The 57,671-nt window shown below is 53.2% G+C and carries 51 protein-coding genes (1 of these 51 cut by a window edge); 45 read left to right on the top strand and 6 right to left on the bottom strand.

Annotated features, from left to right (window positions below):
• A protein-coding gene (locus tag A6U95_RS11810) for a dTDP-glucose pyrophosphorylase (protein WP_065684809.1) crosses the window boundary here: on the bottom strand, window positions 1-246 show its 5' portion. It extends 159 nt beyond the left edge of the window; the window shows 246 of its 405 coding nt (coding positions 1-246); it begins with the start codon at window positions 244-246; its stop codon lies off the left edge, out of view.
• A 911-nt stretch (window positions 247-1,157) separates the two neighbouring features.
• Between A6U95_RS11810 and macA the strand changes: the two genes are divergently transcribed.
• The 4 genes from macA to A6U95_RS11790 all read left to right on the top strand — a co-directional run bounded on the left by macA (window position 1,158) and on the right by A6U95_RS11790 (window position 16,723).
• Complete coding sequence (macA, locus tag A6U95_RS11805) at window positions 1,158-2,267, top strand: macrolide transporter subunit MacA (protein ID WP_065684631.1); 1,110 nt, start codon at window positions 1,158-1,160, stop codon at window positions 2,265-2,267.
• The gene (macB, locus tag A6U95_RS11800; RefSeq protein ID WP_065684630.1) at window positions 2,267-4,213 is read left to right on the top strand and encodes a macrolide ABC transporter ATP-binding protein/permease MacB; all 1,947 of its coding nucleotides are present in this window, start codon (window positions 2,267-2,269) and stop codon (window positions 4,211-4,213) included. Before macA ends, macB begins: the two co-directional genes overlap by 1 nt.
• 169 nt (window positions 4,214-4,382) lie before the next feature.
• Window positions 4,383-15,995, top strand: a complete 11,613-nt coding sequence (locus A6U95_RS11795; RefSeq protein ID WP_065684629.1) for a non-ribosomal peptide synthetase — start codon at window positions 4,383-4,385, stop codon at window positions 15,993-15,995.
• A gap of 68 nt (window positions 15,996-16,063) precedes the next feature.
• Window positions 16,064-16,723 (top strand): 4'-phosphopantetheinyl transferase superfamily protein, encoded by a 660-nt coding sequence (locus A6U95_RS11790; RefSeq protein ID WP_065684628.1) that lies wholly within the window; start codon window positions 16,064-16,066, stop codon window positions 16,721-16,723.
• Window positions 16,724-16,773: 50 nt separating this feature from the next.
• On the opposite strand, the gene A6U95_RS11785 is transcribed toward A6U95_RS11790, so the two are convergent.
• Window positions 16,774-18,165 (bottom strand): M24 family metallopeptidase, encoded by a 1,392-nt coding sequence (locus A6U95_RS11785; RefSeq protein WP_065684627.1) that lies wholly within the window; start codon window positions 18,163-18,165, stop codon window positions 16,774-16,776.
• 522 nt (window positions 18,166-18,687) lie between these two features.
• Here A6U95_RS11785 and A6U95_RS11780 point away from each other — a divergent pair.
• The 24 genes from A6U95_RS11780 (at window position 18,688) to A6U95_RS11665 (ending at window position 41,438) form a co-directional block, all read left to right on the top strand.
• On the top strand, window positions 18,688-19,458 hold the full coding sequence (locus A6U95_RS11780) for a histidine phosphatase family protein (protein ID WP_065684626.1): 771 nt from the start codon (window positions 18,688-18,690) through the stop codon (window positions 19,456-19,458).
• 558 nt (window positions 19,459-20,016) lie between these two features.
• Window positions 20,017-20,751: a nucleoside recognition domain-containing protein gene (locus A6U95_RS11775; protein WP_024529096.1), complete on the top strand. Its 735-nt coding sequence runs from the start codon at window positions 20,017-20,019 to the stop codon at window positions 20,749-20,751.
• A gap of 16 nt (window positions 20,752-20,767) precedes the next feature.
• Window positions 20,768-21,229, top strand: a complete 462-nt coding sequence (locus tag A6U95_RS11770; protein WP_037434993.1) for a YjiG family protein — start codon at window positions 20,768-20,770, stop codon at window positions 21,227-21,229.
• 96 nt (window positions 21,230-21,325) lie between these two features.
• Window positions 21,326-22,438 carry a M20 family metallopeptidase gene (locus A6U95_RS11765; protein WP_065684625.1) on the top strand — a complete coding sequence of 371 codons (1,113 nt, stop codon included), beginning with the start codon at window positions 21,326-21,328 and terminating at the stop codon, window positions 22,436-22,438.
• Window positions 22,439-22,604: 166 nt separating this feature from the next.
• Window positions 22,605-23,471, top strand: a complete 867-nt coding sequence (locus A6U95_RS11760; RefSeq protein ID WP_065684624.1) for a ParA family protein — start codon at window positions 22,605-22,607, stop codon at window positions 23,469-23,471.
• Window positions 23,468-23,866, top strand: a complete 399-nt coding sequence (locus A6U95_RS11755) for a hypothetical protein (RefSeq protein ID WP_065684623.1) — start codon at window positions 23,468-23,470, stop codon at window positions 23,864-23,866. Before A6U95_RS11760 ends, A6U95_RS11755 begins: the two co-directional genes overlap by 4 nt.
• The gene (dnaB-PI, locus tag A6U95_RS11750) at window positions 23,859-25,211 is read left to right on the top strand and encodes an SPI-7-type island replicative DNA helicase (protein WP_065684622.1); all 1,353 of its coding nucleotides are present in this window, start codon (window positions 23,859-23,861) and stop codon (window positions 25,209-25,211) included. The genes A6U95_RS11755 and dnaB-PI overlap by 8 nt, the downstream gene beginning before the upstream one ends.
• The gene (locus tag A6U95_RS11745; protein ID WP_065684621.1) at window positions 25,201-26,910 is read left to right on the top strand and encodes a ParB family protein; all 1,710 of its coding nucleotides are present in this window, start codon (window positions 25,201-25,203) and stop codon (window positions 26,908-26,910) included. The genes dnaB-PI and A6U95_RS11745 overlap by 11 nt, the downstream gene beginning before the upstream one ends.
• 2 nt (window positions 26,911-26,912) lie before the next feature.
• Window positions 26,913-27,644, top strand: coding sequence for a DUF2786 domain-containing protein (locus tag A6U95_RS11740; protein ID WP_065684620.1), 732 nt, complete (start codon window positions 26,913-26,915; stop codon window positions 27,642-27,644).
• A 93-nt stretch (window positions 27,645-27,737) separates the two neighbouring features.
• Window positions 27,738-28,313, top strand: a complete 576-nt coding sequence (locus A6U95_RS11735; protein ID WP_065684619.1) for a DUF2857 domain-containing protein — start codon at window positions 27,738-27,740, stop codon at window positions 28,311-28,313.
• Window positions 28,313-29,584 (top strand): STY4528 family pathogenicity island replication protein, encoded by a 1,272-nt coding sequence (locus tag A6U95_RS11730; RefSeq protein WP_065684618.1) that lies wholly within the window; start codon window positions 28,313-28,315, stop codon window positions 29,582-29,584. The genes A6U95_RS11735 and A6U95_RS11730 overlap by 1 nt, the downstream gene beginning before the upstream one ends.
• 201 nt (window positions 29,585-29,785) lie before the next feature.
• The gene (locus tag A6U95_RS11725) at window positions 29,786-30,580 is read left to right on the top strand and encodes a PFL_4669 family integrating conjugative element protein (RefSeq protein WP_065684617.1); all 795 of its coding nucleotides are present in this window, start codon (window positions 29,786-29,788) and stop codon (window positions 30,578-30,580) included.
• Window positions 30,558-31,139: a hypothetical protein gene (locus A6U95_RS11720; protein WP_065684616.1), complete on the top strand. Its 582-nt coding sequence runs from the start codon at window positions 30,558-30,560 to the stop codon at window positions 31,137-31,139. Before A6U95_RS11725 ends, A6U95_RS11720 begins: the two co-directional genes overlap by 23 nt.
• Window positions 31,140-31,278: 139 nt before the next feature.
• Window positions 31,279-33,279: a DNA topoisomerase III gene (locus tag A6U95_RS11715; RefSeq protein ID WP_065684615.1), complete on the top strand. Its 2,001-nt coding sequence runs from the start codon at window positions 31,279-31,281 to the stop codon at window positions 33,277-33,279.
• A gap of 621 nt (window positions 33,280-33,900) precedes the next feature.
• A complete protein-coding gene (locus tag A6U95_RS11710; RefSeq protein ID WP_065684614.1) occupies window positions 33,901-34,377 on the top strand; it encodes an STY4534 family ICE replication protein in 477 nt (158 codons plus the stop codon).
• Between the two features lie 134 nt (window positions 34,378-34,511).
• Window positions 34,512-35,156, top strand: a complete 645-nt coding sequence (locus A6U95_RS11705; RefSeq protein WP_139102364.1) for a PilL N-terminal domain-containing protein — start codon at window positions 34,512-34,514, stop codon at window positions 35,154-35,156.
• The gene (locus tag A6U95_RS11700; protein ID WP_065684612.1) at window positions 35,153-35,902 is read left to right on the top strand and encodes a hypothetical protein; all 750 of its coding nucleotides are present in this window, start codon (window positions 35,153-35,155) and stop codon (window positions 35,900-35,902) included. Before A6U95_RS11705 ends, A6U95_RS11700 begins: the two co-directional genes overlap by 4 nt.
• 12 nt (window positions 35,903-35,914) lie before the next feature.
• A complete protein-coding gene (locus A6U95_RS11695; RefSeq protein ID WP_065684611.1) occupies window positions 35,915-36,640 on the top strand; it encodes a TIGR03759 family integrating conjugative element protein in 726 nt (241 codons plus the stop codon).
• Window positions 36,619-37,215, top strand: a complete 597-nt coding sequence (locus tag A6U95_RS11690) for a transglycosylase SLT domain-containing protein (protein ID WP_065684610.1) — start codon at window positions 36,619-36,621, stop codon at window positions 37,213-37,215. Before A6U95_RS11695 ends, A6U95_RS11690 begins: the two co-directional genes overlap by 22 nt.
• Window positions 37,212-37,733, top strand: a complete 522-nt coding sequence (locus tag A6U95_RS11685; protein ID WP_065684609.1) for an integrating conjugative element protein — start codon at window positions 37,212-37,214, stop codon at window positions 37,731-37,733. Before A6U95_RS11690 ends, A6U95_RS11685 begins: the two co-directional genes overlap by 4 nt.
• Window positions 37,730-38,287 (top strand): restriction endonuclease, encoded by a 558-nt coding sequence (locus A6U95_RS11680; protein ID WP_241810646.1) that lies wholly within the window; start codon window positions 37,730-37,732, stop codon window positions 38,285-38,287. Before A6U95_RS11685 ends, A6U95_RS11680 begins: the two co-directional genes overlap by 4 nt.
• A gap of 3 nt (window positions 38,288-38,290) precedes the next feature.
• The gene (traD, locus tag A6U95_RS11675) at window positions 38,291-40,387 is read left to right on the top strand and encodes a type IV conjugative transfer system coupling protein TraD (protein ID WP_065684608.1); all 2,097 of its coding nucleotides are present in this window, start codon (window positions 38,291-38,293) and stop codon (window positions 40,385-40,387) included.
• 16 nt (window positions 40,388-40,403) lie between these two features.
• Window positions 40,404-40,670, top strand: coding sequence for a hypothetical protein (locus A6U95_RS11670; RefSeq protein ID WP_065684607.1), 267 nt, complete (start codon window positions 40,404-40,406; stop codon window positions 40,668-40,670).
• Window positions 40,671-40,679: 9 nt separating this feature from the next.
• Window positions 40,680-41,438 (top strand): TIGR03747 family integrating conjugative element membrane protein, encoded by a 759-nt coding sequence (locus A6U95_RS11665; protein WP_065684606.1) that lies wholly within the window; start codon window positions 40,680-40,682, stop codon window positions 41,436-41,438.
• A 56-nt stretch (window positions 41,439-41,494) separates the two neighbouring features.
• Here the strand turns inward: A6U95_RS11665 and A6U95_RS11660 are convergent, their stop codons facing one another.
• The 3 genes from A6U95_RS11660 to A6U95_RS11650 form a co-directional block, all read right to left on the bottom strand.
• Window positions 41,495-41,770 carry a type II toxin-antitoxin system mRNA interferase toxin, RelE/StbE family gene (locus tag A6U95_RS11660; protein WP_065684605.1) on the bottom strand — a complete coding sequence of 92 codons (276 nt, stop codon included), beginning with the start codon at window positions 41,768-41,770 and terminating at the stop codon, window positions 41,495-41,497.
• Window positions 41,770-41,964, bottom strand: a complete 195-nt coding sequence (locus tag A6U95_RS11655) for a stability determinant (RefSeq protein WP_065684604.1) — start codon at window positions 41,962-41,964, stop codon at window positions 41,770-41,772. The genes A6U95_RS11660 and A6U95_RS11655 overlap by 1 nt, the downstream gene beginning before the upstream one ends.
• 101 nt (window positions 41,965-42,065) lie before the next feature.
• On the bottom strand, window positions 42,066-42,674 hold the full coding sequence (locus tag A6U95_RS11650; RefSeq protein ID WP_065684603.1) for a DJ-1/PfpI family protein: 609 nt from the start codon (window positions 42,672-42,674) through the stop codon (window positions 42,066-42,068).
• Between the two features lie 225 nt (window positions 42,675-42,899).
• Here A6U95_RS11650 and A6U95_RS11645 point away from each other — a divergent pair, with 225 nt between their 5' ends.
• The 15 genes from A6U95_RS11645 to A6U95_RS11575 all read left to right on the top strand — a co-directional run bounded on the left by A6U95_RS11645 (window position 42,900) and on the right by A6U95_RS11575 (window position 55,788).
• On the top strand, window positions 42,900-43,208 hold the full coding sequence (locus A6U95_RS11645) for an RAQPRD family integrative conjugative element protein (RefSeq protein ID WP_065684602.1): 309 nt from the start codon (window positions 42,900-42,902) through the stop codon (window positions 43,206-43,208).
• The gene (locus tag A6U95_RS11640; RefSeq protein WP_050135254.1) at window positions 43,208-43,444 is read left to right on the top strand and encodes a TIGR03758 family integrating conjugative element protein; all 237 of its coding nucleotides are present in this window, start codon (window positions 43,208-43,210) and stop codon (window positions 43,442-43,444) included. Before A6U95_RS11645 ends, A6U95_RS11640 begins: the two co-directional genes overlap by 1 nt.
• A 35-nt stretch (window positions 43,445-43,479) precedes the next feature.
• On the top strand, window positions 43,480-43,857 hold the full coding sequence (locus A6U95_RS11635) for a TIGR03745 family integrating conjugative element membrane protein (protein WP_065684601.1): 378 nt from the start codon (window positions 43,480-43,482) through the stop codon (window positions 43,855-43,857).
• A gap of 12 nt (window positions 43,858-43,869) precedes the next feature.
• Window positions 43,870-44,253 (top strand): TIGR03750 family conjugal transfer protein, encoded by a 384-nt coding sequence (locus tag A6U95_RS11630; protein WP_065684600.1) that lies wholly within the window; start codon window positions 43,870-43,872, stop codon window positions 44,251-44,253.
• Window positions 44,246-44,899 carry a PFL_4703 family integrating conjugative element protein gene (locus A6U95_RS11625; protein WP_065684599.1) on the top strand — a complete coding sequence of 218 codons (654 nt, stop codon included), beginning with the start codon at window positions 44,246-44,248 and terminating at the stop codon, window positions 44,897-44,899. The genes A6U95_RS11630 and A6U95_RS11625 overlap by 8 nt, the downstream gene beginning before the upstream one ends.
• A gap of 2 nt (window positions 44,900-44,901) precedes the next feature.
• On the top strand, window positions 44,902-45,813 hold the full coding sequence (locus A6U95_RS11620; protein ID WP_065684807.1) for a TIGR03749 family integrating conjugative element protein: 912 nt from the start codon (window positions 44,902-44,904) through the stop codon (window positions 45,811-45,813).
• The gene (locus A6U95_RS11615; protein ID WP_065684598.1) at window positions 45,803-47,305 is read left to right on the top strand and encodes a TIGR03752 family integrating conjugative element protein; all 1,503 of its coding nucleotides are present in this window, start codon (window positions 45,803-45,805) and stop codon (window positions 47,303-47,305) included. The genes A6U95_RS11620 and A6U95_RS11615 overlap by 11 nt, the downstream gene beginning before the upstream one ends.
• A gap of 10 nt (window positions 47,306-47,315) precedes the next feature.
• On the top strand, window positions 47,316-47,720 hold the full coding sequence (locus A6U95_RS11610) for a TIGR03751 family conjugal transfer lipoprotein (protein WP_065684597.1): 405 nt from the start codon (window positions 47,316-47,318) through the stop codon (window positions 47,718-47,720).
• The gene (locus A6U95_RS11605) at window positions 47,720-50,515 is read left to right on the top strand and encodes a conjugative transfer ATPase (RefSeq protein WP_065684596.1); all 2,796 of its coding nucleotides are present in this window, start codon (window positions 47,720-47,722) and stop codon (window positions 50,513-50,515) included. Before A6U95_RS11610 ends, A6U95_RS11605 begins: the two co-directional genes overlap by 1 nt.
• A complete protein-coding gene (locus A6U95_RS11600) occupies window positions 50,512-50,907 on the top strand; it encodes a hypothetical protein (protein WP_065684595.1) in 396 nt (131 codons plus the stop codon). Before A6U95_RS11605 ends, A6U95_RS11600 begins: the two co-directional genes overlap by 4 nt.
• A 191-nt stretch (window positions 50,908-51,098) precedes the next feature.
• A complete protein-coding gene (locus A6U95_RS11595; RefSeq protein ID WP_065684594.1) occupies window positions 51,099-51,506 on the top strand; it encodes a TIGR03757 family integrating conjugative element protein in 408 nt (135 codons plus the stop codon).
• Window positions 51,503-52,450: a TIGR03756 family integrating conjugative element protein gene (locus A6U95_RS11590; RefSeq protein WP_065684593.1), complete on the top strand. Its 948-nt coding sequence runs from the start codon at window positions 51,503-51,505 to the stop codon at window positions 52,448-52,450. Before A6U95_RS11595 ends, A6U95_RS11590 begins: the two co-directional genes overlap by 4 nt.
• An 18-nt stretch (window positions 52,451-52,468) precedes the next feature.
• Entirely contained in the window at window positions 52,469-53,890 is a 1,422-nt protein-coding gene (locus A6U95_RS11585) for an integrating conjugative element protein (RefSeq protein WP_065684592.1), read from the top strand.
• Window positions 53,891-53,896: 6 nt separating this feature from the next.
• Window positions 53,897-54,271 (top strand): hypothetical protein, encoded by a 375-nt coding sequence (locus tag A6U95_RS11580; protein ID WP_139102363.1) that lies wholly within the window; start codon window positions 53,897-53,899, stop codon window positions 54,269-54,271.
• On the top strand, window positions 54,271-55,788 hold the full coding sequence (locus A6U95_RS11575) for a conjugal transfer protein TraG N-terminal domain-containing protein (RefSeq protein ID WP_065684590.1): 1,518 nt from the start codon (window positions 54,271-54,273) through the stop codon (window positions 55,786-55,788). Before A6U95_RS11580 ends, A6U95_RS11575 begins: the two co-directional genes overlap by 1 nt.
• A 38-nt stretch (window positions 55,789-55,826) precedes the next feature.
• Here A6U95_RS11575 and A6U95_RS11570 read toward each other — a convergent pair whose 3' ends face one another.
• Complete coding sequence (locus A6U95_RS11570) at window positions 55,827-56,036, bottom strand: hypothetical protein (RefSeq protein ID WP_065684589.1); 210 nt, start codon at window positions 56,034-56,036, stop codon at window positions 55,827-55,829.
• A gap of 277 nt (window positions 56,037-56,313) precedes the next feature.
• Between A6U95_RS11570 and parM the strand changes: the two genes are divergently transcribed.
• Both parM and A6U95_RS11560 read left to right on the top strand, forming a co-directional pair.
• Window positions 56,314-57,273 (top strand): plasmid segregation protein ParM domain-containing protein, encoded by a 960-nt coding sequence (gene parM, locus A6U95_RS11565; RefSeq protein ID WP_065684588.1) that lies wholly within the window; start codon window positions 56,314-56,316, stop codon window positions 57,271-57,273.
• Between the two features lie 2 nt (window positions 57,274-57,275).
• Window positions 57,276-57,650, top strand: a complete 375-nt coding sequence (locus A6U95_RS11560) for a plasmid partitioning/stability family protein (RefSeq protein ID WP_065684587.1) — start codon at window positions 57,276-57,278, stop codon at window positions 57,648-57,650.
• Window positions 57,651-57,671 lie beyond the last annotated feature (21 nt).

Raw genomic sequence — 57,671 nt, 5'->3', positions numbered from 1 at the left:
GCAAATGGGGTAAATGACCCGCCCTTTGATAGCGACCGGGATCTTCCGCAGGTCAATTCGTTGCAAAACGCCAATCGAGGCATACAGCACCGCCACCGGCGTTATGGATACCAGTGGCCGAGGCGTCACGCTGATAAAATCCAGTAATAGCTCCGGTTTGAGGTAATGCAGGCCGTCATGAGGTACGGTGACCCCGGTGATCTCTGGCATCGCGAGAGTATTAGGCGAAGAGGATAAGTCTGTCATTGGATCAGCCTTTGTCTGGAGTTGCCGCAGGAGCGTTAGTTTGATCCCACTGAACATCCTCTCTACCAAACCTCCTTTTTTGTCTCTCAAGCAAGAGCCGGTGCCAGATAATTTGAAAAACGGGATTCAGCTCACTCTTGTTGGCCCTCTCAAGGGGCTTTTGCCTAAACTAAATGCTTGGTTGAGGTCTGCATCGTGTTGGCATCAAGGGTGCCAACACGATGGCGCCAAGAATAATCTGTCTGAATAACTCAATTTTGCGGCTACGCGACATTTGGTCATGTTGTCTTAAATTTAATTAAGATATTTCCCGTTTTATATTAAGTAATAACTTGATCATTAAGAATGAACGGCAATAAATAATCTGCGTGAATAACTCAATTCTCCAGTCATGCGACAGGTAGTCATGCCATCTTAAATTTGGTTAAGATACTTCTCATTTTTTGTTAGGTAATAACTTAATTGTTAAGAATATTCGCTAATAAATGCAGGGCTGATTGGGTGTCTAGAGGGAAAATTCCATTTGAACTATCAGAAAAATTAATCAATAATAGTTGTCATTCAAAATTTCAATCAGTTCTATTATAACTCATGTCAATTTAAACGTATTGGCTCACTACAGGTTTGGTCCACTACAGGTTTGGCACACGATTAGGGGAACAGTGGCTTTGCTATCCGGCCTGCGCCATTGTGCCTTGATAAAAGCCATTTCCGAAGTGTGGGTAAATGGTTTTATTTATATCTTATACATTATGAAGTAGAAGGAATCTATAAGTAATATCAATAATAGGTTCGCGGCACATATTAGCCTTGGTGGGGATTTATGGATTCACATGATGGTTTAATTCGATGGCGGCTTTGCGGCTAGAAATTGGCAGGAATAGACGAAATAGCTAGGGAAAAATATTCATATGTTAAAAGGACGAACAAAACGTAGGCTGCTAGGGGGAGGCGCTTTAGTAGCAATTGCTATGCTGGTCTATTGGCATTTCAGCCAACCTCTACCTGCGGAGTTTAAAACGGTTAAGGTTACCCAGCGTGATTTTCAACAGAACGTTTTGGCGACCGGCCAACTGGATGCGGTACGTAAGGTTGATGTGGGGGCTCAGGTCAGCGGACAGCTAGAGAGCCTGAAGGTCGAGATTGGCGATAAGGTGCAAAAAGGCCAACTGCTCGGCATTATCGATCCCCAACAGGCACAAAACAGCATTCGCGAAGGCGAGGCCACGCTACAGCAACTGCAAGCCCAGCTGCAACAGGCGCAGGCGGAGCTGCAACTGGCAGAGGTCACCTTGCAGCGTAACCGCGAACTGGCCAAGGTACAGGCGGTATCGCGCCAGGATCTGGATAAATTGACCACCGAGCTGGCGGTGAAAAAGGCGCAGGTGGCAAACACCCGGGCGCAGATCGCCAAAAATCAGGCCAGCCTGGATACCGCCAAGATCAATCTGGCCTATACCCGCATTGAAGCGCCGATGGACGGTGATGTGGTGCAGATCACCACCTTTCAGGGCCAAACGGTGATCGCCGCACAGCAGGCCCCCAACATTCTGACGTTGGCAGACATGAGTACCATGCTGGTGAAGGCCCAGGTTTCCGAGGCGGACGTGATCCACCTCAAGCCGGGGTTGAAAGCCTGGTTTACCGTGCTGGGCGATCCGAACAAACGCTTTGAGGGCGTGCTGAAAGACATCCAACCCACCCCAGAGAAGGTCAATAACGCCATCTTTTATTACGCGCGTTTCGAAGTGCCCAATCCGCAGGGATTGCTACGTCTGCAAATGACCGCGCAGGTGCACATTCAGCTGGCTGGTGCCAGCGATGCGTTGGTGATTCCGCTGGTAGCGTTAGGGGAGCAGATCGCCGATAACCGTTACCACGTTGCGGTGCTGCAACAGGGCCAGAAACAGCTGCGGGAGGTGACGATCGGCATGCGTAACAACCTGGATGTGCAAATTGTCAGTGGATTGACTGCCGGTGAAGAGGTGATTGTCAGCCGCGGCGGCGTGGAGGACAGCTGATGGCCGCACTGTTGGAACTGAGTGATATCCGGCGTAGTTATCAATCCGGCGATCAAACCCTGGAGGTATTGAAAAACGTCAGCCTGCGGATAGATGCCGGTGAGATGGTGGCGATCATCGGGGCTTCCGGCTCCGGTAAATCGACGCTGATGAACATTCTCGGCTGTCTGGACAAACCCAACAGCGGCATTTACCGCGTGGCCGGGCAGGACGTGGCCACACTCAATAGCGATGCATTGGCTCAGCTGCGGCGCGAGCATTTCGGCTTTATCTTCCAGCGTTATCATTTGCTGCCACATCTGAGCGCGGCGCATAACGTGGAGGTGCCTGCCGTTTACGCTGGGATGAATAACTCGGCACGGCATGCCAGGGCGGCGGCCTTGCTGCAACGCCTGGGGTTGGGGGAACGTATCGCCTATCGGCCAAGCCAGCTGTCCGGTGGGCAGCAGCAGCGTGTCAGTATTGCGCGGGCATTGATGAACGGTGGCCAGGTGATCCTGGCGGATGAGCCAACCGGTGCGCTCGATAGCCACTCAGGTAAAGAGGTGATGACGATCCTCAAGCAGCTGTGCGAGCAGGGGCACACCGTGATCATCGTTACCCACGATCCGGCGGTAGCGCAGCAAGCCGAACGGATTATCGAAATCCATGATGGCGAAATCATTGGCGACTCTCGGCCACAGGCGCAGGGCAAACCACAGGCCAAATTGTTGGAGCTGGCCACGCCAGCCCCTTCCTGGCAGCAGATGGCCGACCGTTTCCGGGAGGCGTTGTCGATGGCCTGGTGGGCGATGGCGGCCAACAAGATGCGCACCCTATTGACCATGCTGGGGATCGTTATCGGCATTGCCTCGGTGATCTCGATCCTGGTGATAGGTGATGCAGTCCAACAGCAGGTATTGGCCGAGATCAAATCCATCGGCACCAACACCGTGGACGTCTATCCCGGCAAAGACTTTGGTGACGATGACCCAACCCTCCGCCAGGCGTTGAAATATGACGATCTGAGCGCATTGCATGCACAACCTTATATCAGCGCGCTTTCTCCCATGACTCGCAGCAGCATGCGTCTGCGCTTTGGCAATATTGATGTGGCGGCTAATGTGGCGGGCGTCAGCGAGCAGTTTTTCCGGGTGTACGGCATGGAGTTTTCTCAGGGGGCGGCTATTGATGTCAGGCAGGTAGAGTCCCAGACGCAGACGGTGGTGATCGATACCAACACCCAGCGCCGTCTGTTCCCGCAACAAAAAAACGTGCTGGGTGAGGTGATCCTGATTGGCAATATGCCTGCGACCGTGGTGGGGGTGGCCAAGGAAAAGCAAACCATGTTTGGCAGCAGTAAGATGCTCAGCGTCTGGGTGCCTTATACCACGATGGCCAATCGCCTGATGGGCAACGACTATTTCGATTCGATCACCGTGCGTATCCGCGATGGCTATAACAGCCAGGAGGCCGAACAGCAACTGACGCGGCTATTGACGCTGCGCCACGGCAAGAAAGACTTCTTTACCTACAACATGGATAGCCTGGTGCAAACGGCGGAAAAAACCACCCGTACGCTGCAACTGTTCCTGATCCTGGTGGCGGTGATTTCGTTGGTGGTGGGGGGGATCGGCGTGATGAATATCATGCTGGTCTCGGTAACAGAAAGAACGCGAGAAATCGGCATCCGCATGGCCGTAGGCGCTCGTTCCGGCGACGTTCTGCAACAGTTCCTGATTGAGGCGGTGCTGGTCTGCCTGGTGGGGGGGATTTTAGGGATTGCGCTGTCGTTCACCATCGGCTTGCTGGTGCAGTTGGCGATGCCGGGCTGGCAGATCAACTTCCCGCCGGTGGCTCTGCTGAGTGCGTTCCTGTGTTCCACCGGTATTGGGGTCGTGTTCGGTTATCTCCCTGCGCGCAGCGCTGCGCGGTTGGATCCCATTGACGCATTGGCACGGGAATAATCAGCCAAACCATAATTTCACCCTGATCCGCGAGTACTGCTGAACCCTCGGCACAATAACGTTCAGGTGATACCTATTGCTGTGAGTCGATGCTCACGGTGTTGGCCGTGCTATGGCTCAAGCCAGCCAAAATATTTATAAATAAAATATCTCAAGGAGTAAAATAATCATGGCGAATAATATGGAAAAAATAACGCTCACCCCCTATCAGACAATTTTTTATTATGAGTGGCTACAAGATCCCGATCGCAGTGATTACAATATGGTGATCGACAATACTATTGTCGGCGAAATAGACAAAAAAAAGTATAACGATAGTTTTGAACAGCTGCTTAACGAGCATTTTATTACCCGTCATAACATTGATGACGGACCTGATGGGGCCTTTTGGGTACCGAGAGAGCCCGTTTTCAATTTAGTCACCTATCACGACACCCCGTTAACCGATGAAGAAATTTATGCGCTAGTTTCTGCCCCCTTTGACTTAAGAAATGGCCCACTGGTACGGATACATTTGATTTCTCTTGGGGCAGAACGATACCGTACATTGTTTATTTTTCATCATATTGTTGTCGATGGCATCAGTACCGAAGAGATCTGGGAAAAATGGCGTAAACGCTATAATGGCATCGACTATCAGGTGCCATCGCTGCAGGAACAGGGGGTTATGCACCAGCAGCTTTGCCATAATTTCGCCACGCTTCTGCAAGAAAAAGGCGAACAAATGCGTGGGTTTTGGCGCGAGCGTCTGGGCGATCTTGAAGGCGTTGATTTACGCTTTTTACAAACGGGCCGCCAGCTTACAACCGCTGCAACCCGGCGTCAGATCAGCGAGTTACTGTTTGGTTTTGATGAAGATATCAGCCGTCGCGTAAAGCTGTTACTGCGCAAGTATAAGTTGACCACTTACCTGTTCGGGCAAATGGTCATGGCGCTGCTGTTACACAAAATGTCAGGGCAAAAAGCCGTGGCGCTCGCTTACCCGGTGGCGATCTCTGAAGGTAAGGAGCTGTTGTATGGCGCGCATATCAATACCTTGGCTATCGATTATCGCTTTGCGGATGATGCGACTATCCGTAGCGTTATTGCCAGTGTTCATCGTTATTACAAAGCATTAAAACAGACAAAAGCCAGATATTTACCTGTCCATGAGATCCTGGCTTGTGGTGAGGCTACCGGTGTACTGGATGTCGCTTTTGCCCAAACTTTCCTGCGCGATCATCAGACCCATTTTAGTGGCGTCGTGGATGAGTCGGTCAATCACGACTTCCATATTGACCTGGTGAATGAACTGTTGTTTGAACAGGAGGTGTTAGCGAGTGGTATCAACTATCGCGTCAGGTTTGATAGCAACGTCCTTGATGCCTCATTGGTTGAGAAATTTATCGATCTGTATAAAGATCTGTTTATTAATACGCTTGATAAGCTGCTTGCGGGTGAAGTAGACACGCCAATAAATGCCATCACGCTGATTGCGCAGCCGCCACACCACACCCAGCATGTATGCGCTGACGCTAAAGTCCCTCAACATTCGATTGTCGAACAATTTGAGCGTATGGCCGCGACTTACCCAGCCCGCAGCGCCGTTGTTTGTGGCAACCAAACACTTTCCTATCAACAGCTTAATCAACAGGCCAACCGCCTGGCTGATTACCTAAAGTGTGAATTGCGGATCAAGAGCGGCGATTTCGTCGCCCTGTGCCTTGAAAAGTCGGCAGCAATGCCCGTATGTATTCTTGCCATACTCAAAACGGGTGCAGCCTATGTTCCGCTTAACCCTGGCGAGGCCGGGAACAGGTTAAGTTTTATTCTGCAGGACACGCAAGCGAAAGCCATCTTGGGCGATAGCGCCAGCGTGAGCTATTTGAATCAGATTGCAGAGCTGCCGCAGGTGCCGATTATTGCCGTTGATAACCCGCAGTTTCAGCGCGACCTGGTTGCTCAGCAGCAGTCAGAGAACCTTGATATCGCCATAAATTTGCACCAGTTAGCCTATATTATTTATACCAGCGGCACGACAGGTAAGCCAAAAGGCGTGATGATTGAACACGCGGGGTTAATCAATCTGGCGCTGGTTCAGGGCGAAGCGTTTGGCTTGGCACCTGGCGAGGAGTCGATAAAGCAATGTCTTTGGTATGCCGCCTATGTTTTTGATGCCCATGTCTCTGAGCTCTTTACGGCGATTGCCAATGGCCATGTGATACATATTTTACCGGAAAATAAGCGCAAGGATTTTGACGCGTTAGCGGAATATATTGCCGATGCTCGCATTGATATTGCCACTATTCCCCCGGCATTATTGGATAAAAACTCCCTTTTGGCGCTCTCTACTCTGGTTGTTGCTGGTGAACCTTGTAATCGTGAAATTATGCAACGTTATCGTGCGCAGGGAACAACGGTCATCAACGCCTATGGCCCGACGGAAAGCAGTGTCTGTGCGACGTTGCACTATTACGAAAATGGCGATGGCAACCTCAATATCGGCCTGCCGCTACTGAATCTTGATGTACATGTTTTAGATGAGCACCTGGCACCTGTCCCCGTCGGTGTGATCGGCGAGCTTTATATCAGTGGTGTTGGCCTGGCCCGGGGATATCTGAATGATACGCAGCAGACCGAGCGTGCCTTTATCGCCAATCCCTTCCAGAGCGACGAGCAAAAGCAGCGCAATGAAGCGGCACGGCTGTATAAAACCGGCGATCTTGCCCGCCGCTTGGCCGACGGTCACATTGAGTATGTTGGCAGGCGAGACTCCCAACTGAAGATCCGCGGTTTCAGAATTGAATTAAGCGAAATTGAAATGCAACTGGTGCAAATTCCGCAGATTATCCAATCGGCGGTCATTGCACATAAGCTCCCGACGGGAGCCCTGTCGTTAGTTGCCTACTATGTTGCGGATGTTGCCTTGGACAAAGAGCAGATCATTGGGCACCTGGCGGATGCTTTGCCTGACTATATGATCCCGATGGCTTATGTTCATTTAACGGCGTTCCCGATGACGGTTAACGGTAAATTAAACCGTAAGGCGTTACCGCTGCCAGATCTGAGCGGGCAGGATGACTATGTCGCTCCTGCCGATGAGATGGAAATGGCGCTATGCCAGATCTATGGTGAGATATTAGGCCAGGCGCCGGGTCATGTCGGCGTTAATGACGATTTCTTTAAGCTGGGCGGCGACAGTATCAGCGCCATTCAGATGGTGAGAATGATCCGTCAAAGGCTAAAAGGGGCGGCCAGCGTCAAAGAGATTTTTGACTGTAAAACCGTTCGTTTACTTGCCCGGAATATCGTGCTGGACGGCGATGAACATCACATCAAACATCTCTCCGAGTCGGGGATGTTGAGCGGCCCTGCGCAGTTGCTGCCGATCCAGCAGTGGTTCTTCGATCGTGTCGATCAGGGGACTTTTGCCGCTTACCAGCACTGGAACCAATCCTTTGTGCTGGATGTTCCCCAGTTGGATATTGGCATACTCAACAAGAGCCTGGCGTTGTTATTTGCCTATCATGATGCCCTGAGACTGGTCTTTGCGCATGACAGTGATGGTGGTTACAGCCAGCACTACCAATCAGAAATCGGCGAAATACCGCTGTCGGTTATTGATGAACCCGTGGGTGCCGAGCAACAAATCGCGCTCTTTGATCGGTGGCAAAGTGAGTTTGATATCTTTGGCGGCAAGCTGTGCCATATTGGCTATATAACAAGCGAAAATGCGCCGCGGGCCAAGCTACATTTTGCTTTTCATCACCTGATTATGGATGCGGTAAGTTGGCATATCATCAAACAGGATCTGGAAAGGATTTATCGCGCGCTGGAAGGAAACGCGGCGGGTATTAGCGATCCCGTTGAGATTTTAGGTGATAAACCCACCAGTTATCGTCAATGGGCTGCCCAGATACAGGATTATGCCAACCATCAGGGAGCCAATGAGGAAACTCTTTATTGGCGTACTGTGATTGGCGGTCTTGGTGACTATCGCCAACGGATAGCGCCGCTTTTCACCTCGCCATCGTTGAGCCAACGCGAGCTATCGTTAAACAAAACCTTAACGCAGCATCTGTTGGGCGGGGTGCATCATGTGTTCAATACCCAGGTCAACGATCTTCTGTTAGCGAGCTTTGTTGAGATCCTCAAAGAGTTTACCGGGCTGCATACCCAGTACCTGACGTTGGAAGGCCATGGCCGGGAAGCGCTCGACACCAGCGTCGATATCAACCGTACGGTAGGTTGGTTGACCACTATGTACCCGGTCTGCTTGAGCAGCGAGGGGGACTGGCGTCAACGGATCGTGACCGTCAAAGAGACCGTTGGCGGGATCCCGCGCCGGGGCGTTGGATTTGCGCCGTTGATGGGGTATGACGCCGACCTGCTGCCACCGGTTAGCTTTAACTATTTAGGGCGCTTTGATGAGGTGCAGCAGGAGGGATGGTGCTTCAGCCCTACAAACAGCGGACAAACCGTTGCGCATGAGAATGGTGAAGCGCATCTGCTCAGCGTCAACTGTGGTGTAGTTGGGGGGGAACTGAGAATACGCCTCTCCGGTTACCTGGCAGACGAAGTATTGCAACACCTGGCGAGCCGTTACCAGGGGGCGATTGCAGGCGTTATTGAGCGCCTGATGGCGGAAAGCCGCACTTATCTGACCGCGCGAGATATTGACGGGGTAATACCTCAAGCAACACTTGACGCTCTGCAGCGTGATACCGAGCTGGAGTCGGTGTATCTGGCCAATAGTTTGCAGGAAGGCTTTATTTACCACGCGCTATCGCAGGGTGAAGTCGACGATGCCTACCATACCCAGATGTTCTGGGACTATGACAATGCGCTCGATATCACCTGTCTGAAGCAGGCATGGTTACATGCTCAGCAGCATTATCCAACGCTCCGCCTGCGGTTTAATTGGGATGAAGAGTTGGTGCAGATTGTTGATGCCCATGCCGCACTGAACTGGCATTTCTTTGATCTCAGTGGAAAAAACGAGCACCAACAGCAAGCCTTCTTCTCTGATTTATCTGCCCAGGATCGAGCACAGCCTTACGATTTGTCGATCAGCGGGATCTTCCGTGTCTATGTGGTCAAAAATGCGGATGAACGTTACCGCTGCATTTTCAGCTGCCACCACGCCATCATGGATGGCTGGAGTAACCCGCTACTGATTGAAGCGGTGCATAAATTCTATCTGGCGTTGTTGCGTGGTGAAACGTTGAAGCAGGAAGGTGACCACGGTTTCCACCAGGTTCAGCGCTATATACAGTCGCACAAAAGCGAGCATTTACCGTACTGGAGGGACTATCTGGCTGCACAGGATGAACCCGAAGATTTAAATATCTTGCTGTGCGGGCAGGCGAAGCACGTTCAGTTAAATGAATATAAGCACATTAAAACGTCGAAAACACAGCAGTTGAAGTTTGATGAACCTTGTTACCAACAGCTGAAATCGTTCACCGCCGAGAACGCGATAACCCTGAATGCGCTATTGCAATATTGCTGGCACAAAGTGCTCAGTATTTATTCTGGCAATGCTGCCAGCATCGTTGGCACGGTGGTTTCAGGCCGTAACCTGCCCGTGGATGGCGTGGATCAAACGGTAGGATTATTGATCAACACACTGCCGCTGATCGTCGATCATCAGGCTTCTGTGTCGATCCTCACGGCTATTCAAAACCTGCAGGACGCGATCAACGAAGCGAATACCCGCAGCCATGTCAATCTGGCTGAGCTACAACCGGCAGGAAAACGCCTGTTCAACTCTTTGTTTGTCTTTGAAAACTACCCGATGCCTACTGGAGACATCGATAGCGATTTACGGCTACGTTTCGGCAGTGCTAACGAGAAGCAAGATTATCCGTTGGTGGTGACCGTGTTGGAACAGCAACATCTGGCGTTGAGCCTGCATTATGCCGGTGAACTGTTTGACGACGGGCTGATCGAACAACTGCTGAACACGATGAGGACGCTGGTAGAAAATATTGTTCAGGGTGCCTCTCAGTCTCAAACCGAGTTGCCTTATCTACAGGCGGCGCAGTATCAAACGATGATCCACCAGTGGAATGATACCCGCAGGCCCTACGAGCATGATAAAACCCTCGCCGCACTGTTTGAAGCTCGCGTGGCCGCCTCACCAGACAGCGTCGCCGTAGAATTTAACGACGTGGTGTTAACGTACGCACAGTTAAATCAACAGGCGAACCGGCTTGCGCACTATTTACAGCAATGTTGCCAGCTGCGCGCCAACGATCTCGTGGGTCTCTATCTTGAGCGCAGTGAGCAGTTGGTCATTGGCATTCTGGCCATACTGAAAGCGGGTGCGGCCTATGTGCCGATGGATCCGGATTCCCCCGATGAGCGCAATGGCTATATTATTGCGGATGCCAAGGTAAAAGCGGTGCTTTGCCAACGGCAGGCTTTGCAAAGGCTAGACCAGATGGCACCCGGCGCCATGCTTATCCCTCTTGACGCACCGGAAACCACCGCGCGTTTGGCGCGCTGTGTAACAGATAACCCATGCAGCAATACCGGCCCCCACGATCTGGCGTATGTCATTTATACCAGTGGCACGACGGGATATCCTAAAGGGACGTTGATAGAGCAACGCTGTGTGAACCGGCTGGTGATTAATCCCAATTATGTTGAGATCGGTGAACAGGATCGCATTCTTGGTATTTCAGGCTATCAGTTTGATGCCTCCATTTATGACATCTTTGGGGCGTTGTTAAATGGCGCCGCGTTGGTGATTGCCGATAAGCCAAATATCCTGGACTTAGACCGTCTCTCTCAGCTTATTGTCGATCGTCAGATCAGCAATTTCTTTGCCACGACCGCCTTCTTTAATACGTTGGTGGATGCTGAACTGCCTGGTTTGCAGCAGTTGAACTACCTGCTGTTCGGCGGTGAGCAGGTGTCCGTTAACCATGTTAATCGTTTTAGAGCGCTTTATCCGCAGGTCAAGTTGGTGCATGTTTACGGGCCGACGGAAACGACAACCTACGCCACGGCCTATTTGACCAATACGGCGTCGCAGGCGTTTGATTACACCGTACCCATCGGTCAGCCAATCAGTAATACCCAGCTGTATATACTCGACGAACAGCTGCGCCCCGTCCCACAAGGTGCGATTGGTGAGCTGTATATCGGTGGCGCTGGCGTTGGACGCGGCTATCTGAACAATCCGCAGTCGACAGCGGACGCGTTTATTGCCAATCCGTTCCGCAGTGACGCCGAGCGCAGCCGTGGTGAAAGCGCCCGCCTTTATAAAACCGGGGATCAAGGCCGTTACCTGCCGGACGGTAACATCGAATATCTGGGCCGCAATGACTTCCAGGTCAAGATCCGTGGCTTCCGTATTGAGCCGGGGGAGATCGAAGCCCGGCTGATCGACCATCCTGCCATCCAGCAGGCACTGGTCCTGGCGAGCACTAACCCGGCGGGGCATACCCATCTGACGGCATACTACGTCGCACAGGATCCCTTGGAGCAAGATGTGTTGCGCGCCCATCTGCAACAGGTTCTGCCGGACTACATGGTGCCGTCGGCCCTGGTTCACCTGCTGTCGCTACCGATGACCGTCAACGGCAAGGTTGATCGTGCCGCCTTGCCGGTCCCGACGTTTGAGGCGCAGGCAGATCGGGTAGCACCAGCGACGGCGACCGAGCAGCAACTGGCCGAGGTCTTCGCCGAGCTGCTCGCCCTCCCGCAGGACAGCCTCAGCGTGCTGGACGACTTCTATCGCCTGGGGGGCAACAGCATTCTGGCGATCAAGCTGGTGGGCCGTTTGACCCGCGCGTTAGAAAAAAGTGTGCATGTCTCTGACCTGTTCCGCTTGAGATCCATCCGTGCGCTGGCGGCATTTATTGATAATACCGCACAGGGTAGCCAGATCATCCAGGCACCGTCGATCGCCCGGCCTGAGGAGCAGAGGCTGTCGTTTGCCCAGGAGCGCCTGTGGTTTATCGACCGTTATGAAGAAGGCAGCAACGCCTACAACGTCCCGCTTACGCTCAAACTGCAGGCCGGTACCGATCCGCAGAAAGTGGCACAGGCCCTGATGAAGGTGGTTGACCGGCACGAAGTGCTGCGCACCCTGATCCTGTGTGATGACGACGGGCAGGGGTATCAACATATTCTGCCAGCCGAGACATTCTCACTGAGCATATCGCACGAAACATGTGACAGCGTGCAAGCGCTGCATGCGCGGCTGCATGAGCATCAGCACCGGGTGTTTGATCTGGCGCAGGAGTGCCCAATTGCAGCCAGCAGTTATACGCTGGCGGGGAGCCACTACTTCAGCATCGTCATTCACCACATCGCGTTTGACGGCTGGTCGGTAGACCTGCTGCTAAAAGAGTTGCTGCACTATTACCGCGTGTTCACCGGAGAGGCCAGCCATGAACTCCCGGCCCCGCCGGTGCAGTACCGGGAATTTGCGCTGTGGCAGCGCCAGCACCTGCAAGGTGCCACGCTGGACAAGCAACTGGCCTACTGGCATGGGCAACTGGCGGACCATGAGCCGCTCAACCTGCCGACGGACCATGTGCGCCCACTGCAATTGGATTACCGTGGCGACGATATCACCTTCCAGCTGGATGCGGCGACCAGTGCCGAGCTGCGGGCGTTGGCCGCCTCGTTGAACGTCAGCCTGTATACAGTACTGCTGAGCGGCTATTACCTGCTGCTGGGGGTTTACAGTAACCAGCAGGATATCGTGTTGGGGACACCGATAGCGGGCAGGCATTACCCGGGGGTGGAAGACACCCTGGGCCTGTTCGTCAATACGCTGGTCCTGAGAAGGCAGATAGACGTCAGCCAAACGGTCAGAGAATTTATTGGCGAAACGGGCCAACAGGTCAGTGAAGCGCATACCCATCAGGATCTGCCTTTCGAAAAGCTGGTTGAAGTGCTGAAAACGGAAAAAGACAGTTCAAGGCACCCGATATTCCAGGTGATGTTCAGTCTCCAATCGTTTGGCGCAGCGGGACGTACGGAAGGAGAAAGCCTGTTCGAGCAGTATGACGCGCAAGAAGGGGCGTATCGGGCGGCGAAGTTCGATTTGACCGTGATGATGGACGACAGTGAAGAGGCGATCGGTGGCGTCTTCAACTATGCGACGGCCCTGTTCAACGGGCAAACGATGCAGAACTACATTGCGACCTATCAGCATATCCTGGGCCAACTGGGTTCGCTGTGCAGGCAGGGGCGTTCCCTCGCGGAGCTTCAGTACCTGGATACGGCACAATACGAGCAAATCATCCGCCAGGGGAACCGCACCGAATGCGATTACCCACGGGATATGACGATCCACGAAATGTTCGAGGCGCAGGTAGCAAGAACCCCAGAGAATATCGCACTGGTGTTTGAGGGCGTGAGCCTGACCTATCGGCAGTTGAATGAACGCGCCAACCGGTTGGCGGCTTACTTGAGAGAACGCTTTGCTGTCCGCACTGGCGATCTGGTGGCGCTGTGTTTAAACCGCTCTGAGCATATGCAGGTCGCGATACTGGCCATTCTCAAGGCGGGGGGCGCTTACGTTCCACTGGATCCGCTGGCGCCGGATGACCGGGTCAGTTACATGTTAGATAACGCCGGTATCGATATCATCTTGACGGCACACCCCGGCGATGAGAAAGCCGCAGCGCTAGCAGCAACCGGCAGAACCGTCATTGATATCGCCGATCGGGAAACCTCAGCTGACGTTGCCCGCTACCCAGGCGAAAACCAGCCTTCATCGGTGCGGTCTACCGATTTGGCTTACATCATCTATACCAGCGGGACCACGGGCAATCCTAAAGGCGTCATGCTAGAGCATCACAGCGTGATCAACCGTATTGTCTGGATGCATAAGCAATATCCGATCACGGCGCAGGATCGTATCTTGCAAAAGACCAACTACACCTTCGATGTTTCAGTGTGGGAGCTGTTCTGGGCTAACTGGTTCGGGGCCTGTACCGTTTTTGCCTCGCAGGAGGCCTATAAAGATAATGCTTATCTGGCAGAACTGATTGAACAGCAACAGGTCACGACGCTCCATTTCGTTCCTTCAATGCTGTCGGCATTCCTTGAAACCCTGGAAGGGCAGAGTGCGTTGCAGGCAAAACTGGGCAGCCTTAACTACCTGTTTTGCAGCGGAGAGGCGTTAAACGTGGGGGAAGTCAGAAAATGCCAGCGCTTACTGCCGCATTGCCAGATCCACAATCTCTATGGCCCAACGGAAGCGACGGTGGATGTGCTGTTCTACGACTGTAACGCACGCTCCATCAAGGATGTGTTAATCGGTAAGCCGATCGACAATACTTCCGCCTACGTGCTGAATGCACAAATGCAACCCATTCCACCGGGGGCTATTGGCGAGTTATTCATTGGTGGCGTCGGTGTTGCTAGAGGTTACGTGAATAATAAGCCATTGACGGATAAGGTTTTCCTGAGTAACCCATTCCAGAGCAGTGAGGAAAAGCGACGGGGTTACAATGGCCGGATGTATAAAACCGGCGACGTGGTACGCTATTTAGCCGATGGCAATATCCAATATCTGGGCCGCAATGATTTCCAGGTTAAAGTGCGCGGTTACCGTATTGAGTTGGGAGAAATCGAAACGCGCCTGGCCAGTTATCCGGACGTGAATCATGCGGTGGTGATCGCCAGTGAGCGTGGCAGCAGCGATAAATATCTGGTCGCTTATTATGTTGCCGCGCAGGAAATTTCCACCGAAAAGCTATGCGCTCATCTGCGGGAAACACTGCCAGATTATATGGTGCCTGGCGTATTTGTTCATTTGACGGCTCTGCCGGTGACCTCCAACGGTAAGCTGAACAGAAGGTTGTTACCTGAGCCGCAAATAACCCATTCCGTGACCTACGTGGCGCCGGAAAACAAGGTTGAAAAAACGCTGTGTGAGTTACTCGCCGATACGCTGCAAGTGTCATTTGAGGCAATCAGCATGGAGGATAACTTCTTTGCGTTGGGCGGCAACAGCATCCTGGCGATGAGGCTGAACAACCGGATTAACCAGGTGCTGAGGGTTAAAATACGCCTGCTTGATATTATCAATGCGCGCACCCTAAGCGAGTTATCGCAAGCCATTGCACAGGCTCAGGGGAAGTCCTTTGAGGTGATAGTGCCATTTAGTACGGTAACGCAAAAACCACAGATGTTTATGGTTCACCCTGGGATGGGGAACTGTTCGGTCTACCAATCCTTGGCCAATAGGTTGAGTGAGCGTTACTGCTGTTATGGGGTTGACTCATATAACTTCTATCACGAGCAGAAGGTCGAGCGGCTTGATGAATTGGCACGTTTCTATCTGGAGCATATCGATCGCGTGCTTGATATCACCCAACCGGTCACTTTATTAGGCTGGTCGTTGGGCGGGAAGATTGCACTGGAGATCGCGGCCAATTTAGAAGCGCGTGGGGTTAAGGCTATCACTGTCTATCTGCTGGATACCTGGTTGTTAAGCGAAGATCATTATCTGCGGAATGAGTCATCCTTTAACCTGGACTCTATGATGGAACGGTTACAAATCCCACATTATTTAAGACATAATGTCGAATCGGTTGCCATAAGCGATAAAGTGTTGAATGCACAGCCACTTTCTGCCGTGTTGAAACATACGCAGATCGTGCTGTTTAAGGCGACAGAGGAGATAGATAATGAGGAATACCAGCAATATCGGTTTAACAACATTGATACTGGTGTTGAAAATATCGCCCAACTACAGCTGTTTGAAATAGCAGCCAGTCACTTTACCTTGCTAGAAAGGGAGGATGAGTTGATTAGCCATATCCGCTAATTCTTTCTTGGCGCTGGGCAGGGATTCTATTACCTGCCCAGCATGCTGTCGGTGAAGGGTTAAAGAACATGACCAATTATATCTACTGCTCTCGTATTGACGAGCTAAGCAGCGAACTGCTTTATTCGCAGCGGGATTATCTTGATAGAGACCAACGGATCTTATTCGATCGGTTTAGATTTGATGACGATAAACGCCGGTCATTATTGGGGAGAATGTTGCTACGTTATGCATTAAAAAAACATGTTGGTTATCAGGGAAGTCATTTTCCCAGGCTGCACTATAACCGCTATGGCAAGCCTGCTGTGATGGGAATGAAAGGGGGGTTTAATCTTTCCCATGCGGGGGACTGGGCCGTATGTGCCTATACTACGCAGGGGGATATCGGCGTTGATGTGGAAAAAAGAGTCCCCATTGACATACGTGACTACCAGGATGTGCTTACCCCTGAGGAGTTTACACAACTCGTTCAGGGGGAAAACGTTGATTTCTTTCGTCTGTGGTCGTTGAAAGAAGCCATCATAAAAGCGGATGGTCGGGGTTTTGCTTTATCTCCGACCACGTTTACCTTACCTCACCCTTTTGCCAATGGCTTAACCGTTGATGTTGCTGAAAAACGGTGGTATTTGTCCTCACAGGACATCGGGGGGGAATATGTATTATCCTGCGCCTCAACATCCTATGACACCGCACTGTTTTCGTTAGCCTTTGACGCTTTGTTGGCCTGACTTAATCGTCGCCGTTTTCTGCCAAAGCCATATGCGATATGGCGGGGCGCTCAGCTCTGGCAGACAAACGCGCTGTCCTTGTCCAGCAAATAAGGGCGCAAATAGGCAACGGTGCTGCACATCGGCAAGATATCTGCTGACAGCGTTATCCCCAATGTTTCGATCAGGTATTTTCTACGCTGCTGCATCCGCTGCCACAGCTGTGGATACTGTTGTTGGATCTCCAACTTCAGCTGTTCATCCGCCAGTAGCACAGTGCTTTCGGCAGAAACGCCACCAAAGTTGGGCACTGAAGGGATAATATCAATCTGCAGGATCATGCCGCTCAACAACTTTTGCTGAGAGCCTTGATAAATGGGCGAAGACATCCACTCTTCTTCAGCGGTCAAATGCCCTGGACACAGCGACCAACCGTACTTTGAGCGCGGTAGGACCGCTTCCACGTGATCAAACAGATCGCCGCCACGCATGCCAACGCTAATCACTTCAAGCCAGTGGGCATAGGCCGAGAAGTAGGGCTTGGCGACTGCATCCAGATAGTTTTTCGCCTCTGTTGATAACTCACCATTAGCATTGACCGCATAGCCTGCCCGGCTGGAGGCCCCGCCGCGATAGCCTACGGTTAAAGAGATCGTATCACCGTACTTCACGGTGTTGTCGGTTGGGAACAGGTTGCCTTTAATAAAGCGTGGGCCGCTGGAAGCAATGGTAACGATACTCGGGTGCTGGCCAAAGCGCACCAGGCAATCCCCTAACGCTTGTTCTGTGACGCCCGGGGCCAGCTTATTCATGGCATCCAGAATGCAATCGGAGGCTAATGCGGCACCATATTCATAGTGAGCCACCTCGTTGGCATTATTGACCGTTCTTACCCCGTGCTCGCCGATAAACAAATCTGTCTCATTGGATAAACAGGCTTCATTACCGACGATGCTACGGAGGGTATCGACAATAAAGGACGGGAGGTCATAGAGTGTTTTGTCGATCTCTGGCCCGTTGGTAAACATCTTCCAGCCTACCAGGCCGGTGCGGGCATTTTCCCGAATGCCAGCTTCAACCAGCAGCTCTTTAATCGATTTATCGCTTCTACCAGGTTGATTAGGCAGTGAAAATTGAGATAAGTGTACCGCCTTGGCCTGAATTCGCGCCTTGGTGACCTTATTGAGGTTCTCGTTCCCCAGCACCAGCGTCATTTCGCCATCGGCGTTGATAATCAATAAGGCTTCTTCAAAGCGGGTGAAAAAGCCAACCAGATATTCAAAATTGCTACCGTGCTCCACATCACAGTAAATCACCAGCTGATCAAGCCCACGCAGCTTCATCCTGCTGAGGATGTTGCTTTTTCTTTGTTGGATGGTTTCATCCGTTAGCGCAACGGGCACGCCAGTGCAGTCCTTTTGCGGCTCTGGGATGGTTTTTAAGCTTACTTGCTGGTTTTTCATGTGACCCTCTTTTGCCAAGTGGGAGTTCGTACAGCCTGTTGATCAGGCCATAACATCGAAAATATAGTTGAGACTTATCTCGCAGTGTTAAACAGCTAAAAATCAGCTTAACGTTAATTTGATCACAGTTTCTACTTTTATAGGTTTGAGTTCTTGCATTCATTTATCAAACTGTTAGCGTATTGGACTGTAAATTAGGATTGTTACTGTTTAACAGGCAAAACCTAAACCTCGGGTGGTGTTGGCTATTAGTTAGCACGCCACCCGAGGTTTAGGTTTTTTTTTGCCTCAAGATCGGCTTATACAACAGGCTGGCACCCCGGCAACGCGACAGAGAGTGATGAGGTATGAACGACCAGCAAAAGAAATTATTGATGGAGTGAGTGACCAATAAAACGTGGCTAGCCTGATGTACGGCATAACCCGCTTGCGTTTAAAACTATTCGTCTGATGTAGGGGGATATATTATCCATCTACGGAAGACCAACAATAATACAAACTATAACCATTGAGGAAATAACCATGAAACGGTTTTCACTATTACTTGCTCTATTATCTTCACTTATTTTTAGCCCGCTCTTGGCTTACGCTGAAACAGTAGATGATAATACAGTCACCATTTATGTTACCCGCCATGGGAAAACCATGTTTAATACCGTACATCGGGTTCAGGGTTGGGCAGATACCCCGTTGACGGCCGCAGGCGTTACGGTTGCTGAACAACTTGGCAAGGGGCTGAAGGATGTTGAATTCAAAAAGGTGTATGCCAGCGATCTGGGGCGGGCGCGTCAAACTGCACGTATTATATTAGCCGCAAAAGGGCAGCAGTTGGACATCGTTGAAAGCGAGAAATTGCGTGAGTTCTGCTTCGGTATTTACGAAGGCGATCTCGATGCCAATATGTGGGGAGCAATCGCCACCAAGCTTGGCTATGAGTCGGAAAAAGCGCTATTCGGTGATTTTGCCAAAGGGAAATTGCCATTTGCCAAGATGTTCGGCGGTGTTGCTCTGGTCGATACCAGCGGTGAAGCCGAAACGTTTGCCACCGTCAAAGCACGTATGCAATCAGAGCTAAAAACTATTGCTGAGGAAACGGCAGCTCAAGGGGGCGGTAACGTACTCCTGGTTTCACATGGAGCAGCTATTCTGGCCATGGTAGCGGATATGAGCTCTACACCCATTATCGCGCCACTGTCTAATGCTAGCGTTACGCAGATTACTTATAAAAACCGTGAATTTACCGTAGGTAAACTGGGCGATATGAGCTATGTAGAAAAAGGTGCAAAGCTCTGATTGGGCGGTGAGCTAAAGGTAATTAAATAGAATACTATGTATCCATAACCCTCAATATCTAACCAGCATCAGCGGCAATCTTGTCACATCATCATATAGATAAGATCATTTAGTCCCTGATGCTGGTTTTCGGCTTTTTTCTGCGCAGGAACTTATGCCGACGCACATCAATGCATAAGCCAAGGCGAAAATGCAAACTCTAATTATGAGTCTGCTAATTTAATTAAACATTAAAAATTAATAAAAAAATCACAACACTGTTGGTCAAGTAATGCACCCGTTGGCAATGCTATGAGCAGACTAAATCAGACCATGTTGTGAACATATTCGGTAATAACTACACATATTTTGTCATGATTTCATTAATAAATCGTTATTTTGGACAGAATAAAATGCCAACAACGTCATGTTTTATAAGTTAAATTTTCCTTTGTGCAGGATTTATTGATCGCCATCAGGATGCTCATGAACAAAAAATACACACAGTAGACTATTCATAAGCCGATGCTGTTACGACTGGCACTGGGTTATTTTGTGACACTCTGATAAGGAAATAACATGAGCGGACAGCAACAAAATATTACCTCCTCTGCAACAGAAATGGCTCCCGTTCGCTGGGGAGCCTACGTGGCGCTACTTTTTGCCATGGTATTCTTTTCCGGGCTTCTCGGCGGTAAAGAATGGTATGGCGTGTTTGATTTCACGACATTGAACGGGTCTTTCGGACGAGTCGTCAGTGGTGTGACTCAAAGCAACGAGGCATTAAACGTTTCCAACAGTACCTTTCGTGGTACCGGCGGTAATGGTGCCATGGATGGTTTTCTCTTCGCCTTCGGCCTGATACCTGCTGTCATGTTTGCCCTTGGCATGATCAATGTACTGGAGCACTACGGTGCGCTGAATGCAGCACGTAAACTGTTAACCCCACTGTTGCGCCCGTTGCTGGGACTGCGTGGTAATACCGGTTTGGCACTGATCGGCAGCTTGCAGAGCACGGATGTTGGTGCCTCACTGACACGCAAGCTGGCTGATGAGGCGCAGATTACTGAGAATGAAAAAGACGTTTTCACCATGTTTCAGTTTTCTGCAGGCGCAATGATCACCAACTTTTTCTCCTCCGGCGCCATTCTGTTCACTTTGGTCGCCGCTGACGGCACCCTGGCTGTTCCCGCCTCGATCGGCCTGTGCATCCTCGTCATGTTTTTTATGAAAATCGTTGGCGCGAATATTTTTCGTTTGTTGCTGAAAATGCGTCGTCAAGATAACGCATCTTCTGAAATCCATAAGGCATAGGGAGAGCACCATGAGCATGACGACTGAATCCAAACCCATGATCACCGATGTTTTTGTTGCTGGCGCGCGCAAAGGCTGGACCATTGCCACAACCAGTACCTTGCCCAATGTTCTGATGGCCTTTGTGGTGATCAAGGCGCTGACCATTACTGGCGCACTGGACGGGCTGGCTTTCATTTTTGCTCCCCTGATGCAGCTGTTCGGCTTGCCGGGCGAGGCGGCAGCGGTCCTGATCGGAGGCTGGATGTCAATGGGCGGTGGGATCGGCGTAGCCGTTAGCCTGTTCGATAGCGGGATCCTGACTGGAGAACATCTGGCTATCCTGGCACCGGCCATCTATCTGATGGGGTCCCAGATCCAGTATGCCGGACGCATCCTTGGGGTCATTGGCACCAACGCCAAACTGATCCCGTTGATGATAGCCATCTCGGTACTGAATGCCTTCGGTGCCATGTTGCTGATGCACATTTTTATCTAGAGGCACGGCGACCTGCGGGGCGAGTGCGAGATCGTACTCTCCCTCGATTTAATTTCAGTGCACGCGCAGCTTGCACAAAAGAACAGGGGAAACACCATGCAATTAGACGACTATCTGGCAGAGTTGGCCTCCTTGGTTAATGTGGACTGTGGTACCAATACGCTGGACGGAGTTGCCACCGTTGCTGGCAATATGCATGAGAAATATCAGCAGCTCGGCTGGCACTGCGAAATTGTCGATCTTGGCGATAAAGTGGGGCCCGGCGTTTTTGCTGCCAACAAACCCAATAGTCCACACTTTGATGTGCTACTGGTAGGTCACCTAGATACGGTTTTCCCGGTAGGTACCGTAGCGACGCGCCCCATGAGCATCAAGGAGGATCGCGCCTATGGCCCCGGCGTGGCGGATATGAAGAGCGGACTCCTTAATATTCTTTGGGCAATGCGGGAACTGTCTGCAGAGGCGAAAGAGCGTCTCTCTATCGCAATTGCCATGAACCCTGATGAGGAGACGGGGTCGGTTTACTCACATGAATGGATTGGCGCCCTGGCGAAACGCAGCCGCTGCGTGTTGGTGTGCGAGGCCGCCCGTGCGGATGGCTCACTGGTCAAGGCTCGCAAGGGAATGGCCCGCTACGAGCTGGAATTTCACGGCGTCGCCGCCCACGCCGGTAACGATCCTGATAATGGGCGTTCCGCAATCAATGAAATGGCCCACTGGATACTTCATCTTAATCAGTTTGCCAATGCGCAACTGGGGACGACCCTGAACGTTGGAGTGGTGAGTGGAGGTTCTGCGGCCAATGTAGTTGCGGACCACGCGCAAGCGATAGTGGATGTCCGCTTCTGGCAGAACGACGAATTTGAGCGTGTCGATCGGCTAATGCGAACCCCTACGCCTCACTGCTTTACTGCCGATGTTCGCCTCAATGTGACATTACAGGCTCATGTGCCCGCCATGTCACCCTCAGAAAAAACCGAACAACTGATGGCGAAGGTGGAGTCTGCGGGTAGGTTGGAGAATATTGACGTTCGCTGGCAGGCCGTCGGTGGTGGTTCTGATGCCAACCATACCGCCGCGCTTGATATTCCCTCACTGGATGGTTTTGGCCCAATTGGGGCTGGCTTCCATAGCCCGGCAGAATATCTGGAGTTGTCCAGCATCGAACCCCGAGTGCGTCTTTTACGCCGGGTGATAGAAACGCTTTGATCGCTGTCAGAAAGCAAAAAACCCGCCATAGGCGGGTTTTTCTAAATGATGGTGCCCGGACTCGGAATCGAACCAAGGACACGGGGATTTTCAATCCCCGTGTTGAAAAAGGTTAAAATTTCGACTGTGTTTATTACAACTCGAATGACAAATTCGGGTAATGTATATGCACGTAATTTCTATCATTTCTACCAAAGGCGGCGAAGGTAAATCGACCCACGCAGCTAATCTCAGCGGCTTCTGTGCAGATGCCGGTCTCAAGACTCTGTTGATCGACGGTGACTACGCTCAACCGACAGCCTCCAGTTATTATCACCTGCAGTATGAAGCCCCCTACGGTCTGTATGAGTTGTTAATGCATTCGGCTGATCTCAATCAACCCCAACAGCTTATTTCCCGCACCAGTATTACCAACCTTGACCTGATTGTTTCTAACGATCCCCATGAGCAACTCAAAACGGCTATGATGCACGCGCCCGATGGCCGTTTTCGTCTGCGCAATCTACTGCAGCACCCTCTGTTTACCGACTATGACGTGATTATTATTGATTCACAGGGTGCCCGATCCATCATGCTTGAGCTGGTCATGTTGGCAACGAACCATACGGCGCTCGCCATGATTAAGCCGGTGGTACCTGATGTGCGTGAGTTTTTACGCGGCACTATCCCGCTGATGGAAGGGTTGTTGCCTTATAAAGACTTTGGTATCGCATTGCCCCCGGTGAAAATTCTGGTGAACTGCATGGACTACACCGTTCTGGCAAGAAAAGCGCTGGCAGCGATAACACAGATCATTAACGAAAGCTCATACAGTGCAGCAGATATCCCAGTCAGCATGTTGGCAACGCAGATCTACGATTTAGAGGTTTATAAACTGGGGCACAGCCTGTCTCAGCCTGCTCATCGGTTGGAATATCAAACTGATCGTAAAGCCCCGCCTGCAGCGCAGTCTATGTGTGATCTGGCTTGTGAGCTCTTCCCTGAGTGGAAACCCTTGTTCGATGGCGTTCTTGCTCGGGAGGTCCGCGTATGAATCGCAATCAAATTTGGCGGGCTATTGCTTATTCTACCAATACTTATAAAGGACATGATGAGCTTCATGTGTTCGTCGATGCGCCTGATTACGAAACAGCTAAAAGCCTCATTTTTGAACGCTTGTCTGAGGAGTGGGAAATTGGGCAGCCCAGCATGTGGGAAGATCAGCCAGCACGTATCGAATTCCATAATGTCTGGGGGGAGCAGGAACTGCGTGATATGGCTTTGGGCACTCAAATACCTCCTGGTATGCCTTTGCTGGAGAGTGGCTGGGATGGTAGAAAGCCAATCTATGATACAAAACCCTTGATCCTGATTGCTTCCTCCCGACTCCGTGAGGTTCTGGAATGCGCGTTGCGCAAGGTTCAGAGTGAGGAGGCTCGCCATGCGTAGCACTGAACAACAGCGGGTTCTACCGCATTCATTAGAGGCTGAACAATCAGTGCTTGGCGGGTTAATGCTGGAGAATGACCGTTGGGATGAAATTGCGCCGATCCTGACGGCAGACAGCTTTTTCTCGCGACCTCACCAGCGAATTTTTACTGCCATGCAGGTATTGCTTAGCCGCAATATGCCTATCGATCTCATCACCTTATCAGAAGAGCTTGAGCGTGGTGGGCAGCTTGATATCGTAGGCGGTTTTGCCTACCTGGCCGAGCTATCCAAAAATACTCCCAGTGCGGCCAATATTGTGGCCTATGCGCAGTATGTCTCTACCGGCAAGCAGAAGCGTCAGTTATTGGCACTAGGGCATGATCTTGCCGGGCAAGCTGAAGATGCCCGTACGGATGTTGCTTCCCTGTTGGAACAGGCAGAGCAACGTCTCTTCGATATCGCGGGTCTACAGGCGTCCGGCAAGCCGTTTGATCTCATTTCCTCGTTGGAGACCTATCTTGACCGTCTGGAGTTGCGTTGCCGCAGTGAAGACCTGATCACCGGCACCCCTACACCCTTTGAGCAACTCAATGGGATGACCAGTGGATTGCAAGACAGTGATCTGATCCTGTTAGCGGCACGTCCTTCAATGGGCAAAACCGCGCTGGCTCTGAGTTTGTGTGAAGGTGCGCTGGAGACCCGGAAAGACAAGCCAGTGCAGATCTACAGCCTGGAAATGCCCATCGACCAGCTTTTATCACGGTTTATTGCCATGCTGGGACGTGTCCCTTTGCAGAATCTCCGCAATGGCAATATGGGCGATGAAGAGTGGGCCAGGGTGGGTGAGGCGAATAAAATTCTGATGGAGTGGAAAGATCGTCTGGTTATCGATGACGACAGTTTTATGACACCGTCAATGCTGCGCTCTCGGGTACGTAAAAATGTGCGTAAATACGGAAAACCATCTTTGATCCTTTTGGATTACCTACAGTTGATGCGTTGCCCTGGTCAGGAAAACCGGACACAGGAAATTGCCGAGATTTCGCGCTCATTGAAGGCGCTGGCGAAGGAGATCGGCTGTCCTGTGGTGGCTCTTTCGCAGCTTAATCGATCTCTTGAGAGCCGGGCGGATAAAAGGCCCAATAATGGTGACTTGCGGGATTCTGGGGCATTAGAGCAGGATGCTGACGTGATCATGTTTATTTACCGCGATGAAGTTTACGACGATCACAGTCCGGATAAAGGCGTCGCCGAGCTGATTATCGGCAAGCAGCGCAATGGGCCGACAGGCACGGTAAAAGTGAAATTCCAGCCTGAAATCACCCGATTTGAAGATTTTACGGGAGGCCGCTATGACTTCTAAAAAGGTGCAGACGTTGGGGGAACAGTTGTTGCAGCGGGGACGTTCGCCTGCGTCCGGCGCAATGGCCATCTTGCCGGTCAGTGAAATACCGATGGTATTAACGCTGGAGCAACTGCGGCCCAACCCGGATAACCCGCGTACCAACCGTAACCCCAAGTATGCCGATATCAAGGCGTCGATCCGGGCGCGTGGACTGGACTCGGTGCCAAAAGTCACGAAGGACCCTGACAGCGCCGAAGATGTGTACATCTTCAGTGATGGTGGAAATACACGCTATACGATCCTGGTGGAGCTATGGGAAGAGACCCAGGATGAACGTTTTCGTCGTATTCAGTGCATTTTCAAGCCGTGGCCGGGGCGGTTGAAGTGTGTCATCGGACATTTGGCTGAAAATGATGTTCGGGGGGACTTACTGTTTATAGAAAAAGCCTTGGGTATCGCCAAGGCAAAATCTATTTATGAAGAGCAAATAGGAAAGGCCATTTCTCAGCGAGAGCTGGAGTTATTTTTGCGTACTGAAGGTTACCCTGTCAGCCAATCAAGTATTAGCAGGATGGAGTATGCCCTCGATAATTTATATCCCTATATGCCTAGCTTGTTTAACTCAGGAATAGGTCGCCCTCAGGTTGCTCAACTTATTACTTTGCGCAGTGCTGCACAAAAGGCGTGGGATGCTTTTTCTACAGAGTTTTCAGTATCAAGCAGTTTTGATGAGGTGTTTGGTGAAGTTTGTCGTTCTTTAGATGATCCAGACCATTACACCCCAGATACGTTCAAAGACGAGTTGATCGCGGCATTACTCCAGGCAATGCCCAACCCGGAAATCACGTATGACCGCTGGTTAATCGAACTCGACCCGAAAGAGCAAAATCGGCGGAAGCTTTTCGGCGAACCCGCACCGTTGCCACAACATATTATCAATGCAGATAAAGGTTCCGAGACAAAAGAAGAGGAGGCCGTACCTGTTGTTACGCCGGGGTCTTCGCCCGATCTTCCTCCCAATGACGATAGCCAGATTAAAGAAGAATTCCCGGCGGTACAGCGCCAGCCCGATGCCGTTATTTCTTTGCAGGCGGTGAAGCCGTCAGTACCGGTTGATGCCGATCCTGACGAGCAGCACCAGGAAGAAGAACAGCTTGATTTGTATGGTCTGCCAAACGCATCTCGCGAGTCAACGTTACCGGTGACTTTTCCACTTTCAACCCCAGCTAGTGCTGTACGGCAAGATCAGCAAAATAATGACCTGCCTCCTGTGCTGGAAAGCGCAACCTCGGATTCTTCGGTTTCATTCGCCAATACCGGGTTAGAGCCGGTGACGGATATTTGGCACATTTCTGCCCTGCAGGACGATATTGAACATTTGCAGGATGCCGCTTTTCGCCTGGCGTTTGAACTAGCAGAAGTGCTTGAGGCTGAACAGGAACTGTGTGAAGACAATTCGCCTGGTTCGGTTGGGTATCGCTTGCAAGTAGGTATTAATCAGGCCACGCCAATAACGCGCCAGTTGGCAGGATTGGCTGGTGATGTGGCTGTTTCTGTCGCTGAACTGATGAATATTGTGTGCGGAACTGAGCAACCGGCTGATTGGCCACTGCTGGATGATGTTCACGTAGTGAAGTTTTTGCGGTTAATTCGTGTGATACGGCGCTTGCGTGAGATCCAACGCCAGTCACAACAGTGTCAGGATGGGGAGGAATAGGGATGAGTCGTTCACGTTCACAGCGTCAGGTTCGCCTGGTGAAGTTAATTCGTAAACTGCTGGAATTGGCTAAAAATAACAGCAATGCGCATGAGGCCGGGTTGGCTTTATCCCGTGCCCAGAAGTTGATGCAAAAATACGGTATCAGCGAACTGGATGCCGAGTCTTCTTTGGTGCAGGAATCCCGGACACAGCGAGCCCCGTCCGATGCAGTGAAAATTCCGCAATGGATGGATAGGTTGGTCTGGGTCGTTAACCGTGCATTTGGTTGTCGAGCCTACTATAGCTGGCAGCAGGGAAGCGCTAGCAACAGTCACCGTGTCGTGATGTTTTGCGGTTTTGGCGAACGTCCTGCCGTGGCTGCGTATTCCTTTGATGTTCTCTCTCGCCAACTGAAAAAGGCAACAACCGCCTACCTTAAGACGCAAAACAAGCGCCTCAAACTGTCAACTCGTCGTGCCCGTGCTGACCAATTTCGTGAAGGATGGGTTGAGGGGGTTCGTAGTGTCGTCATTGATTTTGGCCCCTCTCAGCGGGAGAGCCAGAGTATGGCTCATTACCTTGAAAAATTGGAGTTATCTCAGACCAAACTTCGGGATGCCAGGGAATGTCGCGGGGCTGATATTGCTCATGGAACCGGCTTTGTCGCGGGGAAGAATGCTCGGTTGTATCACGGTGTTGACGGTGCAGAGCACGGCAAGCTGACGGGTAACTTGGGGGTGTCCTATGAGTAAACGTCGTCAGGATCGGTCAGGTCACATGTTAGTTGTGCTTTGTGTCGTCACGTGGGCGATTGATTTAGGGATGCTGTTGGGAGGGAACTACATATGAATCAACAAACGGGGATCACAACCAATGCGTTGCTGACGCAAGTGTTGATGGAACTGAAATCCGGCAACATTCGGCGTTGTGAAGCGATGGGGCTGACGCTGGAGGAGATCCAGGAGCTGAATCAACTGACTGTGGAGGATTTGCACTACCTGGTGAATTCCTCTGTCTCGATACTGACGTTCCATATCAATCACACCAATCTCAATATGATGCTCGCACAGGCCCGGCAGGAGCAGGTACGCCTGCAGCGTATTGACCGAGCCCTGACGTTGGGCGGGTCAATAGAAATGATGCAGTGCTACTTTGGGCTGACGGCGGCAGAAGTGAGTACCCGCCGTCGCCTTGCCGGAATTCCTACCCGGCAAGGGCGTAATCAATCGCCCGGTGAAGCAGAAGAAATTTCGATTTGGGAGCAGTGGCGGGCTGCCAAGATAGACAATCTGGACTCGCTCGAAGCGCTGGAGGTCATGATGTTGATTGCTGAACAACAGGATATTGCCTTGACGTCGGTGTGGACGCTGGTAAAAGGCTGGGTCGATCAGCAGCAACAGCAATTGCGGAGAGTGGGTTGATGGCATTGGTGGTAGACAGTGTCATACAACATACGTTAAGCAGGATGACGGCCCGGATTGTGCAAAAGACACAGACCGGGGCTGTGACCAATGAGCAGAGTGGTCTGCTCTATCTGGGGAATGTGCATGATGCCATTCCCCGGCAGCTTTATATGGATAACCGGTTGTCGCCACTGGATAAAACTGCCTGGGTGATGATCCGTCTCTATGCCCAGCAGAATGATGGTGCGGTGTTCCCTACCTATGAAGAGCTTCAGCTTCAGCTCGCTTCCCCTCATGCTGGCAAAGCCTCACGAGAAACGGTTAGTCGCGCCTTGCTGATGTTACGGCTCACAGGCTGGTTGAGTTTATGCAAGCGAGTCAGGGACGAGGGTGGCCGGGTGCGTGGCAATATCTATGCACAGCATGATGAGCCGTTGGGATTATGTGATGCCGAGCATTTTGACCCCGGCTGGCTGGATGCGGTGGCGCAAGCATGCCAGCACGGCAACAAAACTATCCGGTTAACGGCGCTGTCTGTACTGAGCGAGATCAAGCAGGATACGTCCATGCGTCACCGTCATTCGCGTGTTGCGCTGATCGAAGCTCGGTTGTCCTCCCCGCAGTCTCCACAAGAATTGGCACAGCAGGCTTCTTTGCGGAGTTCGGAAACCGAACTCGGTCAAAAAATGGGAAAAATGGCTCCTGTTACCCAACGATCACCGAGTTCTGATTCCGAACTCAGTATAAATAAAGGGGCCGTTTTACCGAGTTCGGAATCCGAACTCAGTCTAGAAACAATGGGTTATGACAGAGTTCGGAATCCGAACTGTTACGTACGTAGTTATACACAGGGTGTAAAAGATACGTACGTAGGGGGAGGGGCATCCGGGAAAAACGACAATCGGCTTCGCTGGCCTTCAGTGCTGATTGAAAATCTGACCACGGCTGACCGGGATAACACAGAACCGCAACTGCAGGCATTGCCAGCGCCATTGGGGCAGCAGGTTCTTGATGAAGTGGCAGAGCGTATCGGCACCGGTGAGATAAAAAATGTGATTGCCTACCTGCTTGCCACGCTGAAGCGGGCGAGAAATGGACAATTCAATTCGACAGTGGGCGCGGTCAAACGAGTGCAGCAGCCAAAATTACAGCCACTGCAGCCTGTTGGGGCTAGAGAGCCTGTTTCCGTCCAAACGCAGGAGCAGGGGAAATCCCAGAGAGCATCGGCGGAGAATATTGCGCGGGTGATGGCTGAAATGGCTGAAACTCGAGCGGCATATAAGCGTTAATTATTCTGACAATCAATAGTTGGGAATTGATAGGTACAGACTGATTACAGTGTAATCAGTTTTAAACAATCAATAACGAGTAATCAATAGGTACAGGCTGGGATGAAAATTGTGAAAGACGAAAAAATACTTTCCCGTTGTTCGAAGAGCTGTTGATCTCGGACTATCTCACTCTGCGTCAACTATCGAATAGAGGCTGTTATGACTGATAATGCAGAGAAAAAGGATGGCAAAAAAGTCGGTGCACTACATTCAGAACTGCGGATTGATTTGCATACCTACTATGCGATCAGTACCTGGGAAGGAAGAGAAAGAGGGGCGAGGAAAGATACCATCATCGGAATGCCGCGATTTTTCAGGTTGGTATCCAGTATTAACACGGATTCATTGGCTGATAATCCTTATGCGGATGCTGTGATGTATCAGCTTGAAACGCTGATTGATGAAGCGCATAAGAACATTCAGCTTCTGTTAGAGGAAGCAAGTAGTCTGATAGAGAATCTTCCTGGCGGTATCTCGTTGTCCAATGTTGTTTCCAGCTCCCCCCTTAATATAGGTGTGCATAGTCATACGCCTTTAGGGTATCGCTGCGTTTACCTGCTTGTCGGCTTTGACCAACTGGCGCTGAAATTATTTCAGGCTCATCATTACGGGTTTATCTCCCGGCAACATCGTGACGATCGGTTGCATCAGGGCGGATACCAAATTCGCAAAATATTCTCGGTGGCGCAGCATTACCGATCATTCCCTGTCAGCCGCAGAGATATTGTAATGGAGACTGAAACGATACACTCGGCGCAGCAATATTTTGGTGATATAGAGCGTGAGGTGCTATTAGGCAAAAAACGTTCTCGCTTCTCGCCGCCGGTCAATGCTGAGATCCTTCGTTTGTTAAATAAGCGATTGCGGCATAAATCCGGCGATAATAAGGTAGCGGGGGATGTTGATAAACAAGGAGATAAGGATGAGAAACATGGGACAGAGTCATTTGTGTAATGCTGCAGGGGTGGTGTTATCTGCTGTTCTGTTAGGGGGATGTGCAGGGAGCGATGTTGCTGAGTTGAATAAGAAAGTCAGCGACATGAGCTACGGCTTGCTCTCACTGGGTAAAAAAACGGACAGCAATGACAGTGGTGGTTTGCCTGCGATGTCAGCGAACAGGATTGTCGTGGACAAGAAAACCGCCCGAGAACTTGAGGTTCCGGTTGATGTGGATACTGCCGCAGCCCGTGTTAAACGGTATTACAATTTTACCTCCAGTGACGCTGTGAATACCCTTAGGAGCCAGGGACTAGAGGGGGGCGTGAAAGCAGCAACAATTACCCAGGGAGGATATGCCTGGGACGCGCAACCGGGGGCCTACTACAAGATGGGCAGGGATTGGGGCGCAGATGAGGGGATCGAGGACAATATCCTGATTGAGCTGGAGAAAAATGCTACAGGGAGTCGTCTGTATATCACGTTCCGCTCCAGTGAGGCTTCACATGTCACCGAGGCTTACACCGGCAAATTGTTTGCCGAAGTCAAACAGGTCGCGGAAGGTAAAATCCGCTAACAGTGACTGCATCTTGTGATGGTCCGGCTGGGCCATCACCGAGTATTTCTTTTTTCACCTGTCATTTTTATTGCCATGCCCTTTTGGGTAGGGTGTCGTGCATGCTGGATTTGGCGGGTTCACTTTCATGGAGAATGGAATGAAACTCTTTTTGTGTGAAAAACCCAGTCAGGGACGGGACATTGCCGCCGTACTGGGGGCAACGGAGAAGAAGGGCGGCTATCTATCCGGTGCGGGGGTGGCGGTGACCTGGGGGTTTGGGCATCTGCTAGAGCAGGCCAGCCCTGATGTGTACGGCGAGCAGTTTGGCAAACCGTGGCGTACCGAGGTGCTGCCGGTGTTGCCCGCGCAATGGCAAATGCAGATCAAACCCGAATCCAAAGCGCAGTTTGAAGTGATCCGAAAGTTGTTACTCAAGGCGGATTGTGTGGTGATTGCGACGGATGCCGACCGCGAAGGTGAAGTGATTGCCCGTGAAATCCTTGATTATTGTGGCTATCAGGGCAACGTCGAACGGTTGTGGCTCTCGGCGCTCGATGAAGCCAGTGTCCGGGCCGCGCTGGCGGCGATAAAACCAGGGCATGAAACGTACCCTTATTACCTGGCGGGTCTTGGCCGCTCCCGCGCCGATTGGCAAATCGGCATGAATTTGACCCGTCTCTACACGGTCAAAGCCCGTGATTGCGGCTACGGCAATGTGCTTTCAGTTGGACGGGTACAGACGCCGACGCTCAACCTGATTGTTGAGCGCGACCGGCACATCGCGGGGTTTGTGCCAAAATCCTTTTTTGTGGTCACACTGGCACTGACGTCCAGTGGCCAGTCTTTTCAGGCGCAATGGGTGCCTGCCGCAACCTACTGTGATGAGGAAAAACGCTGTATTCAGCAAGGGGTGGCACAGCAGGTTGTCCAGCTCTGCCAGCAAACGGGGATTGCCTCGGTCACAGAGATTGAGACCAAACGCGAAACCGTCTCGGCCCCGCTCCCGTTTGATTTGGGTACGTTGCAGCAACAGTGCTCAAAACGTTGGGGGCTCGGTGCTCAGCAGGTTCTAGATATTGCTCAGGCACTGTATGAAACACATAAAGCGACAACTTACCCGCGTACAGACTGCGGGTTTCTGCCGACCTCGATGCTGTCGGAAGTGCCTGCCGTTTTTTCCGCCCTGGTAAAAAGTGATTCCGCGCTCTCGACAGTGCTGGAACAGTTGCAGCCCGGTTTTGTTTCCCGAGCCTGGAACGATAAGAAGATCACCGCCCACCACGGTATTATCCCCACAAAACAACCGTGCGACCTCGGTAAAATGAGTGAGGTGGAGCGTCAGGTCTACCAACTGATCCGGCAGCACTATCTGGCACAGTTCCTGCCGGTGTATGAACAGGATGCCACCCGAGTGTCACTGCTTTGTGGCGGTCAACTGTTTAAAACCCGTGGCAATGTGGTGGTGGTGCCCGGCTGGAAAGTCCTGTTTGAAAAAGAGTCTGAGGGAGATGAGACGCAAGGTGATACCGACAACGCGCAGCTTCCGGCCCTGGAGCAGGGGGCGCAGTGTCAGGTAACCGGTGCGGCCATGAAACCTCAGCAGACCAAGCCGCCTGAGCATTACACAGAAGGCACCCTGATTGCAGCGATGAAAAACGCTGCGCAGTTTGTGACCGATCCCCGGCTGAAAAAAATCCTGAAAGAGAACGCAGGATTGGGGACGGAGGCGACACGGGCCGGGGTCATTGAAACCTTGCTGGCTCGTGGTTTCATCACTAAAAAAGGGAAGTCTTTGCATGCTGCCGTGGTGGCCGGTGAACTGATGGATGTGTTGCCGATGCCGTTGAAAGATCCCGGTATGACCGCTCTGTGGGAGCAGGCGCTGGATGATATCGCCGAAGGAAAGATGTCTCTGGATGACTTTATGGCAAAGCAGTCGGCCTGGACAGCGCAGTTGGTCGAGAAAGGGCGTCAGCAGGTGATAAATATCACGGTTCCGCCCTCACCGCCGTGTCCGGTGTGTGGGGGGGGGACCTCGCAGCGGTTGGGGAAATCAGGGAGTTTTTGGGGCTGCCTGCGTTATCCTGACTGTACCGGGATAGTGAATCCCCCTCAGCGGAACACACGGCGAAGTTTCCCCAAAAAGAAAGCGCGTTAAGGTAAAAAATAATTATCGATTGCACTCGATGCGGGGAGTTTGCTATTTTGCGATGGCTTCTGAAACACCCCGTGATTACTGCGGTCACCAGTAATATGCATCATTCTTTTACCCGAAGAAGGGATGTATAAGGCGCAAAGTCTCAGTGAAAAACGCGTCGGGTTCGAAGGCTCGGCCTCTGAGTTGATGGAATGCAGTCTACAACAGCTTGTGGTGCAGGCATGGCGGGAACGTGTCGGGAAGATACGGTTCCCGTTTTTTTATCAAATATTCCTGATGAATTCCTGATGATATTTCGACTGACAGTTTAGTGTTGACTTCTTTCTGGCCTGTTTGAATAATGACCAGGCTAACGCGTTGTCTCTGACAACAGCCAATGTCCTGGTGATTTGAGAAGGACGCCTTCGGGCAATCACAAGCCAAAGCGACCATAACCTGAGAGGACGCGCTTTAGAGCGGTAACCCCCCTGAACCTTTGAAAGCGGGGATCGCAGTTCACTGCGATGAAGGTGCACTTATCCAACTTAACAGACAGTCAACGTCTTCACGTTGATACCCTGCGGGAAAACTCCCGTTGGGGACGTTTCTCCGCATACCGTTTTATTCCCAAGGAGAAACACCATGTCTCAAGCATCTCAATCTACGGCTACCCAAAATCAGACCAGCTATTTCAATCTGCACGTTGATGGTCTGGGGTATCTCAGCAATATCCGTGAAATCACCACGGCCAACGGTTCATTCCTGAGCTGTGTGATTAATGCGATGCACGGTTCGACCGATAAACCGGACTATACGCGTTTTGATGTTACGGTTTCCGGTAAAGATGCCACTGCATTGATCCGGCGTTGCCAGAAATCTGTCGATGAAGAAAAGAAAGTGCTGTTAGGCTTTAAACTCAGTAATCTGACGGCAGATGTATTTACCCTGACCAAAGGCGATCACGCAGGTGAATCCCGGCCTACACTGAAAGCGCGACTGATAAAAATCAGTTGGATCAAGGTAGGGCAAGAAATGGTCTATAAGGCTGAAAAATCAGTACCAGCACCAGAGGCTCCGGCCAGTACCTCACAAAAACAATACGCAGACAATGCGTTCTAGAGTGTCCATGTAGTACCCCTTAACGCCGGAGCTTCTCTGGCGTTTTTTTATTTATTTTTGGGAAATGAGTTGTTCGTTGAGGGACACCGTGAAGATTCGCACAGTGAGCACGTCTTTTTGACTGCTAACTGAGGATGTTCATGAAATCATATTACGCTTTCCCTGCCTGTTTACTGGCCGCTGCGGTGCTGACCGGGTGTGTACAACCGCAAAAAAACCTGCAACGCGACCCCACGTCCCCGATTGCCGGTGTTCAACTTTCGAGTAACGTACAGTCGGCTCGCCCCGATGCGTTTGCCACACCGTTGGAAGTGGTTCGCTACGACCGCTATCTGCTGGTCAGTACCTCCCCCTCCCAGGCACAACGTGCTCCACTGGAGCAGGTGATTGACATTCGCATTCCGGCTTCCTTGTCACCCACCGTGGCGGATGCCATGCGCTATGCGCTGCGCCAGTCTGGGTTCAGCTTGTGCAGTATCACCTCAGCCAATCGTGTGCTCTACAACCAGGCCTTACCGGCAGTGCATCATCAACTCGGGCCGATCCGCCTGAGTGACGCTTTGCAAATCCTGGCAGGACCTGCCTGGCAGCTAGAGGTGGACTCGGTGCAGCGCGTGGTCTGTCACTCGCTGCGTGATGGATTCCGCTTACCGCCAGAGCCGACGCCTGCGCCAATCGCCAGCAGTCACTTGATACAGCCGCCTGCCATCAAGCCAGTAGCCTCCACTGTACAACCGCAACCCACTCCGGCCCCCGCCCGGCAAAGGATGCTGAAATGAGTGAAATCATAGAGGAGACCCCGGCATCGCGTCCGGGCAAGGGGATGCGGCTGCTGCGTTATAGCGTCTTCACGCTTCTGGTGCTATCTGTTGCGGGTATTGGGGCAAAAGTGGTGAGCCAGTCTGTCCAGATTGCCTCGCTGCAAACCGCGCTGGGGCAAGTTCCTGGCCGGGATGCGGTCCAGCAGGAATTGGACAAATTGAACGGGCAGGTCATCAGCAATAGCGAGGCGTTGAACACGCTGTCAGCCTCGCTGGATACGCTGAAGGCGGCACCGGCGGTGGGTAAACCGGCGTTTGAGCAACTGGCGCAGCAGGTACGTACACTCGAGACAAAAGTCAGCCAGCCAGTGTCGCCAGATACACAGGCACTGAAGGGCGTTCATGCCACGATGGCACTTCTGCTGGCCCGTGTTGACACCCTGGAACAACGGGCCGGTGCAGCACAAACACCGGCAATCAAACCAGCCACCTCTGCCGTCACTTCAGGGGCGACCGTACCCACCGTCAAGAAATCCCCCACCCGGATCGCCCGGTCTGTTGCTGCCCCTTTCCGTCTGACCAGCATTGAGCGGCGGGGAGGCGCAGTGTTTGTCGCCGTGGCTCCCCTGCAGGCGTTCAACCTGACGGATATACGGCTTGTCGAAACCGGCGAAACCGTTCAGGGCTGGACACTGTTGTCTGCCGGGGGCAATCAGGCCCAGTTCAGCGTCGCAGGCCGGACGCAGACGCTGACCGTTCAATAAAGGAGGTTCAGGATGAAATTGACACCAATCGCCCTGGTATTGGGCCTGGGTATGGCCCCGCTTTTCCCGGCAACAGCCGCACTGCAAACTGAGCAATCCCAACAGGGAAACACCGCCAGTGTCAGTACCACCCTGCAGGCGTTGGAAGAAGCGCAGTCGAAAAAAAGTGCCCAGGAATGGGGGCTGACAACCGAGGAATGGCAGCGTTATCAGCAGTTGAGCAAAGGGCGTCGGGGGATTTTATCACCGGGGTTAGATCCGATCACCACGCTGGGTATCGAAGCGCGGAGCGAGGAGGAGCGGCGTCACTATGCTGACCTGTCCGTCAAACAGGACTTTCAGCGGGTTGAGGCGGAGTTGGCCTTCCAGCGTGAAGTGAATGCCGCCTGGGTGCGTGTCTACCCCGGTATCTTACCTGTGCGCTCTGCCGGGGATGCCGGGCAGGGTAATGGGCGGCTGGCTTTGTTTGTTCGGGCTGACTGTGGGACGCCGTGTGAGACCAAAGTAGCGTCCCTGCTGACAAGCCAACGTTTGCTGGATATTTACCTGGTCGGCAGCGAAGGGAAAGATGAGGCCGTTCGGGCCTGGGCGAAAAAGCTGGCTATCCCCGTCGAGCGGGTGAAAGCGAAAACGCTGACGCTCAATCACGACCGGGGACAGTGGATCAAGTTCGGTCAGGGACGTATGCCGGTTGTGCTGCAACAGGGAGAAAACGGATGGCAAGTTACCGCGTATTGAGTGCGCTGGCGCTCCTGCTCTGCAGTTCGAACAGCCTGGCGACCGTGTCCTCTCAGCAGATCCCGTCAGGTTATTACCAGGTGGCGGTGCAGGAGCGGGTGCCCGCCGAAGCCTTGTACAGCCTGGCGCTGACGGAATCGTCAAAGAAACTTCCCCACGGCGTTCGACCCTGGCCGTGGACCATTAACGTCGCCGGGAAAGGGTATCGCTATGCAACCCGGCAAGAGGCTTATCAGGCGCTATTGGGGTTTATGCGCCATAACTCACTGAAACGTATCGATATCGGGATTGCGCAGGTGAATCTGGGCTGGAACGGGCATCACTTCCGTTCCACCTGGGAGGCCTTTGATCCGTACATCAATCTGCATGTGGCGGCCCGTATTCTGCGGGCCTGCTACGACAACAAGCCGGGGAGTTGGATAACCGCTGCCGGGTGCTATCACCATCCGGCAGGCGGCCAGCCTGCACGGACCTATCAAGCCATCGTGAAACGGCATTTGAATCGCCTGCAGCCGACAACCGGCGTACTGGCATCGAATGTTGTCATTGAACCTGCGGCAGGAGCGACGCCATGAATCTGAATCCACGTTTATTGACCCACCTGAGCGGTGTGCTGGTACTGGGTATCATCAGTTTTACAGTCCAGGCCGAGTTAACGGTCGTTGCCGATCTGGGCGGCCAGTCTACGGCAACGTATTTCGAGGGCATCAATAATCAGGGCAACGCCACGGCATCCTCGGCACCGGCAGCACCGTTGTCGGTTATTCCGCTTACCGTTTTGCCCGTCAGTACCCCTGAGCTGACACCCGGCAAGGTGGAGGCCAGGGCATTGACCCTGCCGGGGATGCGCCCGATGTTTTTGATTGGTGATGATGATCTGTCTCGCCGTTGGCTGTCACTGCGTCGGGATGCACTGGTGCAGTTAAACGCGGTGGGACTGGTGGTGAATGTTGCCAGTGAAGGGGCGCTCAACGACCTGAAGAAACACGCTGATGGGTTGGAGTTGTTGTCGGTCTCGGGCAGTGATCTGGCGAAGCGGCTGGGGCTGACCCATTACCCGGTGTTGTTGACGGAAAAGGGATTGGAACAATGAGATCGGGCCTGATGCTGGAGAGTCTGGGACCTTTGGTTTGGTGGCTGCTTTTACTTAGCGTGCTGAGCTGGATAGCGTTACTGATTGGCGCGAAAGTCAGTCGCCACCGACGTTATCAGCGTCAGGCTCAACGTGTTCTGGCGCGTCTTCCCCAGTTGGCCGGTGACGGCCAACGTCTGAATTATCTGCGTAAAGTGAACCCCTATGTGTTTGAAGAATTGCTACTGACTGCATTCGAACGCCGGGGATATAGCATCAAACGCAACCGGCGTTATAGCGGTGACGGTGGGCTTGATGGGCAGGTGTGGATGGGTAGCCAGCGTTATCTCATCCAGGCCAAACGCTATGCCCGCACCATCACATCGGCCCATGTGGTGGCATTTGGGGCGCTGGTCCGCCGCGAACGTTGCCGGGGGCTGTTTATTCACACCGGGCGTACCGGCCTGAAGTCCCGCGAGGCGCAGAGCGCCTCTCCCTGCATTGAATTTATCAGTGGTCAGCGGCTGCTTGACCTGATCGACCAGCAGCGTCCCTGGCTACTGGGTGAGGAGTGAACAATGAGTGATCGTTATGTGATTGAGGCGATGTTGCGACCTGCTGTTGAGCTGAATACAGCGGTCGTTGCCGCCTGTGCCAGCTATATCTGTGTGACCGCGCCGTGGGCGGTGGCATTGGCTCCTGCTGTCAGCTATGTCACTGCCGGTGGGTTTGCTGTGTTTGCCCTGAAACGGACCCGTGAGGGGGGCAGGGTGCTGCGCTACCGGCGCAATATCCGCCGTTTGCCGCGCTATGTCATGACCAGCGCCCAGGTACCGGTAAGCCATCATCGTCTGTTCCTGGGGCGGGGGTTTCTGTGGGAGCAAAAACACACACAGCGCCTGCTGGCGACATTGCGCCCCGAAGTGGAGCGCTATGTGAATCCCCCGGCGCTGTACCAGGCGGCGCGTCGTTTTGAACAGCACCATGAATACCGTTATCCCACCTTGTGCAAATGGCTTTCCAGCCAGTCAGCGCTCAATCCGGTGCGCCCACTGCCGGACGTCGGCGGCAAGCCCGCATTGCACGGTATTGAACCCGATGAAGTCAATGTCTCGATGAATCTGGGAGAGCGAGTTGGGCATATGTTGGTGTTGGGGACGACACGCGTCGGTAAAACCCGCCTGGCGGAACTGCTGATCACCCAGGATATCCGGCGTGGCAACGTCACCATTGTCTTTGACCCCAAGGGGGATGCAGATCTGCTCAAACGCATTTACGCCGAAGCCCACCGCGCCGGTCGCGCCAGCGAACTGCAGGTGTTTCACCTGGGTTGGCCCGACATCAGTGCCCGCTATAACGCCGTGGGCCGTTTCAGCCGTATTTCTGAGGTGGCCACCCGTGTGGCCGGACAATTGGAAGGCGGCGGTAATAATGCGGTGTTCCGGGAGTTTGCCTGGCGGTTTGTCAACATCATCGCCCGTGGCCTGGTTGCCCTGGGACAGCGGCCTGACTTTGGCCTGATCATGCGTTACGTCAATAACATCAGTGACCTCTATGAAAACTACGCCGAGTTTTACCTGTCGCAACATGCCCCGGCGTTGTGGCTACAGATTGAGAGTCTGGTGCCCGTTCTCGATGAACGTGATATTCCTCGGCATATGGAGGGGCGCTCGATGCGTATCGTGGCGATTGAGCATGTTTTGGGGAGTGATGAGGGCAAACGGGTGTATGACCCTGTCCTGGATGGTCTGCGCTCGTCTGTTCGCTATGACCAGAAATACTACGACAAAATTGTTGCCAGCCTGTTGCCGTTACTGGAGAAACTGACCTCCGGCAAGACGGCACCGTTGATCTCCCCGGACTATACCGACCTGACCGACCCCCGCCCCATTTTTGACTGGCAGCAGGTGATCCGCAAGAAGGGCATTGTTTATATCGGTCTGGATGCGTTGTCAGACCCGGAGGTGGCTGCAGCGGTGGGCAACAGCATGTTTGCCGACCTGGTGAGCGTAGCCGGTCATATCTATAAGTTTGGTATCAATGATGGTTTGCCTGTGGAGGAAGAGAAGAAAACCCCCATTAGCCTGCACTGTGATGAGTTCAATGAACTGATGGGCGATGAGTTTATCCCGCTTATCAACAAGGGCGGTGGTGCGGGTATCGAGGTCACAGCTTATACACAGACCCTGCCGGACATCGAGGCGCGGTTGGGCAGTGCGGCCAAGGCTGCACAGGTGGTCGGTAACTTCAACAGCCTGGTGATGCTGCGCGTCCGGCACACCGAAACGGCAGAACTGATGACAAAACAATTGCCTGAAGTAGAGGTGTATACCAAAACCCTGGTGTCTGGCGTCACCGATATTTCCAACCCGGAGATGGGCAGTGATTTTACCTCCAATACCCAGGACAGGGTGAGTTCGGTACGTACGCCGCTGATCACTCCGGCCAATGTGATCAACCTGCCGAAAGGCCAGGCCTTTGCCTTGCTGGAAGGGGGGAAACTGTGGAAGATCCGTATGCCGTTGCCAGCGGCGGGGAATGATGCCTTGATGCCGGACAGTCTGGGGAAGATTGCCGAGTATATGAAGAAAAATTACCGCACGGGCGATACCTGGTGGTCGGGAACGGCCTTACCGGGCGACCGGGCACCCGAGATTGACAATAACGTGGTCTGATGAGGGAAGTTCAATAATGAAGCAACAATTTCGTGTCAGTGCTGTACTGGCCTCCAGCCTCGGGCAGTCTGCCGAGGTGCCTCGCGATATCATGACGGTGCTGAAGACTCGGCACTGCTCAACGCCGTTTGCTCCAGAGATTGTGACGGCGTTGAGTGAATTAGGGTATGACGCACGACGAGAGCAGGAGCCTTGCCCGGCCAACCAGGTGGGGATCTGGGTGACAATCAATGCCCAGCCCATGCTGCTGCAGTGTGAGCTGGAAGTTCTGGCACTGCATTAAGGAGGGGTAATGGCACAAGCATCTTCTTCCTCGCAGCCGGTTCAGCAAAACCTGCCTGCCAAACGGCACGGTCTGCTGATGACGGTATTGTGGGACATGCCCTGGCGGGTCGTTGGCATGTTATTGGTCTCCCTGCTGTTTAGCCTGATAGTGGAGTACATTGGTATTGCTTTTTTCTGGCCGGAGCAGGGCGCTGAACACAGCCGGGCGGTGATGGTGACGGAAAGTGGCTATTTTGCCGAAGGCTTTACCCGCAGCCTGCTGCTGTCTGCGCCGGTGACCACGGTGAGTACCTGGATAACTGTCGGTTACCAATGGCTGTTTGTGAACAGCGGTTTTCTGGGATGGCTCCAGTCAGCGCAGTCAAGCAACAGCGGCAATGCGCTGACGGATGGCCTGAATGTCGGCGGAGCCTGGTTGATACAGGTGGCGCGTGAATACCTGATGGCCTCGATGTATGTCACGCTGATTTTCCTGATGCGGGTCACCATCCTGGTGTTGTCGGTGCCGCTGTTTGTTCTGGTGGCCCTGGTGGGGATTGTTGATGGGATGGTAAGGCGTGACCTGCGTCGCTATGGTGCGGGGTATGAGTCGAGTTTTCTGTATCACCATGCCAAGCGGTTTGTGAAACCGGCCGTCTATATTCCCTGTATTCTCTACCTGTCTGCGCCGTTTTCGGTCTATCCGAATATGCTGTTGCTGCCCGCCGCGTTGCTGATGGGACTGGCGATATCGGTGACAATGGGATCATTTAAAAAGTACCTCTGATCGACAAGAACAGCCTTCGCAGCGAGGGCTGTTAGACCTCTATTTTGCACGATACTTTATGGATACTCTTGGCGAGCGTGTAGGACGCTTAGGACAGTTATCCGCTCTGCGTTGATTTGATAAACCAGAATATAGTTGGGATGAGCAACCACTTCTCTTGTTCCAGGGAGTCTTCCAACTCGAAAAAGGTAGGGGTGCTCTGCTGCGGGTTGTATCGCCTCTTGAATCAATGCCTTTATACGACGTGCTGCAAAGGGATTTTCGTTCGCAATATAACGGATAATGTTGGCGAGGTCGCTTCGTGCGGACTGGCTCCAGATAATCGGTAACATCAGAGTGATTTACGCATCCTGGACTCAGCTTCAGCGATAATCACTTCCATCTCAGCCATCACTTCGTCGTGTGGGATGCCAGGACGTGGGTCGTCTAACGCCTCTTGTACTTTGGCACGGAACCAACGGTCATAGCTGTCTGCCTGCTCTTGAGTTTCAAACTCTGACACGATGGGGGAAAGTAAAGCACTCATTGTTTATCTCCGGCGTTGCTGGCCTTTTGAACAGTATAGCTTGTTCCGTTGTTCAGACCAAGCCGGAGAGAATAGGTAGTTGGATTAATGTGTTCGTGTCCTCATTTGTGATTTATATCGTTCCCATCACCATTTTTAAAGTGCTCATAAAATTGGTCTATTTTAATTTTAGGAGCAATATTTAAAGCTGTGAAAATATCCCTTGCAAACTCAATATTACCTGTTGCTTTTGCTGTTATTATATTTCTACAATGTACAGACAATTGATGTTTGAATTTCTCTTCTCCCGTATAAGCTGATCCGGTTTTAGACTTTATATCTGATAATGCGTTAGTGGTATGCTCAACATCATTTATGAACCCATTTACAGCTAAGAAACGTGCAGCATCACAGATTGCTCCAATAATGATATTGTTGTCTAAAGCCTTTTTTATCATAGGGATGAATTTCTGCGCTTCAGGAGAAAACCAACTTGTTCCTCCAACCAGAATAAGTGCAGAAAAATCTTCAGGAACGTTGTCGACAGTATAATCTGGTATGACTTTTAATCCACCAATAGATAATACAGGGTCGTTATTAACAGCAACAGTTTTCACTGCGTAATGATTTTGCCATAAGCCGTACCCCCATTGTAATCCTGCTGCTAGAAGTGCCGGTTCCCAGTCTGCAAAATTAGAAATTATTACAAATAAGACGGTGTTTTTCTTCATATATTCCCTCGTGTTTACAGTGGTCTTACTGTAGTGGTGAATTTTCAATCAATATACTCCGCTTGGTGTGCCAGGCCAAGCAAAGAGCCCCGATGGCGCAAACCGCGCCACGCTGTTGGCCTCTCGGATAAATTTTCACAATTCCCCTTCTAGTTGTTTGCTGACCCTGTTGCTCCTTTTCGCCACTCTCTGTGCTGCATCCATTACCTGTAAAAGGAGGTTCCCATGCACATAACACCGCTGCGGGCGTTGTGTCTCGCAGGCAGTCTGTTCACTGCGCTGTCCGTCCAGGCCGGTGAGAAAGACGAGTTGGCCCTGGTCATGAAGCAACTGGACCAGGTACAGGCCAGCCTGGAGCGCGCCCGTGTGGTGGCGGTTCAGGACGGTCAGTCCGGGCGTTTTCATTTTGATTACCTGCGGGCCACCCAGGACATCAACACGGTGCGTCGGGGGATTGAGTTTTACCTCGAACCCTCCCGCGCGCAACCCACCACATCGTCAGTCTCCGGGCAATATCGCCAGGAGCGTCGGTAATGAATGAAGCACAGACCGCAGCGTTTAAAGCCGCTGCTGGCAACGTCGAGCCTGCCGTTCTGAACCTGCTGTTTATCGGTTCACTGATAGCGGTATTGACGTTGTGGGCAGGGTGGGGATTTGTTCACGTCTATCGGGGCTATGCGGCAGGCAATATCAAAGGGGCTGCCGTTCAACGCTTCGTGGTCCGTGTCGTCATCTTGCTGTTGGTCAGTCTGTATTTGTTCGCCAGTTAATCATTTATCACTTCTTCATTTGTAAGGAAACTACCATGAATCTGCAGTCCCTTTTCTCTTCCACCCGCCGTGTTGCACAGCGTGTTCGTCAGTCCACTGCACTGTTGGCTCTGACGGCGGTGACGTCTGCCCAGGCTGCTCTGCCGACGGTGGAAGGCCCTAAAACCAGTACCGACAGTTCGTTCTACGGCCAGATTTCCGGCTACCTCAATGACGGGATTGTCCTGGGTGGCCTCATCCTGGCCGCCGTGGCGCTGCTGGTCGTGGCGAATTCCATCATTGCGACCTTCGCCGAAGTCCAGCAGGGCAAATCCACCTGGGCCAAGTTCGGCATGCTGGTCGTGGTCGGTATCGTGCTAGTCGTCGCGGTCATCTGGCTGGCCACCAAAGCGGCCACGGTCATCGTGGGCTAAGGCAGGTACGGTATGGCGACTATCTCGTTTCTACCCGACCGGCTGAATGCAGAGCCTATTGTATTCAAGGGCTTTACCACGCCAGAGCTGTTTATGACTGCGGGATTAAGCGTATTGGGCGGCCTGGTGGTCGCCATACCTTTTACCCTGTTTATTGGCTGGCTGGCGTTCCCTACCGTCAGTTTATTGATGCCGATTGTCGTTGTGTTTTTCGGCGGCAAGCTGATGGCGCGTTTCAAGCGCGGCAAACCGGAGAACTACCTGTACCGGCGTGTTGAGCTGTGGCTGAGCCGTCAGCGGATGGGCAATCCCCACTTGATACACCGTAGCCAGACCTGGGCATTGCGCCGTTCAATGCCGGTCATTCGCCAGTTCCAGGAGGAGTTTGATGAGTAAGTACAGAAGTGCGGTCAATGCGCGTGACCGCCATATTTCAACCCTGCGTGGAGCTTGCGGGGTGTTGATGGTTCTGCTGATGATAGCCCTTGCTGGCTGGATGTTGTCACCGCGCAACCTGACCGTTCATAACCCGCCTGACCTGCGCTCGGGCTCGACCCGCGCCTGGTGGGAGGTTCATCCGTCCACCGTCTACAGCTTTGCGTTTTACATCTTCCAGCAACTGAACTCCTGGCCGAAAGACGGCAATACCGACTACCCGTACCGCATCAGCACGCTGTCTGCTTATCTGACGCCCACCTGTGAAGAGTGGCTGAACAAGGATGCGAAACAGCGTAAATCTGCCGGGGAGTTGCGTGAACGCGTCAGGGGGATCTCTGAAGTCCCTGGACGCGGCTACAAGGACGACAGTGTCACGGTGGTGAGCCGCGATAGCTGGATCGTGCGCCTGGATCTGGTGGCCGATGAGTATTACCACACCGAACCGGTGAAACGCGCGCTGGTGCGTTACCCGCTGAAGATTGTGCGCTGGGATCAGAACCCGGAGGCCAACCCGTTTGGTCTGGCACTCGATTGCTACGCCGATATCCCGCAACGCCTGGAAGCGGCCCCGGCCGCGCCGGTTGAGAAGAAAGGACTGTTCTGATGATGTCTACCCGTTATCTTCCTTTATATCTGGCCCTGTTGGGCCCCGTGTGCGCCGTGAGCCTGCCGGTTGAGGCGGTGGAACTGATGAAGTGGGAGCGTATCCCGCTGCAGGTACCGCTGACCGTGGGTCAGGAGCGCATCGTGTTTGTAAACAAGAACGTCCGGGTGGGTTTCCCTCCCGAGTTGAACGGCAAATTGCGGGTGCAGAGTACCGGCGGTGCCGTGTACCTGCAGGCGAGCAGCGCCTTTGCCACCACGCGGTTACAACTGCAGGACGTGGAGAACGGTGAGCTTATCCTGCTGGATATCACCGGCCTGGAGGGCAAGCAGGTGCGTGAGCCGGTGAGCCTGGTCTATCAGGGCGAGGTCTCCAGTGCCACGGCCAGCAACAATACGTCGGTCAGCAGCGATGAATCCGTGACACCCAAGGGTAAAACGTCCGCGAAAGAGCAGGCTCCACGTATCACAACGCCGTTGCCGATTGCGCTGACCCGCTACGCGGCACAAAACCTCTATGCCCCGTTACGTACGATTGAAGCGTTGCCGGGGGTACATGCCATTTCGCACGGTCTGTCATCGACCATTACCTCACTGCTGCCCTCTGAACCGGTCACGGTACGCCCGCTGGCCGCATGGGGGGTACAGGGGTACAACGTGGTTGCGCTGAAACTGACCAACCAGCGGTCGGGAAAGGTGGTGCTCGATCCGCGCCGTCTGCAGGGCACGTTCCATTCGGCGACGTTTCAACACCGCTGGCTGGGTGCGGCTGGAACCCCAGAAGATACCACCACGCTGTATCTGGTGATGCAGGGACGCCCGGACGCGGCGTTCCTGCCAGAGCCGGTGGTGCCCGTGGTGAAAGCCAAGGGCAAGGTGCGAACCGCGTCAGGAGGACAGACACATGCAAATTAAATCCAATACCCTGCTGAAAGTCCTGGTGCCGGTGGTGCTGTTTATTGCCATCGCCATTGGGGTGAAATCCTGTGGTTCAGGCACCACACCGGCCTCATCGACCCTCAAAACGAATACGGTGGCTGATCTGACCGATGAGGAGCTGCAGATCCTCGGTATCGAGGGGGATACCCCGGAAGATACCCTGCGAACCCTGGTGGCGCGTCTGAAGGTCATCCAGGACAAGCAGGCCAGTCTGGAGCGGCAGAATGTCACGCTGTCGGAAGAGAACGCCACCCTCAAGGAAGGCGGGGTGAATGTCGATAACCGCATTCGTGATGCAGTCAATGTGGCGAAACAGGAAGAGGCGCAGGCCCGGCAGAAACTTCAGGCGGAGCAGCAACGCCTGGCGACGCTGATTGAGAATCTGAATCTGAAGGGGATGGGCGGTCAGTCAGGTCAGCCGCCATCTGCCGGTTCATCCGCATCAGGGCAGGGACAGCAAGGTGATTTGCCGATTGGGCTGGGTCTGGAGGGCAGTGACGGGGCCGTGGGCACCGTGAGCGGTGGCGTGATGTGGATTGAGCCACAGGACGCCGTGCAGCTTGACCGCAACGGTAAACCGGTCATCGGGGCCGCTGCCGTGGGCACGGCGGCAGGCACCGGCAGTTTCCAGTTCCCGAGTTCGTTTGCCAGCCTGGATGATAACGCTATTTCTCGCCAGAAAGCTGATCTGGACCGGGCGGCGAAAAATCAGCAGGCTATAGAGGAAGCGACACCGGTGTATACGTTGCCGGAAAACTCGACGCTGATTGGTAGCCGGGGTATGACGGCGTTGCTGGGCCGGGTGCCGATTGATGGCAAAGTCACCGATCCGTACCCGTTTAAAGTGCTTATCGGCAAGGAGAACCTGACGGCCAACGGTATCGAGTTGCCGGACGTGGAAGGGGCGATTGTCTCCGGTACCGCCACCGGTGACTGGGTATTGTCCTGTGTCCGGGGTGAAGTGCATTCCATTACCTTTGTGTTTACCGATGGCACGGTGCGTACCGTGCCATCGCCAGCAAAATCCAGTGACGGCAGCAACGGCAAATCGAACGGCGGCAGCATTGGCTGGTTGTCAGATGAAAACGGGGTGCCCTGCCTGTCCGGGGAACGTAAATCCAACGCGTCTACCTATTTACCGACCTTGTTCGCATTGTCCGGTGCCGGTGCGGCGTCGGATGCGATGGCGAACAACCAGACCACGACCTCGGTAGATGGCACCACGGTGACCAGTACGCTGACCGGCAGTGCCGGGCAGGCGGCGCTGGGCAAGGCCTTGTCAGGCGGCACCAATGAACTGGCTTCCTGGGTGAAAGCGCGTTACGGGCAGATGTTTGACGCCGTGTATGTGCCACCGGGTGCCCAGGTAGCCGTGCATATTACCCGTCAGATCCCGATTGACTACGAAGAGCAGGGCCGCAAGGTCCGGTACGATTTTGATATCAGCCAGCAGCATGCGCTGGATTGAGGAGGTTTTGATGAAACAGCACGTTTTACCGTTAGTGTGCCTGGCTGTCTTGTTGACCGGCTGCAGTACCACCAAAGATGAAATGCTGCCACCGGGGGATTCTACCATGCTGGAGTTGTGGCAAAACAAGGGTTCGTCGGCACGGACGGCCACCGAGGCCCGCAGCACGTTGCGGCGGGGATTGACCAATGACGACAGCGCTGCCCGTCAAGCCATTGAGGAGAGCTATACCCGGACGGCGGAAAACGAGATCCAGCAGATTTTCCCGCGTCTGCCTAACCCGGACATGGTGATTTATATCTACCCGCACATGGCGGGCAATGCGCCTGCACCGGTACCCGGCTACAGCTCGGTCTTCCCGTTTTATAGCAGTGTGCAGTATGCACTGCCGGGTGAACGTACGGAGGCGCTGTAATGTTCTCATTATTCAGCAAGAAGAAAATCGGCAGGCAGGCTCCTGCCGAGGTGGAAGACGATCAGGATACGGCAGTGTTGGCGCGGGAGCCGCAGGTGAAAACCGGCAAGCTGACGGTAGCCGAGGAAAAAGCACTTTACCCGAACAACCCGACGTTTGTGGATTACCTGCCGTGGGCCGAGTACCTGCCGCGCAGCCAGTGCCTGTTGCTCGATGACGGGGTCTCGGTCGGGGCGGTGTTCGAGATTGTGCCGGTGGGTACCGAAGGGCGGACGCCGGAGCGGCTGGAGGAGATCCGTGATGTGGTGGAAGATGCCCTGCAGGACAGTTTTGAGGAGCGGGATCTGCACCCGTGGGTGGTGCAGTTCTTCTGTCAGGATGAGACCGACGTTACCGAATACCTGGATAAACTGCGCGGTTACGTCAAGCCTTGGGCGCAGGGGTCGGCGTTTACCGAGGCCTATCTCACCGAGATGGAGCGGCATATGCGCGGTATCGCGGTACCCAAGGGGCTGTTTATCGACAAGGCGATCACCGGCGCACCCTGGCGCGGACAGCAACGCCGGACCCGGATGGTGGTCTACCGCTATGTCAATCCGGCACTGCGCGAGCCGCATCCCCCGGAAGAGGCGCTGAACCAGGTCTGTGAACGACTCTCGTCAGCGCTGGCCGGTGCCGGTGTCGTGGCGGCCCGTCAGAACGGGGAGCAGATCCACGCCTGGTTGCTGCGCTGGTTTAACCCCAACCCAGACTGGATCGACAAGGAGACGCTGTACCGCACGGCAGCGCACCAGGATAATGAAGCCGGGGTGTTGCCGGTAGAAAATGATTTTAGTGAAACCGTGCTGTTTTCACCGCCGCGTTCGGACATCGAGCGGGGCGTGTGGTGGTTTGACGAGGTTCCGCACAAGGCCATCACCATCGACCGGCTGCGCCGGGCGCCCACAGTAGGACATCTGACCGGGGAGACGCGTAAGGGTGAGAATATCAATGCGCTGATGGACTTGTTGCCAGAGGGGACGGTGGTTTCGCTGACCCTGGTGGTGCAACCCCAGGACGTGCTCGAGGAGCGATTCAATCACCTGGCGAAAAATGCCATCGGCGAGAATACCGAGTCGGAACGGGTGCGTGAAGACTCGGAGACGGCCAAGCGTTATCTGGGGGAAAAGCACAAGCTCTATCGGGGCAGTATGACCTTCTATCTGAAAGCCCCGACGGTCAAGGTACTGAATACCCGTCAGCGTGACCTGACGGCGGTCTTGTTGAATGCCGGGCTGCAGCCGGTGAAGCCGGAGTTCGATGTCGCCCCGCTCAACGGCTACCTGCGGGCCTTGCCGATGTGCTTTAATCCGATGCACGACAGGAAACACTGGTATACCCGCCTGACCTTTGTCCAACACATGGCTAACCTGCTGCCGGTGTTTGGTCGGGATACCGGTACCGGGCATCCGGGGTTTACCTTTTTTAACCGCGGTGGTGCGCCGCTGACCTTTGATCCGCTCAACAGTCAGGACCGTTCCAAGAATGCCCACCTGGTGCTGTTTGGTCCTACCGGTTCGGGGAAATCCGCCACGCTCAACAACTTGTTCGCGCAGTTGATGGCTATCCACCGGCCCCGGCTATTTATTGCCGAAGCCGGTAACTCCTTCGGTCTGTTTGCGGATTACTGTGAAGAACTGGGGTTGACGGTGAACAAGGTCAGTATCAAGCCGGGTTGCGGCATATCTCTAGCGCCGTTTGCCGATGCGCACCGGTTGATCGAGACGCCTGCGGCGATGGTGAGCGAAGAGGAACTGAGTGAGCGTATCGAGACCGAGGAGAGTGACGAGGAGGATGACGATGAGGAACGTGACATCCTGGGTGAGTTGGAGATTGTGGCGCGACTGATGATCACCGGCGGCGAGGCCAAAGAAGAAGCCAAGCTGGAGCGGGCTGACCGGGGCATGATGCGTGAGGCTATCCTGGTGGCGGCGAAGGCCGCTTATAATGCGGGGCGGCAGATGATCACCGGCGACCTGCAGGCGGCGTTGTACCAGTTTGCGGCTGACGAAAACCGGCCCGAAGTGCGCCGAACCCGTGCGCAGAACATGGGGGAGTCGTTGGGCGTGTTTATGCAGGGGTTCCTGGGCGAGCTGTTTGACCGCCCCGGAGAGAATTGGCCCGAAGCGGATGTGACGCTGATTGACCTGGGCACGCTGGCGCGGGAAGGGTATGAGGCGGCGCTGGCGGTGGCTTACACCTCGCTGGTGAACACCATCAACAACATTGCCGAGCGCGATCAGTTCCTGGACAGGGAAATCGTCTTTGCGACCGATGAGGCGCACATGATCACCACCAACCCGCTGTTGGCCCCGTTCGTGGTCAAGATAGTGAAAATGTGGCGTAAGCTGGGAGCCTGGCTGTGGCTCGCCACACAGAACCTAGAGGATTTTCCCAATACGTCGAAGAAGATGCTCAACATGATCGAATGGTGGCTGTGCCTGGTGATGCCCCCGGAAGAAGTGGAGGAGATTGCCCGCTTCAAAAAGTTGACGGCGGAGCAGAAAGCCATGTTGCTGTCGGCGACCAAGACCCCCCGTTGTTATACCGAAGGGGTGGTACTGGCGAGCCGTATTGAGGCGCTGTTCCGGGCGGTGCCGCCGAGTCTGTATCTGGCTCTCGGCATGACCGAGAAGGAGGAAAAGGCGGCACGTCGGGCGATTATGCAGGCGCAGGGCGTGACCGAGTTGGCGGCCGCAAAACAGATAGCGCATCAACTGGATGTGGCTCGCGGTATCGCTAAGGCGGCGGCATGATGCAGTTGAAGAAGGCCATGCTGGAGATTGTGGCCGGTGACGGGGGCGAGGGTGGCGTGTTGTTTGAGGCTCCGCCACAGGGTAACCCGCGTATCAGCGAGGCCCATGCCGGGCAGTTGGCCGAATTGTGTGAGCAGATACGGGCGCGTACCCAGTCGGTGGTCTTGATCACCTGTTCGCCGCACCGGGTGGGGCATCACAGTTGCGTGGCGGTGAAATTCGCCGGAGCCAGTGCCTGCGTCAATCTGCTGTTGACGATCACCGGTACGCTACGTTGGCCTACCGCACAGGATTATGCCCAGGCTCCGCGCTGGTATATCAACCTGCCGGATGCGGTCGATGCGGTGTACCTGGTGACGCAGTTGGCTGAACGATTGGGCGTTCCCGAGTAGCGGTTACACGCGTCTGGCGTCTGGCCCCTTTATTCTGGCGGCAGGTTACCGGTTTCGGTAGTCTGCCGTTTTTTTTCATCAGAATGCCCCTGGTTCCCCCCCTAATTTTTCCCCACGCATTTCGAGTTGTTTGCTGTTTTTGTCAGCAATGCGCGTCACCCTGCGGTTTTGTCCCACAGGAGTGAAATGTGATGAAGAAACGTAACGCTGTGTTCCTGCTGGCTATCGGGTGCGCTGCCGTATCGGCACAGGCGGCCACCGTGGTGTATACCGACAGTCAGCATCCCCCGACTGGATTAGGCACCGGTCATCAGTTGGTTTACCTGGATGCGCCGGAGGTCGTCCAGCGTGAAGTGTTTGGTGCGCTGTCGGCTGACCCTCGCCAGGCTGCGCGACAGGCCAACGCGGTGCTGCAATCCCCGGACTGGCAGCAGAAAGAGCAACAGATAGTGCAGGCCTACCAGGGGGTTATCCAGGCCTACGGTCTCGGGCTGAAGAAATACCCTGCCGTGGTATTTGACGACCAGTATGTGGTGTACGGCACGGCTGACGTTGCTCTGGCCGAAGCGAAGCTGGCTGAGCACAAGGGGGCACAATGAAACGACTCTCCTTGCGCCGTCATAAACTGGCGACGGCGTTGTTGCTGTGCGGCGCGGTACAGCCGTTGACGGCCAGTGCCATCAACTCGGCGCAAATCATTGCCAGTGCTCTTTCTCCGACGTGCCTGGAGTACCGGATTGCGGGTATTTGTTACTGGCTTTATTGCGGTTGGGGCGGGTGCCGCATTCTCACCTCCGTCAAGGTGAAGCACTACATCCCCAATGCGGTGGTGTCCAGCTATGCCCAGACCGGGGATAACCCCTGGTCAGAGGTGGCGATGCTAGGAACGGGGATCCCGGGTGTGGCTGAAGGCGGTGGCAATAATGAGCAGAAGCGAGGGCTGCGCAAAGACAATCTGCGCTTCAAGAACGCGGATGCGATTGGTCACCCTGCATTAGCCGCCCCGGTATTTAACAACTTCCTGGGGTCGATGGGTTACACCTGCCCGGGTTCTGCCAGCGCATTTGTGCCGTATTTCCTCAGTACCCTGGATGCGCTGATGTGGCGTACCGGTCTGCCTGAGAGTTTGTACCCAGAGGCGCTCACGCCAGGACTGCGGGAGGTCGGCTCAACCGGAAATATGTGGGGTAACGTGTATCCCCGTGGCGGGTTTGTCACCCAGGTAGATGACTACAAGGCGGCGGCTGTTGTGGCACAACGTACTGCGGATATCATCACGCGTACTGGTCAGGTACATGTCTATCACCCGATGACCGCCAGTCGCCGTGACGGGTATTGGCCACCGGAGCCGGTGACCGAAAATACCGGTACCAAAAACCACAAATGGCAGCGGCTGGTCCCCTCCATCTCTTCTTCTTGCGCCGTGTTCCCGGACAACAGCAACCCCATCGCGACAGATGGCGCGTATGCCTGGGCGCTCTGGCAACCCTATTCCTGCTGCCAACGGCGCGGGCAAACGTTCCTCTACAGCACTGATTTTTAACTCAAGGGAGTGTACACCATGACATTCAACGCATTTTTAAAGGCAGGGGCGCTGGCAGGTGCTGTCCTGCTGGTTCTGAATCAACCGGCATTGGCGGCGTTCGGTATCACGGGCGAAGAAGCCAACGTCGGTTATGGCAAAGGAATGAAAGGGGCGGTGAACGACAACCTGTTTTACTCCATCGGTGGGGGAACCGTGATATCCCAGCCCCCCAGTAGCAACAATATGGAGAAAATGGGACTCGGTATCAGTTGGAACAATGACCTGATGTGCGGCAATTTCGATTTGAGTACCACGGTCAAGAACCAGCTCAACGGGGCGACGGATGGCTTTAAAAACATGATGGGGGATGTGATTAATGGGGCTACCGGCGCGGTTGCCAGCCTTCCGGCGATGATAATCCAGCGGGCGAATCCTGGACTGTACGAGCTGCTGACCAACGGTGTTCTGCAGGCCAATGTGGCGTTTGATAAGGCTCAGCTCAACTGCCAGACGATGTCGAAGAAACTGGCTGATTACTCTTTGTCAGGCAAGTTGACGCAAACCGCTATCGGGGAAGAGTTTCAAAACGTCATTTCCAGTACGTCTGATGCGATCCGTGCAGATAACAGCTTGAAGAAATCGACGGGCAAAGAAGGGGTGAAATGGGTGGGGGGGCAACAGCGCGGGGGGACGGGTCAGAAGGCTATCAAACCCACGTATGACATTGCCAAAGCGGGTTACAACATCCTGAATAAACAGTCTGCAACCAGTGATGCTGCGGTGAGCACTTCAGCGTGTAATGGCTCGTTGTGTCAAAAGTATAAAACCAGTGCTGAAGCAGCAGATGCGGTATCGAAAGTTCTGGGGGATCGAGCGCTACGCACTTGTGTGAGTGGCAGCGAATGTAATAGCGGTGGGTTGGAAAATGAGCCGGGCACCTCTACACCAGGCGAAGGTTTTTCTCCCACGCTGGAAAAAACCACCAAAGAGAATCAGGAGATCCTGATCAAACTGGTGAACGGTAACCTGGCTCCCAATGCAACTAATCTGGCAACGTTGAAAACCGGTGATTTGGCCGTAACGCGCGGGGTTATCCAGGCGCTGAAAGATGACCCAGACAATGGGGCGTTGGTACAGCGTCTGGCCGGGGAACTGGCGATGGCAGACACCATTACGACGGCATTGGCGATGCGTCGTATGTTGATGGTGGGGCAATCAGAGCCTAGCGTAGCAGCCCAAGAGCCCATCGTGGCGGAATCTGATCGCCGCCTGGAGTTTCTGGATCGGGAGATCCAGGCGCTGAAAAATGAGATGGATATACGCAAGGCCATCAGCAACAACTCCATTCTGGTGGCGATCACCCGTCAGGAAGCGCGTGAAGTGGACAACAGCCTGCGTCAGGACCGTCAACAAAATGACAGTGCTGTCCAAGGGCTCAGCAAGTCCACGGAGGAATAATCAATCATGACGACCACAAGAGTATCGAAGGACGAAACCCAAAACCGACCAAAGACAATGGCGCAGCGCCGGTGGCGTAAAGCTACCGGTTTTATTTTCGGCATGGCAGGGATTTTGTTACTGGGGGGATGTGCGACGGCATTGGGGCTGTATCTTGCCGGACATGAAACCGCACTGACAGACTGGCTGCAGCAGGCGCGAGTTCCGCTGTTTATCTGGCGGTTAACACTGTACGGCATTGTGGCCGCCATGTGGTTTCACCGTGTCCGGGCGACGTTGTTACGTCAGGCCCCGTCACCGTGGGCGGTTTACCGGCTCGAAGTGATGATGGTGTGCCTGGCCTTGCTGATTGAATTCACCAGTTACCGTTGGGGGATGTGATGACGACGGACAGTTATCTGGAGTTTTTCCTGGTGTTCCTGGGCTGGCTGATTAACAACGCCCTGTGGACCATTATTACCGCCACGGGGTTGTTCGCGTTGCCGTTGGTACTGAAGGTGGCCGGCGTCTGGTTGAAGGTGCGTACCGAAGGGGATGACGAGGGAAACAAGGGGGCGCTGGCGCTCCCTCGCATCGAGCAGGTATTGTACGTGGCGTTCATCGTTATTATGTTCTGCGCGATGCCTTTTCAAGAAGTGGATCTGACGGTGATGAAGTTTGACCAGACCCGCTCCAGACAATGCGGCACTAACGTGCCCAAGCCGGATGAATCAGGCTATGGCGGGTTGTTGACCGACTTCAACGGCCAGGTTGCCAAGGTGCCGATGTGGTGGTACCTGGTTCACAACCTGTCAAAAGGGGTAACGCATGCAGCCATTGCGTCCATCCCCTGCGGTATGGAACTGCGCCAGTTGCGCTTTGAGGTACAGCATACCCAACTTATTGATCCGGTGATCCGTCAGGAGGTGCAGGAATTCGCCAATCAGTGCTATTCCAAAGCCTACTACAAGTTGAAATCCACCAATAGCCAGCTTACTGATGCCACCATCAATTCGGTGGGCTGGATAGGCTCGAGCTACTTCCTGAATACGGGGGGCTACTATGACTATTACACGTCTACCTCACCCCGTTCGCAGTGGCCGTACAGCGAGAGTCGGGACAGCGGTTATCCCAACGTGGGGCGGGGTGGGTACCCCACGTGCAAGGAGTGGTGGAGTGCCTCCGGTACCGGGCTGAAAAGCCGATTGTCAGGGAGCTATAACACCAAAGTTGCCAACAGGATGAAGTTCGTTGATAGCGAAAATTGGGAGGAAAATCTGTTGCGCTGGCTGGTCAGCCCGCAAAATACCCTGATGTCCGGGGGGCATGAAACCTATCTGGCGGGAAGCCAGCGGGGAACCGGGATAGACCTTGATACTAGTTTCAAGCAGATGGTCAGTGGTCTGGGCGCATTCTCGGCACAAGCGACCCAGTTACCGGCGTTTGATGCGCTGCGTCAGGCGTTGCCGATGGTGCATGGCATTCTGATGATGGCGCTGGTCATTTGTATCCCCCTGGTGATGCTGTTCGGTGCCTATGACCCCAAGGTGGTGGTCACGCTGACGTTTGTCATGTTTGCGATGACGTTCGTGACATTCTGGTGGGAACTGGGTAGTTGGCTTGATGATCGGCTCATCGAGATTGTCTACACTGGCGCTCGCGGGTATTACAACTGGTTCAGCAATGTTGGGGCTGAAGGCTGGATTATGAATCTGGTACTGGGGTCGATGTTTGTGGTGCTGCCTGCATTTTGGTTCGGGGCGGTGAGTTGGAGTGGTGTTCAGATCGGTGGGGCATTATCTTCAGCAGTTGATAAAGCTAGTCGAGGGTCACAGCAAGCGGGTGCTGAAGGGGGCGCTGCCGCAATGAAAGTAGCCAAGACAGTTGCAACAAAAGGGGCATCGAAAGGGAAAGGCTGAGCAGTGCAGGCAGTGAATGGTCGTTTCACTGCCTGTTTTTATGCATCGTTGTCGAAATGTACAGTTTTGTCGTCATTATGACGATAACCAGCATGTAATGTTTCATCTTCTGTTGATGTGTTAGTCGGGGGAGTTGTTTCGATCCCAGCAACAACGATTGCCACTATAACTGAAAACACCATCTTCACGGCTTCAACTAATCCCTTGGCGATAATGCTCCAGATATCATCCTGCGTTTTGTTAGCCATGCTTTCTCCCTCGTTTTATCTGCTTATCATAACATGGTCACCTTACGGCAGCGGTGATGCAAAAACAACCTGCTTACTGCATGAAGGGTGACGTAATCTGAGACAAATCATGACGCATTTTGAGTCAGCGCTGGGGATCACGAGGCCGGGAAATTATAATTTTCTCAATTTGAGTTAAAAATAGACTCACTTTGGGGTTTATCAGAAGGTGGGCGTGTTTTCACACGCTCATTTTTCCCAATATGAGTCATATCAATACGCAATTAGAGACAAAGCTATGCTCAACGTATCTTGTGATGATGGATCGACCTACGTAAAACTGGCCTGGCTGGAACAGGGTGAGATCAAGACACATCTGTCGGGTAACAGTTTCAAAGATGGCTGGAGCCCTGCCATCCTGGGAACACGAAAAGTGTTCAACTACACCGTTGACGGAAAAAAGTATTCGCATGATCTGGGAAGCACGGCTGCGATTGGCACCACGCATATCAGTTATCAATACAGCACCACGAACCTGCTTGCCATTCATCATGCCTTGCTGACATCGGGTTTACCGCCCCAGGAGATCGCACTGACGGTCACCCTGCCGGTGACAGAATTTTTCGATGCGGATAACCAGCCGAATGAGGTGAATATCGAGGCGAAGAAAAATAATGTCTCGCGCGATATTTCGTTGAATAAAGGAGAGACCTTTACAGTCAAGGAGGTGAAGGTCATGCCTGAGTCCTTGCCAGCGGCATTGGCTTCAATCATTGCTGATGAGGTTAATCCACTGGAGCGTAGCCTTATTGTCGATTTGGGAGGAACAACGCTGGATTGCGGCATTATACAGGGGGCTTTCGACAGTATTACCGAGGTCAAAGGGAATGCAGAGATTGGGACATCTCGAATTAACCGGGCAGTGATGAATGCATTAATGAATGCTTCTACCCCAAGTAGCTATTATGTGACAGGGGAAATCATCAGGAATCATTTGGATGAGGACTATTTACGAACCCTCATCAATGACGTTGACCAGATAAGTAATATTCAGGCGGTAATACAAATGGAATCCGCTTCCCTGGCTGATGGTGTGAGAAATGAAATTGAGTCCTTCAGCGGAATGCATCGTATCTATCTGACCGGGGGAGGGGCGGAAATTATCTATCCCTATATTAAGAAATATTTCCCTCGCCATAAAGTGAGTAAAGTAGAAGAGCCACAATTCGCTCTGGTTAAGGCGATGGCCAGGGCTTAATTATGAATAATAAACGAAAGAAGATTGTTGCGTACTTACACCCGTCAATATATCTGCAAGATCAATTAGCGCAACACTATGTTGAAAGTTTACCGACACAAGTTCGGGGCGATTTTTACCGGCAAGCCATTATTTGCGGCGCTGCGTTATCCTCTGTTGACCCGCGTTTGGTTAACTTGATCAGTGGTTTTTTTAATGGGGCGCTAACAGCCGAGAGTGTGATTAAACTGATAGAGCAGGTGACGGGTTATCCATCAAAATCAACCGGTGTTGATGCTATTCCGCCAGTGTCTTCAGGCATTGAGGGTAATATAAAACCGGCAGCTAAACTGGCGGAGGAAAAAGCGATTTTGAACCTGTCAATGTTGAAAAAATAAAGTGAGTTATGCACATATCCA

Source organism: Serratia sp. 14-2641 (assembly GCF_001692375.1).
GTDB classification, from domain to species: Bacteria; Pseudomonadota; Gammaproteobacteria; order Enterobacterales; family Enterobacteriaceae; genus Chania; species Chania fonticola_C.
The sequence above is the reverse complement of the archived record's forward strand: the minus strand, read 5'-3'. Positions and strand labels throughout refer to the sequence as shown.

Coding starts and splice junctions, on each gene's coding strand:
- A6U95_RS11600 (WP_065684595.1), top strand. CDS start 50,512: ATGATGCAGTTGAAGAAGGCCATGCTGGAGATTGTGGCCGGTGACGGG.
- A6U95_RS11660 (WP_065684605.1), bottom strand. CDS start 41,770: ATGTTACCGATTATCTGGAGCCAGTCCGCACGAAGCGACCTCGCCAAC.
- A6U95_RS11705 (WP_139102364.1), top strand. CDS start 34,512: ATGTTCATGAAATCATATTACGCTTTCCCTGCCTGTTTACTGGCCGCT.
- macB (WP_065684630.1), top strand. CDS start 2,267: ATGGCCGCACTGTTGGAACTGAGTGATATCCGGCGTAGTTATCAATCC.
- A6U95_RS11780 (WP_065684626.1), top strand. CDS start 18,688: ATGAAACGGTTTTCACTATTACTTGCTCTATTATCTTCACTTATTTTT.
- dnaB-PI (WP_065684622.1), top strand. CDS start 23,859: ATGCGTAGCACTGAACAACAGCGGGTTCTACCGCATTCATTAGAGGCT.
- A6U95_RS11770 (WP_037434993.1), top strand. CDS start 20,768: ATGACGACTGAATCCAAACCCATGATCACCGATGTTTTTGTTGCTGGC.
- A6U95_RS11570 (WP_065684589.1), bottom strand. CDS start 56,036: ATGGCTAACAAAACGCAGGATGATATCTGGAGCATTATCGCCAAGGGA.
- A6U95_RS11730 (WP_065684618.1), top strand. CDS start 28,313: ATGGCATTGGTGGTAGACAGTGTCATACAACATACGTTAAGCAGGATG.
- A6U95_RS11735 (WP_065684619.1), top strand. CDS start 27,738: ATGAATCAACAAACGGGGATCACAACCAATGCGTTGCTGACGCAAGTG.
- A6U95_RS11790 (WP_065684628.1), top strand. CDS start 16,064: ATGACCAATTATATCTACTGCTCTCGTATTGACGAGCTAAGCAGCGAA.
- A6U95_RS11625 (WP_065684599.1), top strand. CDS start 44,246: ATGAGTAAGTACAGAAGTGCGGTCAATGCGCGTGACCGCCATATTTCA.
- macA (WP_065684631.1), top strand. CDS start 1,158: ATGTTAAAAGGACGAACAAAACGTAGGCTGCTAGGGGGAGGCGCTTTA.
- A6U95_RS11610 (WP_065684597.1), top strand. CDS start 47,316: ATGAAACAGCACGTTTTACCGTTAGTGTGCCTGGCTGTCTTGTTGACC.
- A6U95_RS11635 (WP_065684601.1), top strand. CDS start 43,480: ATGAATCTGCAGTCCCTTTTCTCTTCCACCCGCCGTGTTGCACAGCGT.
- A6U95_RS11595 (WP_065684594.1), top strand. CDS start 51,099: ATGAAGAAACGTAACGCTGTGTTCCTGCTGGCTATCGGGTGCGCTGCC.
- A6U95_RS11645 (WP_065684602.1), top strand. CDS start 42,900: ATGCACATAACACCGCTGCGGGCGTTGTGTCTCGCAGGCAGTCTGTTC.
- A6U95_RS11630 (WP_065684600.1), top strand. CDS start 43,870: ATGGCGACTATCTCGTTTCTACCCGACCGGCTGAATGCAGAGCCTATT.
- A6U95_RS11685 (WP_065684609.1), top strand. CDS start 37,212: ATGAATCTGAATCCACGTTTATTGACCCACCTGAGCGGTGTGCTGGTA.
- A6U95_RS11720 (WP_065684616.1), top strand. CDS start 30,558: ATGGGACAGAGTCATTTGTGTAATGCTGCAGGGGTGGTGTTATCTGCT.
- A6U95_RS11670 (WP_065684607.1), top strand. CDS start 40,404: ATGAAGCAACAATTTCGTGTCAGTGCTGTACTGGCCTCCAGCCTCGGG.
- parM (WP_065684588.1), top strand. CDS start 56,314: ATGCTCAACGTATCTTGTGATGATGGATCGACCTACGTAAAACTGGCC.
- A6U95_RS11580 (WP_139102363.1), top strand. CDS start 53,897: ATGACGACCACAAGAGTATCGAAGGACGAAACCCAAAACCGACCAAAG.
- A6U95_RS11725 (WP_065684617.1), top strand. CDS start 29,786: ATGACTGATAATGCAGAGAAAAAGGATGGCAAAAAAGTCGGTGCACTA.
- A6U95_RS11755 (WP_065684623.1), top strand. CDS start 23,468: ATGAATCGCAATCAAATTTGGCGGGCTATTGCTTATTCTACCAATACT.
- A6U95_RS11605 (WP_065684596.1), top strand. CDS start 47,720: ATGTTCTCATTATTCAGCAAGAAGAAAATCGGCAGGCAGGCTCCTGCC.
- A6U95_RS11760 (WP_065684624.1), top strand. CDS start 22,605: ATGCACGTAATTTCTATCATTTCTACCAAAGGCGGCGAAGGTAAATCG.
- A6U95_RS11680 (WP_241810646.1), top strand. CDS start 37,730: ATGAGATCGGGCCTGATGCTGGAGAGTCTGGGACCTTTGGTTTGGTGG.
- A6U95_RS11585 (WP_065684592.1), top strand. CDS start 52,469: ATGACATTCAACGCATTTTTAAAGGCAGGGGCGCTGGCAGGTGCTGTC.
- A6U95_RS11665 (WP_065684606.1), top strand. CDS start 40,680: ATGGCACAAGCATCTTCTTCCTCGCAGCCGGTTCAGCAAAACCTGCCT.
- A6U95_RS11710 (WP_065684614.1), top strand. CDS start 33,901: ATGTCTCAAGCATCTCAATCTACGGCTACCCAAAATCAGACCAGCTAT.
- A6U95_RS11690 (WP_065684610.1), top strand. CDS start 36,619: ATGGCAAGTTACCGCGTATTGAGTGCGCTGGCGCTCCTGCTCTGCAGT.
- A6U95_RS11695 (WP_065684611.1), top strand. CDS start 35,915: ATGAAATTGACACCAATCGCCCTGGTATTGGGCCTGGGTATGGCCCCG.
- A6U95_RS11620 (WP_065684807.1), top strand. CDS start 44,902: ATGTCTACCCGTTATCTTCCTTTATATCTGGCCCTGTTGGGCCCCGTG.
- A6U95_RS11700 (WP_065684612.1), top strand. CDS start 35,153: ATGAGTGAAATCATAGAGGAGACCCCGGCATCGCGTCCGGGCAAGGGG.
- traD (WP_065684608.1), top strand. CDS start 38,291: ATGAGTGATCGTTATGTGATTGAGGCGATGTTGCGACCTGCTGTTGAG.
- A6U95_RS11655 (WP_065684604.1), bottom strand. CDS start 41,964: ATGAGTGCTTTACTTTCCCCCATCGTGTCAGAGTTTGAAACTCAAGAG.
- A6U95_RS11795 (WP_065684629.1), top strand. CDS start 4,383: ATGGCGAATAATATGGAAAAAATAACGCTCACCCCCTATCAGACAATT.
- A6U95_RS11765 (WP_065684625.1), top strand. CDS start 21,326: ATGCAATTAGACGACTATCTGGCAGAGTTGGCCTCCTTGGTTAATGTG.
- A6U95_RS11775 (WP_024529096.1), top strand. CDS start 20,017: ATGAGCGGACAGCAACAAAATATTACCTCCTCTGCAACAGAAATGGCT.
- A6U95_RS11715 (WP_065684615.1), top strand. CDS start 31,279: ATGAAACTCTTTTTGTGTGAAAAACCCAGTCAGGGACGGGACATTGCC.
- A6U95_RS11615 (WP_065684598.1), top strand. CDS start 45,803: ATGCAAATTAAATCCAATACCCTGCTGAAAGTCCTGGTGCCGGTGGTG.
- A6U95_RS11640 (WP_050135254.1), top strand. CDS start 43,208: ATGAATGAAGCACAGACCGCAGCGTTTAAAGCCGCTGCTGGCAACGTC.
- A6U95_RS11740 (WP_065684620.1), top strand. CDS start 26,913: ATGAGTCGTTCACGTTCACAGCGTCAGGTTCGCCTGGTGAAGTTAATT.
- A6U95_RS11745 (WP_065684621.1), top strand. CDS start 25,201: ATGACTTCTAAAAAGGTGCAGACGTTGGGGGAACAGTTGTTGCAGCGG.
- A6U95_RS11785 (WP_065684627.1), bottom strand. CDS start 18,165: ATGAAAAACCAGCAAGTAAGCTTAAAAACCATCCCAGAGCCGCAAAAG.
- A6U95_RS11575 (WP_065684590.1), top strand. CDS start 54,271: ATGACGACGGACAGTTATCTGGAGTTTTTCCTGGTGTTCCTGGGCTGG.
- A6U95_RS11650 (WP_065684603.1), bottom strand. CDS start 42,674: ATGAAGAAAAACACCGTCTTATTTGTAATAATTTCTAATTTTGCAGAC.
- A6U95_RS11560 (WP_065684587.1), top strand. CDS start 57,276: ATGAATAATAAACGAAAGAAGATTGTTGCGTACTTACACCCGTCAATA.
- A6U95_RS11590 (WP_065684593.1), top strand. CDS start 51,503: ATGAAACGACTCTCCTTGCGCCGTCATAAACTGGCGACGGCGTTGTTG.